General features: G+C 63.4%; 57 protein-coding genes (2 of these 57 running past the window's edge). 18 read left to right on the top strand and 39 right to left on the bottom strand.

Going from position 1 to position 56071, the window contains the following annotated elements:
- From FJ867_RS14280 to FJ867_RS14250, 7 genes are all read right to left on the bottom strand, one after another.
- Window positions 1–1279 carry the 5' portion of a CpaF family protein gene (locus FJ867_RS14280; protein ID WP_140496710.1) on the bottom strand. Its footprint begins 230 nt before the window's first position, so 1279 of the gene's 1509 nt are visible here — the first part of the coding sequence; its start codon is at window positions 1277–1279; the stop codon falls past the left edge of the window.
- 29 nt (window positions 1280–1308) lie between these two features.
- Window positions 1309–2598, bottom strand: a complete 1290-nt coding sequence (locus FJ867_RS14275) for a CpaE family protein (RefSeq protein WP_140513212.1) — start codon at window positions 2596–2598, stop codon at window positions 1309–1311.
- A 34-nt stretch (window positions 2599–2632) separates the two neighbouring features.
- Window positions 2633–3370, bottom strand: coding sequence for a CpaD family pilus assembly protein (locus FJ867_RS14270; protein WP_140513210.1), 738 nt, complete (start codon window positions 3368–3370; stop codon window positions 2633–2635).
- A gap of 14 nt (window positions 3371–3384) precedes the next feature.
- Window positions 3385–4905, bottom strand: a complete 1521-nt coding sequence (locus tag FJ867_RS14265) for a type II and III secretion system protein family protein (RefSeq protein WP_140513208.1) — start codon at window positions 4903–4905, stop codon at window positions 3385–3387.
- Window positions 4902–5714: a Flp pilus assembly protein CpaB gene (cpaB, locus tag FJ867_RS14260; RefSeq protein WP_140523901.1), complete on the bottom strand. Its 813-nt coding sequence runs from the start codon at window positions 5712–5714 to the stop codon at window positions 4902–4904. The genes FJ867_RS14265 and cpaB overlap by 4 nt, the downstream gene beginning before the upstream one ends.
- Window positions 5715–5915: 201 nt before the next feature.
- Window positions 5916–6434, bottom strand: coding sequence for a prepilin peptidase (locus FJ867_RS14255; RefSeq protein WP_140513204.1), 519 nt, complete (start codon window positions 6432–6434; stop codon window positions 5916–5918).
- 161 nt (window positions 6435–6595) lie between these two features.
- Window positions 6596–6775 (bottom strand): Flp family type IVb pilin, encoded by a 180-nt coding sequence (locus tag FJ867_RS14250; protein ID WP_140496730.1) that lies wholly within the window; start codon window positions 6773–6775, stop codon window positions 6596–6598.
- 320 nt (window positions 6776–7095) lie between these two features.
- On the opposite strand from FJ867_RS14250, the gene FJ867_RS14245 reads away from it, so the two are divergent.
- The 3 genes from FJ867_RS14245 to FJ867_RS14235 all read left to right on the top strand — a co-directional run bounded on the left by FJ867_RS14245 (window position 7096) and on the right by FJ867_RS14235 (window position 8886).
- Window positions 7096–7518: a pilus assembly protein N-terminal domain-containing protein gene (locus FJ867_RS14245; protein WP_140496732.1), complete on the top strand. Its 423-nt coding sequence runs from the start codon at window positions 7096–7098 to the stop codon at window positions 7516–7518.
- Between the two features lie 127 nt (window positions 7519–7645).
- Complete coding sequence (locus FJ867_RS14240) at window positions 7646–8227, top strand: TadE/TadG family type IV pilus assembly protein (protein ID WP_140513202.1); 582 nt, start codon at window positions 7646–7648, stop codon at window positions 8225–8227.
- 38 nt (window positions 8228–8265) lie between these two features.
- Window positions 8266–8886: a TadE/TadG family type IV pilus assembly protein gene (locus tag FJ867_RS14235; protein WP_140523898.1), complete on the top strand. Its 621-nt coding sequence runs from the start codon at window positions 8266–8268 to the stop codon at window positions 8884–8886.
- Window positions 8887–8891: 5 nt separating this feature from the next.
- Here the strand turns inward: FJ867_RS14235 and FJ867_RS14230 are convergent, their stop codons facing one another.
- Window positions 8892–9809, bottom strand: a complete 918-nt coding sequence (locus FJ867_RS14230) for a PhnD/SsuA/transferrin family substrate-binding protein (RefSeq protein WP_140817687.1) — start codon at window positions 9807–9809, stop codon at window positions 8892–8894.
- Between the two features lie 135 nt (window positions 9810–9944).
- Between FJ867_RS14230 and FJ867_RS14225 the strand changes: the two genes are divergently transcribed.
- The 9 genes from FJ867_RS14225 (at window position 9945) to FJ867_RS14185 (ending at window position 19513) form a co-directional block, all read left to right on the top strand.
- Entirely contained in the window at window positions 9945–11186 is a 1242-nt protein-coding gene (locus tag FJ867_RS14225; RefSeq protein WP_140817685.1) for a phosphopentomutase, read from the top strand.
- Complete coding sequence (gene mutM / locus FJ867_RS14220) at window positions 11179–12069, top strand: bifunctional DNA-formamidopyrimidine glycosylase/DNA-(apurinic or apyrimidinic site) lyase (protein WP_140496743.1); 891 nt, start codon at window positions 11179–11181, stop codon at window positions 12067–12069. Before FJ867_RS14225 ends, mutM begins: the two co-directional genes overlap by 8 nt.
- Window positions 12070–12110: 41 nt before the next feature.
- A complete protein-coding gene (locus FJ867_RS14215; RefSeq protein WP_140817683.1) occupies window positions 12111–12884 on the top strand; it encodes an enoyl-CoA hydratase in 774 nt (257 codons plus the stop codon).
- A gap of 207 nt (window positions 12885–13091) precedes the next feature.
- On the top strand, window positions 13092–13358 hold the full coding sequence (gene rpsT, locus FJ867_RS14210) for a 30S ribosomal protein S20 (protein WP_140496747.1): 267 nt from the start codon (window positions 13092–13094) through the stop codon (window positions 13356–13358).
- Between the two features lie 848 nt (window positions 13359–14206).
- Window positions 14207–15751 carry a chromosomal replication initiator protein DnaA gene (gene dnaA / locus FJ867_RS14205; protein WP_140496749.1) on the top strand — a complete coding sequence of 515 codons (1545 nt, stop codon included), beginning with the start codon at window positions 14207–14209 and terminating at the stop codon, window positions 15749–15751.
- A 200-nt stretch (window positions 15752–15951) separates the two neighbouring features.
- Window positions 15952–17070 carry a DNA polymerase III subunit beta gene (gene dnaN / locus FJ867_RS14200; protein ID WP_140496751.1) on the top strand — a complete coding sequence of 373 codons (1119 nt, stop codon included), beginning with the start codon at window positions 15952–15954 and terminating at the stop codon, window positions 17068–17070.
- Between the two features lie 11 nt (window positions 17071–17081).
- Window positions 17082–18224, top strand: a complete 1143-nt coding sequence (recF, locus tag FJ867_RS14195; protein WP_140817681.1) for a DNA replication/repair protein RecF — start codon at window positions 17082–17084, stop codon at window positions 18222–18224.
- A gap of 39 nt (window positions 18225–18263) precedes the next feature.
- On the top strand, window positions 18264–19022 hold the full coding sequence (locus FJ867_RS14190) for a molybdopterin-synthase adenylyltransferase MoeB (RefSeq protein WP_140560889.1): 759 nt from the start codon (window positions 18264–18266) through the stop codon (window positions 19020–19022).
- Window positions 19023–19024: 2 nt separating this feature from the next.
- Complete coding sequence (locus tag FJ867_RS14185; RefSeq protein ID WP_140817679.1) at window positions 19025–19513, top strand: GNAT family N-acetyltransferase; 489 nt, start codon at window positions 19025–19027, stop codon at window positions 19511–19513.
- Window positions 19514–19543: 30 nt separating this feature from the next.
- On the opposite strand, the gene FJ867_RS14180 is transcribed toward FJ867_RS14185, so the two are convergent.
- Window positions 19544–20545: a D-glycerate dehydrogenase gene (locus FJ867_RS14180; RefSeq protein ID WP_140496760.1), complete on the bottom strand. Its 1002-nt coding sequence runs from the start codon at window positions 20543–20545 to the stop codon at window positions 19544–19546.
- Between the two features lie 148 nt (window positions 20546–20693).
- Here FJ867_RS14180 and FJ867_RS14175 point away from each other — a divergent pair, with 148 nt between their 5' ends.
- Entirely contained in the window at window positions 20694–21254 is a 561-nt protein-coding gene (locus tag FJ867_RS14175) for an SH3 domain-containing protein (RefSeq protein WP_140496762.1), read from the top strand.
- A gap of 43 nt (window positions 21255–21297) precedes the next feature.
- On the opposite strand, the gene FJ867_RS14170 is transcribed toward FJ867_RS14175, so the two are convergent.
- Both FJ867_RS14170 and irrA read right to left on the bottom strand, forming a co-directional pair.
- Window positions 21298–21657: a DUF4260 domain-containing protein gene (locus FJ867_RS14170; RefSeq protein WP_140557599.1), complete on the bottom strand. Its 360-nt coding sequence runs from the start codon at window positions 21655–21657 to the stop codon at window positions 21298–21300.
- A gap of 49 nt (window positions 21658–21706) precedes the next feature.
- A complete protein-coding gene (gene irrA, locus FJ867_RS14165) occupies window positions 21707–22138 on the bottom strand; it encodes an iron response transcriptional regulator IrrA (RefSeq protein WP_181165297.1) in 432 nt (143 codons plus the stop codon).
- A gap of 242 nt (window positions 22139–22380) precedes the next feature.
- Between irrA and fabA the strand changes: the two genes are divergently transcribed.
- The 4 genes from fabA (at window position 22381) to FJ867_RS14145 (ending at window position 26683) form a co-directional block, all read left to right on the top strand.
- Window positions 22381–22899, top strand: a complete 519-nt coding sequence (fabA, locus tag FJ867_RS14160; protein ID WP_140496768.1) for a 3-hydroxyacyl-[acyl-carrier-protein] dehydratase FabA — start codon at window positions 22381–22383, stop codon at window positions 22897–22899.
- Between the two features lie 49 nt (window positions 22900–22948).
- A complete protein-coding gene (gene fabB / locus FJ867_RS14155; RefSeq protein ID WP_140496770.1) occupies window positions 22949–24169 on the top strand; it encodes a beta-ketoacyl-ACP synthase I in 1221 nt (406 codons plus the stop codon).
- A gap of 31 nt (window positions 24170–24200) precedes the next feature.
- A complete protein-coding gene (gene fabI / locus FJ867_RS14150) occupies window positions 24201–25013 on the top strand; it encodes an enoyl-ACP reductase FabI (protein WP_140513182.1) in 813 nt (270 codons plus the stop codon).
- A gap of 125 nt (window positions 25014–25138) precedes the next feature.
- Window positions 25139–26683, top strand: coding sequence for a bifunctional diguanylate cyclase/phosphodiesterase (locus FJ867_RS14145; RefSeq protein WP_140513180.1), 1545 nt, complete (start codon window positions 25139–25141; stop codon window positions 26681–26683).
- Window positions 26684–26701: 18 nt separating this feature from the next.
- On the opposite strand, the gene FJ867_RS14140 is transcribed toward FJ867_RS14145, so the two are convergent.
- The 10 genes from FJ867_RS14140 to rimP form a co-directional block, all read right to left on the bottom strand.
- Window positions 26702–27721 (bottom strand): class I SAM-dependent methyltransferase, encoded by a 1020-nt coding sequence (locus FJ867_RS14140; RefSeq protein ID WP_140513178.1) that lies wholly within the window; start codon window positions 27719–27721, stop codon window positions 26702–26704.
- Between the two features lie 69 nt (window positions 27722–27790).
- A complete protein-coding gene (gene pnp, locus FJ867_RS14135; RefSeq protein WP_140513176.1) occupies window positions 27791–29938 on the bottom strand; it encodes a polyribonucleotide nucleotidyltransferase in 2148 nt (715 codons plus the stop codon).
- A 413-nt stretch (window positions 29939–30351) separates the two neighbouring features.
- Window positions 30352–30663, bottom strand: a complete 312-nt coding sequence (rpsO, locus tag FJ867_RS14130) for a 30S ribosomal protein S15 (RefSeq protein ID WP_281405124.1) — start codon at window positions 30661–30663, stop codon at window positions 30352–30354.
- Window positions 30664–30802: 139 nt separating this feature from the next.
- The gene (gene corA, locus FJ867_RS14125) at window positions 30803–31897 is read right to left on the bottom strand and encodes a magnesium/cobalt transporter CorA (protein WP_140513174.1); all 1095 of its coding nucleotides are present in this window, start codon (window positions 31895–31897) and stop codon (window positions 30803–30805) included.
- Between the two features lie 44 nt (window positions 31898–31941).
- Window positions 31942–32913: a tRNA pseudouridine(55) synthase TruB gene (truB, locus tag FJ867_RS14120; RefSeq protein ID WP_140523878.1), complete on the bottom strand. Its 972-nt coding sequence runs from the start codon at window positions 32911–32913 to the stop codon at window positions 31942–31944.
- Window positions 32913–33326 (bottom strand): 30S ribosome-binding factor RbfA, encoded by a 414-nt coding sequence (gene rbfA / locus FJ867_RS14115; protein WP_140496786.1) that lies wholly within the window; start codon window positions 33324–33326, stop codon window positions 32913–32915. The genes truB and rbfA overlap by 1 nt, the downstream gene beginning before the upstream one ends.
- Before the next feature lie 114 nt (window positions 33327–33440).
- Window positions 33441–36014 (bottom strand): translation initiation factor IF-2, encoded by a 2574-nt coding sequence (gene infB, locus FJ867_RS14110; protein WP_140513170.1) that lies wholly within the window; start codon window positions 36012–36014, stop codon window positions 33441–33443.
- Complete coding sequence (locus FJ867_RS14105) at window positions 36011–36661, bottom strand: RNA-binding protein (protein WP_140497289.1); 651 nt, start codon at window positions 36659–36661, stop codon at window positions 36011–36013. The genes infB and FJ867_RS14105 overlap by 4 nt, the downstream gene beginning before the upstream one ends.
- Before the next feature lie 38 nt (window positions 36662–36699).
- On the bottom strand, window positions 36700–38295 hold the full coding sequence (gene nusA, locus FJ867_RS14100) for a transcription termination factor NusA (RefSeq protein WP_140496790.1): 1596 nt from the start codon (window positions 38293–38295) through the stop codon (window positions 36700–36702).
- A gap of 49 nt (window positions 38296–38344) precedes the next feature.
- Window positions 38345–38992 carry a ribosome maturation factor RimP gene (rimP, locus tag FJ867_RS14095; RefSeq protein WP_140496792.1) on the bottom strand — a complete coding sequence of 216 codons (648 nt, stop codon included), beginning with the start codon at window positions 38990–38992 and terminating at the stop codon, window positions 38345–38347.
- 293 nt (window positions 38993–39285) lie between these two features.
- Here rimP and FJ867_RS28760 point away from each other — a divergent pair, with 293 nt between their 5' ends.
- The gene (locus FJ867_RS28760; RefSeq protein WP_181165285.1) at window positions 39286–39450 is read left to right on the top strand and encodes a hypothetical protein; all 165 of its coding nucleotides are present in this window, start codon (window positions 39286–39288) and stop codon (window positions 39448–39450) included.
- A gap of 115 nt (window positions 39451–39565) precedes the next feature.
- Here FJ867_RS28760 and FJ867_RS14090 read toward each other — a convergent pair whose 3' ends face one another.
- From FJ867_RS14090 to FJ867_RS14005, 18 genes are all read right to left on the bottom strand, one after another.
- The gene (locus FJ867_RS14090; protein WP_140624826.1) at window positions 39566–40267 is read right to left on the bottom strand and encodes a tRNA (guanosine(46)-N(7))-methyltransferase TrmB; all 702 of its coding nucleotides are present in this window, start codon (window positions 40265–40267) and stop codon (window positions 39566–39568) included.
- A 27-nt stretch (window positions 40268–40294) separates the two neighbouring features.
- The gene (metK, locus tag FJ867_RS14085; protein ID WP_140496798.1) at window positions 40295–41560 is read right to left on the bottom strand and encodes a methionine adenosyltransferase; all 1266 of its coding nucleotides are present in this window, start codon (window positions 41558–41560) and stop codon (window positions 40295–40297) included.
- A gap of 169 nt (window positions 41561–41729) precedes the next feature.
- Window positions 41730–42149 (bottom strand): helix-turn-helix transcriptional regulator, encoded by a 420-nt coding sequence (locus FJ867_RS14080; protein ID WP_140496800.1) that lies wholly within the window; start codon window positions 42147–42149, stop codon window positions 41730–41732.
- Window positions 42150–42288: 139 nt separating this feature from the next.
- On the bottom strand, window positions 42289–43881 hold the full coding sequence (gene lnt / locus FJ867_RS14075) for an apolipoprotein N-acyltransferase (RefSeq protein WP_140496802.1): 1593 nt from the start codon (window positions 43879–43881) through the stop codon (window positions 42289–42291).
- 200 nt (window positions 43882–44081) lie between these two features.
- A complete protein-coding gene (locus tag FJ867_RS14070; RefSeq protein WP_140817677.1) occupies window positions 44082–44549 on the bottom strand; it encodes a VOC family protein in 468 nt (155 codons plus the stop codon).
- A 10-nt stretch (window positions 44550–44559) separates the two neighbouring features.
- A complete protein-coding gene (locus FJ867_RS14065) occupies window positions 44560–45654 on the bottom strand; it encodes a hemolysin family protein (RefSeq protein ID WP_140496806.1) in 1095 nt (364 codons plus the stop codon).
- A gap of 27 nt (window positions 45655–45681) precedes the next feature.
- Window positions 45682–46188, bottom strand: coding sequence for an rRNA maturation RNase YbeY (gene ybeY / locus FJ867_RS14060; protein WP_140817675.1), 507 nt, complete (start codon window positions 46186–46188; stop codon window positions 45682–45684).
- Between the two features lie 17 nt (window positions 46189–46205).
- Window positions 46206–47198: a PhoH family protein gene (locus tag FJ867_RS14055; protein WP_246675044.1), complete on the bottom strand. Its 993-nt coding sequence runs from the start codon at window positions 47196–47198 to the stop codon at window positions 46206–46208.
- Window positions 47199–47281: 83 nt separating this feature from the next.
- Window positions 47282–48691, bottom strand: a complete 1410-nt coding sequence (miaB, locus tag FJ867_RS14050) for a tRNA (N6-isopentenyl adenosine(37)-C2)-methylthiotransferase MiaB (RefSeq protein ID WP_140817672.1) — start codon at window positions 48689–48691, stop codon at window positions 47282–47284.
- Between the two features lie 62 nt (window positions 48692–48753).
- Window positions 48754–49554 carry a lysophospholipid acyltransferase family protein gene (locus tag FJ867_RS14045; RefSeq protein WP_140513156.1) on the bottom strand — a complete coding sequence of 267 codons (801 nt, stop codon included), beginning with the start codon at window positions 49552–49554 and terminating at the stop codon, window positions 48754–48756.
- Between the two features lie 21 nt (window positions 49555–49575).
- The gene (gene rimI / locus FJ867_RS14040) at window positions 49576–50070 is read right to left on the bottom strand and encodes a ribosomal protein S18-alanine N-acetyltransferase (RefSeq protein ID WP_140629792.1); all 495 of its coding nucleotides are present in this window, start codon (window positions 50068–50070) and stop codon (window positions 49576–49578) included.
- A complete protein-coding gene (gene tsaB / locus FJ867_RS14035; protein ID WP_140580435.1) occupies window positions 50070–50747 on the bottom strand; it encodes a tRNA (adenosine(37)-N6)-threonylcarbamoyltransferase complex dimerization subunit type 1 TsaB in 678 nt (225 codons plus the stop codon). The genes rimI and tsaB overlap by 1 nt, the downstream gene beginning before the upstream one ends.
- A 110-nt stretch (window positions 50748–50857) precedes the next feature.
- A complete protein-coding gene (locus FJ867_RS14030; protein WP_140817670.1) occupies window positions 50858–51964 on the bottom strand; it encodes a DUF1513 domain-containing protein in 1107 nt (368 codons plus the stop codon).
- Window positions 51965–51966: 2 nt separating this feature from the next.
- Entirely contained in the window at window positions 51967–53046 is a 1080-nt protein-coding gene (locus FJ867_RS14025; RefSeq protein WP_140685042.1) for an imelysin family protein, read from the bottom strand.
- Complete coding sequence (locus tag FJ867_RS14020) at window positions 53046–54641, bottom strand: di-heme oxidoredictase family protein (protein WP_140817668.1); 1596 nt, start codon at window positions 54639–54641, stop codon at window positions 53046–53048. The genes FJ867_RS14025 and FJ867_RS14020 overlap by 1 nt, the downstream gene beginning before the upstream one ends.
- Window positions 54642–54653: 12 nt before the next feature.
- Window positions 54654–55139 carry a bacterioferritin gene (bfr, locus tag FJ867_RS14015; RefSeq protein WP_140817666.1) on the bottom strand — a complete coding sequence of 162 codons (486 nt, stop codon included), beginning with the start codon at window positions 55137–55139 and terminating at the stop codon, window positions 54654–54656.
- On the bottom strand, window positions 55105–55416 hold the full coding sequence (locus FJ867_RS14010) for a (2Fe-2S)-binding protein (protein WP_140523850.1): 312 nt from the start codon (window positions 55414–55416) through the stop codon (window positions 55105–55107). The genes bfr and FJ867_RS14010 overlap by 35 nt, the downstream gene beginning before the upstream one ends.
- 108 nt (window positions 55417–55524) lie before the next feature.
- Window positions 55525–56071, bottom strand: the 3' end of a protein-coding gene (locus tag FJ867_RS14005; RefSeq protein ID WP_140817664.1) for an imelysin family protein. 743 nt of this gene lie beyond the right edge of the window; only the last 547 of its 1290 coding nucleotides appear in the window; its start codon lies beyond the right edge, outside the window; the stop codon is at window positions 55525–55527.

Here is a 56071-nt window from a genome sequence, read left to right as displayed (position 1 = left end):
ACCCGTCGCGCAGGCGTGCCGCCTGGATAATCACGTCGATGGAGCCGACGACGATTTCGCGCACGGTCTTCTGCGGCAGCGAAAAACCGCCCATTGCGATCATGGATTCGATACGATTCAGGCATTCGCGCGGGCTGTTCGAGTGGATCGTTCCCATCGAGCCGTCATGGCCGGTGTTCATCGCCTGCAGAAGGTCGAACACTTCGGGTCCGCGCACTTCGCCGACGATGATGCGCTCGGGCCGCATGCGCAGGCAGTTCTTGACCAGATCCCGCATCGTCACCTCGCCTTCCCCTTCGAGGTTGGGCGGGCGGGTTTCCAGACGGACAACATGCGGCTGCTGTAGTTGCAGTTCGGCCGAGTCCTCGCAGGTGATGACGCGTTCCTCGCGATCGATGTAGTTGGTCAGGCAGTTGAGCAGCGTCGTCTTGCCCGAGCCGGTGCCGCCGGAGATGACGATGTTGCAGCGAACACGGCCGATGATCTTGAGAACCTCGGCTCCTTGCGGCGAGATGGCGCCGAACTTCACCAGCTGATCGAGCGTCAGCTTGTCCTTCTTGAATTTGCGGATGGTGAGCGCGGTGCCGTCGATGGCGAGCGGCGGCGCGATGACGTTGACGCGGGAGCCGTCGGGAAGACGCGCATCGCAGATCGGGCTGGATTCATCGACGCGGCGGCCGACCTGGCTGACGATGCGCTGGCAGATGTTGAGAAGCTGCTGGTTGTCACGAAAACGAATGCCGGTCTGTTCGACCTTGCCGTTGACTTCGATGTAGACGTTCTTGGAGCCGTTGACCATGATGTCGGCGATGTCGTCGCGGGCGAGCAATGGCTCGAGCGGCCCATAGCCAAGCACGTCGTTGCAGATATCCTCGAGCAGTTCTTCCTGTTCGGCGATCGACATCGCGAAATTCTTGATCGCGATGATGTCGTTGACGATGTCGCGGATTTCCTCGCGCGCGCTTTCGGGATCGAGCTTGGCGAGTTGCGACAGGTCGATCGTGTCGATCAGGGCGGCGAAGACCTGGCTCTTGGTGTCGTAATAGGTTTCGCTCTTTTCGCGCGCCGCCCGCTTCGGCTCCGGAGCTATCGGCGGCGCCTCGACCGCGCGGCGGGCCGGCGGTGCAACAGGAGCGCTCGACGCAGGTGCGGCCGCCGGCCTCGCAAGAACCGCCGTATCGGCCGAATCCGCGACGGCTGGCGCGGTCGGCGCCGGTGCCGGCTGGCGGAATTCCGGCTTGAACCGGTTGCCGTCGTCGCTGCCTCTCTTACCAAACATGATCGACTACCGATTCCACTGAAGAAGCATCATTTCTTGTTGCGCGAAAGCTTGCCGAGCAGATTTCCGAGACCCGCTTTTTTCTTCACCCGGATTTCGCTGCGACCGGTCAGCACATGGGCAATTTCGTTGATCGTGGCGACAACCGGGTTCTTGGCGTCCATTTCACCAAGCATACGTCCGTTGTTGGCGGCATTGCCGAACAGCAGCGGGTCAAAGCCGATGATCGCCATCGCGGCCAGGCCGAGCGGCTCGGCGAAATCGGACGGGGAAATCTCCGGACGTTTGGGCACGCCGGCCTGATTGATGATGAGTTTGGGCGGCGAGTCGTTGGGACGAAGCCGTTTGAGCATGTCGACCAAATTCTTGGTATTGCGCAAATTGGCCAGTTCCGGCGTCGCCGTGATGACGATTTCATCGGCCTTGATCAGGGTGTTCTTGGTCCAACCCGTCCAGACATGGGGAACGTCGAGCACCAGGAGCGGCACGGTGCGCTGCGCGGTGTCGACAAGCTGCGTAAAGGCGTCGGGATCGAAATCATAGACGCGTTCGAGCGTCGAGGGCGCGGCGAGCAGCGAAAGGTGTTCGGCGCACTGGGTCAGCAGCCGGTCGAGATAGACTTCATCGATGCGCTCGGGCGAAAACACCGCTTCGGCGATGCCTTGCGCGGGATCCTGGTCGAAATTGATGTTGGCCGTGCCGAAAGCGAGGTCGAGGTCTGCGACGACCACCTCGGATTTGAACAGGGAGGACATCGCCCAAGCCACGTTATGGGCGATGGTGGAAGAGCCGACGCCACCCTTGGCGCCGACGAAGGCGATCGAGCGGCCGAGCGGCTCGGCTTCCGGATCCACAAAGATCGACGATATGACGCTGACGATGTCGGCCATCGACACCGGCGCGATGACATATTCGGAAATGCCGGAGCGGATGAGCTCGCGATAGAGGCCGACATCGTTGTAGTGGCCGATTACCACCACTTTGGAAGACGGGTCGCAATATTCCGAGAGCTGCGCGAGCTGTTCCAGCAGCTGTTTGGGTTCGCTGCGCGACTCCAGCAGGATCAGGTTCGGCGTCGGCGCCGACTGGTAGAATTCGATGGCCGTGGGGACGCCGCCCATATGGACCTTGAGATGGGCCTTGGTCATGCGGCGGTCCTCGCCGGCGCGCTCGACCGGATTGGCGACACCCTCGGTCTCGCAGAATGCCTGGATCGAGATGCGGGGAACCGGCCGCAGCGCCTGCATCGCGGCGATGTCCTGCGGCGAGGTCTCACCGCCGTCCACGGGGGTGTCATAGGCAAGATTGCTCATGGTCATCTTTCCGTGACTTCTCTTTTCCTTAGGGCGCGGCTCAGTATGTCACTTCAGAATTGCCGAGGAACTCGTCCGAAATACCCCTGCTGCGGTAGACGTCGATCACCGCGCCACGATTTTCCGCGTCGATGGTGGTCTGCTTGCGCGGCCCGATCAGGTCGGCCGGATTGGCCATCTGGGCGGCGAGATTGTTTTGATAGGAGCAGCCGAAATCGGCATAGTGTTTGTTCTCAGACGTCTCCAGCAGGTCATCTGGCCATCGTCCGCATTTGTCGGTCTGGGCCTTCACGGCGATATAGGCGACCCGGATCGGGGCGGATGTCTCACTCGAGGCAGCCTGATAGGAGACGACCACGATCCGGTTGCGCTTGACGCCCGCGGCAATCGCGAGCCGGGCGAAATCGCGCGCTGCTGCGGCGGCGGCGACCTCGTTGGCCGAGCCGCTCGGAACCTGGATCGTCAGCGTCGGGGCAGCACTCTTGTCATAGCCGTCGAGGAAACCCAGGAGCGTATCGCGCTGCGAGCCGGTCATGCCGCGGTCACCTGCACCGACAGGTAGATCTATCTTTTGGTTCTTCTCGGCGATCACGATCGGATGGTTGGTGCGGTAGTCGTCTGGAATGGCGCCGACGGTGACACTGTCGCGCTGGGCGCAGCCGGCCAGCAATGCCGCCATCGCCACCGCCAGGGCAGGAATGGCGCGCCGGAGAATTCCCGAACGGCCGGAGCGCGTGGTCATGGCGATGGTCCTTGCCTGCAATGCTGACTGAGACATGTCCGCTTCCCCGTTCACTTGTAGATGAAGCCGACGACGCCGTGATAACGGCCGCTGGGCTTGTCCGTCTGCATTGTGCCGTAGACACGATTGACTCGGCCCAGGAACATACCGGCGCCATCGCTGGCGGCGTTGAAATTGTCGTCAGGTTTGGCGAGGTCGTTTCGTGCCACCGGTTTCACCAGATAGGGCGTGATGATGATCACCAGTTCGGTCTCGTTGCGCACGAAGTCTCTGCTTCGGAACAGTGTGCCGAGCACCGGGATCTTTGTCAGCCCGGGCAGGCCGGCGACAGCCTGCCTGACGTCATCGCGGACGAGGCCGGCGATCATCATCGAACCACCTGACGGCAATTCGACGGTCGTGTCGGCAAGTCTCTTGCGGATGGACAACAACGTGGTTCCGGGCAACCTGCCTGCAGCTTCCAGCGTGGTGGCGCCTTCGGCAGTAGGCTCCGACACGGACGTCCGGACCTTGAGGCTGATCCGACCGGCCGACAGCACAACCGGTTGGAACTCCAGGCCGATGCCGTATTCGAGTTTGTCGTTGGTGTATGTGACCTGCCCTGTCTTGTTCTCGTCTGAAACATTGTTCGTACGGCTGGTGATGAGATTGAACTCGCCACCGACCCTGAATGTCGCCTTCTCACCCGACACGGCGGTGAGGGTCGGCTCCGCCAGCGTCTTCATGACGCCACCTTGCTCCATTGCGTTTAGATACGCCTGAAGCGCCGAGGTGCCGATCGAAGCTCCCGAGAATTGCGACAGCGGTTTCCCAAGCCCGTATGCCGGGGTGCTCATCGCGTCATAGCTGATGCCGTTGCTACCGCCGCTGCCCACCATGTTGACGCCAAGCTGCTTCATCACGGAGCGGCTGACTTCGGCGACCGTCACCTTGAGCGTGACCTGGTCGTCGCCGATGATCTGCAAAAGATTGACGATTTTCGAGACGCGGCGTTCCTGGTCCGGATTGTTGATGTCGACACCACTCTGGGCCGAGCCGCCGGCCGCGGTCTGCGAATATTGTCCCGTCGTCGCTTCACCGCCCGAGACGAAGATCGTTGCCAGGTCGACGGCGCGTTTGGCGTCCAGCGGCGTGTCGACGGTTCCCGTCAGGACGACGTTGTCGTTCAGCAGTTCGACCTTGATGGACGATGTCGGGATGAAGCGCTTGATATAATCCTCCAGGCCTGCGACGTCGCGTTCGACGGCCAGATCGAGGCTGACGATCTGTTCGCCATTCGGCCCGAACACAAAGATGTTGGTCTCGCCAACCGCCTTGCCGAACAGGTAGATGCGCCTCGCGGTGCGGGTCACCGCATCGGCGACGGTCGGATTGGCGACAAGAATGTCGTAGGCATCACTCGGCAGGTCGATGACAACCGACTTGTTGAGGCCGAGCTTGACGCGCTGGGTGGCCGCCGAAGCCGAAACCTGTGCACTCTTGGCCTCGACAACGCTCTGCACGTTTGTCCCAATGAGCAGCAGGCCGAAAGCCGCTGCCATGATCGCCGGCAGTTTACCGCTTAGCCTCATTTCCTTGCCCCCACTTCGGAAACTTCGCCCGACTTGATCAGCCTGACCGTTCCCTTGCGGCCATTGCCGGAAACGAGATAGTCGGCCTCATCCAAATTCTTTTCCTGGGTGTCCGTGATCGCGCGCAGCGCGAGCGTCAGGCGATCCGCCATCTGCTGGGCGACGGTGATGATCTCCGCCTGCTTGGGCGTCAGTTCCAGCGTGGCGGTCTGGCCCACCCTGGTCTTCTTGCCTTCCTCGTCCTCCTGGATGGTCTGGTCGATCGCCAGGACGCGGATGTTCTTGAGGATGGTTTCGGTGTTGAAGCCGGAGCCGCCGCTGTTGGCATCGGCCCGGCGGGTCATGATGACGTCGACGAAATCATTCGGAAGGATGAAGCCGCCGGCAGAGGTGTCGGCCGATATCGTCGTGGCGACCGCCCGCATGCCGGAAGGCAGGATCGACGACATGAAGCTTTGCCCCTCGCCGATCAGCTTGGAACGCCGCACCGGCTCGCCCGCGTACATCGGCACACGGGCTATGGACCCCTTCAGTTTCTCCAGGGCGTCGGGAGCAGTGGCCTTGGTGATGAAATTGGCGTTGATGCCGTCGACCGGCCAGGATTGCCAGGCAATGTTGTTCTCGAGCTGGCTGCCCATGGTGACATCACCCGACAGGACAAGCACGTCCTGCAATGCCACGGCGGGAGCCGCTGGACCGGACTCGACGATCTGCGGTGGCGGCGCGGCGACCATGTTCTTCGCGACATAGCCAGCACCACCCGCCGCGGCGACCGCCACGCTCAGAATAATCAATCGGGATGCTGGCATCTGTCCGAACCCTCGCCTTGGCAAACCACCTAGCCAGGCCGGACTTTGCAGCGGCAATCGTCAAAACAAGGTTAATGTAATGCTTACGATCGTGATTAATTTAAGGTTTACATAAATTAGCTGTATTGCGCAGCCACGGACAAACAGCCAGCCCCGCTCCGCGGAGCCAGCCGCAACACAGCCAAGGAATGATCGGTAAGGTCAGGCCGCCAGCCTGGCCAGCGCCCAGACCATCAGGGGCGAATCCGGGTAGGTCAGCAATCCGCCCAAACCGAGCGCGATGCCGTAGGGAACCCCGGTCGTCTCGTCCGCGAAGTGACGCAGGAACGGATTGCGGCCGGTAAAAACCGCAAGCGGCGACTTCCGGTAGACGAGAATGGCAAGCGTCAGCAAGCCGCCTATGAAGGTCGAGACCACGAGATACTCGACGAGCTGGATGTTGAGTCCCATCCACACGGCGGTCGCGGCCAGCAGCTTGGCATCACCGCCGCCCATGCCGCCCATTGCAAAGAGGCCGAACGTTGCGGCAAGAACCAGCGCGCCGGCGGCGAAATGCCAGCCATAGGCCGCCCATTCCATGCCGGTCAGCGGCGCAACCAGCGCGAAGACGACGACGAGCAGCACCGGCACGCGATTGGCGATCGTCATCGACAGCATGTCGGAGATCGCGGCGAACAGCATGCAGAACGGGAAGACGACGAAGATCAGGGCTTCAAGCATCGGCGCTATGCCTATTATCGGATTAAGCCGCACTCAATCTAAGCATGTTCGATTAACGATTGATGAGGCCCAGGGCAAAAAGACATTGAATAGAACAAGGGCCGCCAGGTGGCGGCCCTTGTCCAGAACGCAATCCGAGCGCTCAATATACTTGACGTCGTTCAGGGCGTCGGGACGTTGTTCAGGGACGTTCCGATAGCTTCGAACTTGGCGTTGATGGCGTTGCCAAGCGCGCCGGCGCCGACGATGATGGCGAGCGCGATGAGGGCGGCGATCAGACCATATTCGATAGCGGTCGCGCCGGATTCGTCCTTTACGAAACGTGCAATGAGATTAGACATTCGAGAGCTCCTACTCCACGTGTTACAGCACTTCCGTCAACTTCTGTGATGGTTGATCGGATGCTGCCAATCTAGGGAGAAGCTCTTTCGATCGACTTAATAAACAGCCTTACCGATTCCTTTCCCGGTTGGAACATATTGCGTGGTTAACTATGGGCTAAGCGCCGGCCGAGGCGCAATTCCCAGGCAAGCAGCCGCAAAAGAAACAGCTCCGCGGCGCGTATGACGATCGCGGCATATGGCGCCCGGGCCTGCTTAACCGTTGGTTCACCAATCTCGTTCATGTTCCGTTGAACAGTCCGCCCGCCTGGAGCGCGTCAATGGCCGAGCCGAAATCGTCGATCCTGATTGCCGTGCTTCTTGCCGCCGTGAGCTTTGTCATGCCCGCCAGGGCCGACACCGGCATCGAGGTCACCATGAACCAGGCCAAGATCGTCAAACTGTCGCGCCCCGCCGACACGATCGTGGTCGGCAACCCGGCAATCGCCGACGCGTCCGTGCAGGACGCCTCGACGATCGTGCTGACTGGCAAGGGCTTCGGCGTCACCAACCTCGTCGTCCTCGACCAGGATGGCAGCCCGATCATCGATGAACAGATCACCGTCGTGCGGCAGGCGGCCTCGTCGGTGCGCATCTACCGGCGCGCTGAAGTTCAGACCATGTCCTGCACGCCCTATTGCGAAAGCTCCTACAAGAGCGAAGCCGAAAAATCCTCAGAAGCCGAGATGAGCGTCAGCCGATAGGCACGCGGTCCAGGTTAGCGGGTGGTTAAGGCGCCCGCGGCGACTTTAACGATCATTCAAACCGGACTTCAACTGGTTTGCACTAGTACACCTGCCGAGACCGTCTGGGGATGGGCAGGATCAGAGCATGAGCATCGAATTCGTCTCGACAAGCGACCGCAAGGCAAGACGGGCACGGCTTTTCGCACGCTTCGCCGGCGACCGCCGCGGCAGTACGGCACTGGAATTCGCGCTGCTCGCATTGCCGTTCGCGGTTCTTGTCTTCGCCATCCTGGAAAGCTGCATCTCATTTGCCGGCCAGGAAGTTATGGCCAACATCACCGACGACATCGCGCGCAAATTGCGCACCGGGCAGTTGAGACCGGCCGACGTCGCCGGGGACAAGTTGAAGACCATGATCTGCGACAAACTGAAGATCATCGTCTCGCAGGATTGCCCAAATCAGCTGGACGTGGACCTTCGCGCATATACCACGTTCGCCGACGCGGCCACGGCCAGCTTCAAGATCGAGAATGGCGAGATCATCTTGATGCAAGGCGCCAACTCGCAGCCCTTCGCGACCACGCCGGGCCTGGCAGAATCGAAGAACATGCTGCGGGTCTTCTACAAATGGCCCGTCATGACCGATCTTCTGGCTCAGTCGATGGGCGGTAACAAGACACTGCATTTTGCATCGGTGACCTGGCAGAACGAGCCATTCGACAACTGAGTTCGCGGCGAAAGCAAAGCCAAGAAAAAGGGACGGGCATGATGCGTGCGGGGGCACATCCAGAAATTGCAGGACGCTGGGGGAAGTGGGTCGGTTTCATACGCGATCGCCGTGGCATCGCGGCGGTCGAGTTCGCTCTCATCGTGCCAATCCTGCTGATCATGTATTTCATCACCATGGAGGCTTCGCAGGCCATCGAGACCAGCAAGAAGGTCAGCCGCATCGGCAGCATGGTCGCGGATCTGGTCACGCAGCAGCCGACCATCGTCAAGGCGGATCTGGATGCCATCATGAAGATCGGCACCTCCACCTTGCAGCCGTACAATCGCTCGAAGCCGGATATCACCATCACGGCAATACAGGTCACAACCGACACGCCGCCCAGGGTGAACGTGGTGTGGTCGCGCAAGGTGGTCAATGGTGCTTACAGTATCGGCACCGCCCTGCCCGCAACCACTACGGTTCCGGCAACGCTCAGGGTCGCAGGCACCTTTCTCATTCGTGTCGAAAGCAAACTTGGTTACAAACCGATCATCACCTGGTCCGCAGACAGCTCACAGACGGCCGGATTGACGACGGTCTTCAACAACATATCGATGGGCGAGACCTATTATCTGCGTCCGCGCAGAAGCCTGACGATCCCCTGCGGCGACTGCTGACGACCCTATCGCCGCACGCCACCGTCCGACACCAGACGCACGATGGCGTGCGCCATCTCGTAATCCTTGGGAACCACGGTGGCGAAACCGCCGGAATGCCTCGATTCCAGCAGGTCGTAGATGTCGGGCGTCGTCGATTTGAGATTGGTCAGGAAAACCGCCAACCGGCGCTTGGCTTCCGGGTCGAGATCGCTACGCACCGCGTGAGGACCGTATCTCAGCAAACCCGACGTCCATACGACTTGAAGGGCGGTCGCCGAAAGCCCGGCGGCTTCGAGCCTTGCCTGCGTGCCCGATAGTCTTGGCTCGCCGTCGGCCGCCGCCGTCGCCCAGCCGAACAAGGCATCGGTCTGACCATCGACCAGCATTCCTTCCGCGGCCGAGGCGGAATCGGCGCGAACCAGAAACGATGCATCCTCTGCGATCTTGACGTGCTCGGCGGCCAGTCCGGCCAATGGCAAAAGAGAACCAATGCTGTCCGCCGGCGGCATGGCGATCCGGTGGGTTTCCATCGCCGCCAGGCTGGGCACCTTGCCTTCCTTCGTCAGCAGCACGGCGCGGATGCCGACCGCGCCATCGGAATCGACCGGAGCCACGAGCGGTTCGACGCACTCGCAGCGTCTTGACGCCGTTGCGTAGGCGGTCGCCGAGTAGACGGCATATTCGATGCGGGCATTGGCCTGCGCATCGATCAGCGCGGCATAGTCACGGGCAACGACGAACTCCACCTTCATGCCCAGCGCGTTGGTAAAGGCCTCGGTCAACCGCGCCAGGCCTGGAACGGTGTTGGCGGCGCCGGGTTCGGCGACGATGCCGATGCGAAACGTGCCGATATCGTCACGCCAGTCGGCGTGCGCCGAGCCGGACCAGACCGCGCCTTGCGCGATCATGAGAGCGGCGCATGTCTTCAGGGCAGCTTTCATGGGAGACCCAGTCCTGCGATCCGTCAGTGAATTGGTTCCGGACTATCGCGCCGAGCGGTTGCCGTTTGGTTTCCGAATTGCCAATGCCGCCGTGGAACCCTATGTCTGGGTGCTCAAACCGGCAACAATGACCTCATGGCGCGTGCTTTCCTCTTCGTCCTGGATTCCTTCGGCATAGGCGGCGCCGCCGACGCCGAACGCTACGGAGATGCCGGTGCCAACACCTTCGCCCATATCACCGAGGCCTGTGCGGAAGGCCGCGCCGATCGCGAAGGACTTCGCCAAGGCCCGTTGTTTGTTCCCAACATGGCGTCGCTCGGACTTGGCAAGGCTGCCGAGACCGCGACGGGGCTGGGCTTTGCCGCTTTCGGGACGGATCTCGTCGACAATGCCTTCCACGGTGCCGCCCAGGAGGTTTCGAGCGGCAAGGACACGCCATCCGGTCATTGGGAGATAGCCGGCCTGCCGGTGCGTTTCGACTGGGGTTATTTTCCCGACACGATCCCGGCCTTTCCCGCCGAACTGACCGAGGCGATCATCCGCGAGGGCAAGGTGCCGGGCATTCTCGGCAACTGCCATGCGCCTGGTACCGAGGTCATCGAACGGTTCGGCGAGGAGCACATCCGCACGGGCAAGCCGATCTGCTACACCTCGGTGGACTCAGTCCTGCAAGTCGCCGCGCACGAGGTCCATTTCGGACTGGAGCGGCTCTACGAATTCTGCAAGGTGGTGCGTCGCCTGGTTGATCCGTTGAGGATCGGAAGGGTGATCGCGCGACCGTTCGTCGGCGAGACGGCAGCCACTTTCGAGCGGACCTACAACCGACACGACTACGCCGTGCCGCCACCCGAGCCGACATTGCTCGACCGGCTGACGGCGCGTGGCAGCCGCGTCATCGCCGTGGGCAAGATCGGCGACATCTTTGCCCATCGGGGGATTTCGGAAGTGCGCAAGGGCGCGGGCAACATGGCCATGTTCGACCAGGCGCTTGATGCAATGGATGCGGCCCGCGACGGCGATCTCGTCTTCGCCAATTTCGTCGATTTCGACACCGAGTTCGGCCATCGCCGCGATGTTGCAGGTTATGCCGCCGCGCTCGAGGCCTTCGACCGGCGACTGCCGGAAGCATTCGCGAGATTGCGACAGGGCGATCTGCTGATCCTGACGGCCGACCACGGCAACGACCCGACCTGGCGCGGCACCGACCACACACGCGAACGCATTCCGGTGATCGGCATCGGACCAGGTCTGACGGGCGGCGACATCGGGCTGAGAACGACATTCTGCGACATTGGTGAAACCGTGGCCGAACATCTCGGGTTGGCGCACGGCCGCTACGGCACTTCCTTTTACCCGGATATGGGCGGCCATGCCTGAATTGCCCGAGGTCGAGACGGTCCGGCGCGGGCTGGAGCCGGTTCTGGAGGGTGCCCGCATCATCCGCGCCGAGGCACGCCGGCCGGACCTGCGTTTTCCATTCCCCGAAAAATTCGCCGAGCGGCTGACCGGCAAGACGATCACGGCGCTCGGACGCCGAGCCAAATATCTGACGATGGATCTCGAAGGCGGTCCCGCCCTGATCTGCCATCTCGGCATGTCGGGCTCGTTTCGCATCGAGACGGCCGACGCTGCCGAAATGCCCGGCGTGTTCCATCACGAGCGGTCGAAGAGTTCGACGCACGACCATGTCATCTTCGACGTCGCCTCTCGGGACGGCACCCGCTCGCGCGTGGTTTTCAACGATCCGCGTCGCTTCGGCTTCATGCTGTTTTGCGAAGGGCCGCCGGACACCCATCCGATGCTGGCGGGGCTCGGCGTCGAACCCACCGGCAATGCGCTTGACGGAGTGCTGCTGGCCTCACTGCTGAAGGGCCGGAAATCGCCGCTGAAGGCCGCTCTTCTCGACCAGAGATTGATAGCCGGGCTCGGCAACATCTATGTCTCGGAGGCGCTATGGCGCGCCGGGCTGTCGCCGCTGCGCGAGGCGGGCACGATAGCCAAAGCCGGCAAGAAAGCGGGTGAGCAAAGCCGGGGGCTTGCCGTGGCGGTCCGCTCGGTCATCGCAGATGCCATTGCGGCCGGCGGATCGTCGCTGCGCGACTACATGCAGACCGACGGTTCGCTGGGCTATTTCCAGCACTCCTTCGCGGTGTATGACCGGGAGGGCGAACCCTGCTCCAAGCCTGGCTGCGGCGGCCATATCGAGCGCATCACGCAGAGCGGCCGCTCGACCTTCTATTGCCGGACCTGTCAGCGGTGAGCTAGATCGATCTTCAATTGCCTGGAAGAGGAGCCGAAGCCATGGCCTATGAAACGATCGTCGTTGAAACCAGGGGCAAGGTCGGGCTGATCACCTTGAACCGGCCGAAGGCGCTCAATGCGCTGAATTCCCAGGTCATGGCGGAATTGGTGGCCGCGGTAAACGTGTTCGGGGCAGATGACGGCATCGGCGCGATGGTCATCACTGGTTCCGAGAAGGCCTTCGCCGCAGGCGCCGACATCAAGGAAATGCAGTCGATTTCCTACGTCGATGCCTACATCAAGGACTTTTTCGTCGGCTGGGAAGAGTTGACCCGGGCGCGCAAGCCGATCATCGCGGCGGTGGCCGGCTATGCGCTGGGCGGCGGCTGCGAACTGGCGATGATGTGCGACTTCATCATCGCCGCCGACACGGCAAAATTCGGCCAGCCCGAAATCACGCTCGGCGTCATTCCCGGCATGGGCGGCTCACAACGCCTGACCCGGTTCGTCGGCAAGTCGAAGGCGATGGACATGTGCCTGACCGGGCGGATGATGGATGCCGCGGAGGCTGAGCGTTCCGGCCTGGTCTCGCGCGTCGTGCCTGCCGGCGAGCTTGTCGAGGAGGCCGTCAAGGCGGCGGCCAAGATCGCCGATTTTTCGCTGCCGTCGGTGATGATGGCAAAGGAAGCCGTCAACCGAGCCTATGAAACGACGCTCGCCGAGGGGCTGCGGTTCGAACGTCGACTGTTCCATTCGCTGTTTGCGCTCGACGACCAGAAGGAAGGCATGGCGGCCTTCGCCGAGAAGCGCAAGCCGAATTTCACCAATCGCTGACAGCGCACCTCCGGGGCGCGAAATGCTTCGGCGTGGCTGAAAAAATGCTCCGGCGCGACGACAGCCAAAAAGAACGCCAGCCAGCGTTGACGCGCCGGGAAAGCTGAACTATAAGCCGCACCAACCGAGGCGGCCCTGTGGCTGCCCGTTTGTTTTTTGTGCCCTGCGGCATGCCGCATGCGCCGACCAGATCAGAAGAGAGGCATCATGGCCAATACATCCTCGGCCAAAAAGGCAACGCGCAAGATCGTCCGCCGCGCGGCGATCAATAAAAACCGCCGCTCGCGCGTCCGCACTTATGTGCGCCAGGTCGAGGAGGCGCTCGCCTCCGGCGACAAGGCCGCCGCGCAGGCGGCGTTCAAGGCCGCCGAGCCGGAATTGATGCGTGCCGCGACAAAGGGCGTGATCCACAAGAACACCGCGGCCCGCAAGGTTTCACGGCTGGCCCAGCGCCTCAAGGTGCTGTCGGCCTGACGTCCCTTTCCGGACTGATCTTCTGAGAACCCGGCCGATAGTGCCGGGTTTTTTCGTTTGCCGGCAAGCACTTAAAAAGAATACTCGGAAACGGCGTCGAAAGCGGAGTTTGCGGTCCGAAATGCTTTGCCGGCATATGCGTGCCGGCTGATGGTCCAGATACTTGAAAAGTGTCGGCTAAAAAATTCTCCCTCCGCAGAAATAATCAATATTTCCCAGCTAGTTACAGATAGTCATCCACACGTTGTCCACAGCGCGGCGAAGCGCCAGGAGAACAACTGGCTGTCAAGCGATTTATTTCACAAAATTTCGCGCCAGCCCGGCTTTTTCATATTCGCCGGAAAAGGGTTTGAATCACAATGGCTTTGTCAAACTATAGTGCTGCCGCATGGCGCTTCGGCGCGCCGGACCTAACCAGATTCCTTAAAAATCCGTTAGACGTGGCCTTGCCCTATCCACAGCGATTTCGGTAATGTCGGTCCATCGAAAGGGATGGGCCGGGTGGCCCTGACCCAGCCTGAATGGGCCAGCTTAAATTGGCGGGGTTTGTGGCGCGGATCAAGTCCGCGGACAGGTTTGGTTTGCTCTTTTTCGATACGGTAGGGGACTGGCGTAACTATACATGGCAGGTCGACAGCGCCGGCGATTTTCGCCGGACGGTGTTGCATTGCCCTGACATACCCAACACGGACTGGCTTCCATGGGCCGGCACCGGTTCCCTGGACAATGGGCGACGTTCATCTGCCGGCGGCGGCAGCGGGCGTCGTAGCAAAGCGCAGTCGCTGGAACACGGATGCAGGAGGCGCATCCCCGGCGGAAAAACAGGTACAGAGACAAGGAACTCGATCATGCAGAGCGGCGTCGAAAGGGAGCTTACCAATGACATCCCATTTTCAGGAAATCTGATCGGAGCTGATGAGATGGCGGCTTCCAGCGACGCGGAACAGAAGTTCGACCGGGTCAAGGCCCAGTTGAAGGCGCGGTTGGGAACCGAAGTCTATTCGAGCTGGTTCGGGCGCATGAAGGTCGCGGAGGCTTCAAAGGGCATCGTTCGCATTTCGGTGCCCACTGCCTTCCTGCGCTCGTGGATCAACGGCCATTATCTCGACCTTATCTGCGAGCTTTGGAAGCACGAGGATCCCGAGATCCTCAAGATCGAGATCATCGTGCGCACAGCCACCCGCCAGGGGCGCAGCCATGCCGAACCGGAATTGGCGCCGGCGCGCAAGATGACGCGACAAACGCAGACGGCGCTGGCCGCCGGCACCGTAAGCCCCGGCAGGCTGGAGCGGGCTCCGGCGCCGCGCCCGGGCATGCCGGCCGAGAGCGAGTTCCGCCACAATGTGCTGGGATCGCCGCTCGATCCGCGTTACACGTTCGCCTCTTTCATCGAAGGGCCGTCGAACCGGGTGGCCTTCGCCGCGGCCAAGGCCGTGGCGGAATCGCAGTCGAGCGCGGTGCGCTTCAACCCGCTCTTCCTTCATGCGACGGTCGGCCTCGGCAAGACCCATTTGTTGCAGGCTATCGCCGCGGAATCGCTGAAGCAGAACCCGAAATCGCGCGTCGTCTACCTGACGGCGGAATATTTCATGTGGCGCTTCGCCACCGCGATCCGCGACAACAATGCCTTGACGCTCAAGGAACAGCTTCGCGATATCGACCTGCTCATCATCGACGACATGCAATTCCTGCAGGGCAAGTCGATCCAGCACGAATTCTGCCATCTGATCAACATGCTGCTCGACAGCGCCAAGCAGGTCGTCGTCGCCGCCGACCGGCCCCCGTCGGAACTGGAATCCCTCGAACCGCGGGTCCGCTCGCGCCTCAATGGCGGCGTCGCGCTCGAAATGTCGGCCCCCGATTTCGCCATGCGCCTGGGCATGCTCAAGCTGCGCCTCGCCACCGCCAGGCACGACGACGCTTCCCTCGACATCTCCGACGAGATCCTCAATCACGTCGCCCGCACGGTGACCGGCAGCGGCCGCGAACTGGAAGGCGCCTTCAATCAACTCCTGTTCCGCCAGTCTTTCGAGCCGCAGATCACCATCGATCGCATCGACGAGATCCTCGGCCATATCTACCGCACCGGCGAGCCGAAGCGGGTCCGTATCGAGGATATTCAGCGCATCGTCGCGCGGCACTACAATGTGTCGAAGACCGAGTTGCTGTCCAACAGGCGCACGCGCACCATCGTCAAGCCGAGGCAGGTCGCCATGTATCTGTCCAAGGTGATGACGCCGCGCTCGCTGCCCGAGATCGGGCGGCGCTTCGGCGGCCGCGATCACACAACGGTGCTGCACGCAGTGCGCAAGATCGAGGATCTTTCCGGCGGCGACAACACGCTGGCGCAGGAACTGGAACTGTTGAGACGGTTGATCAACGACCAGGCCTGAGCCGTTCGAAAACGCCTGGCGGCGTGCTTCGCCGCCTTTATCCCCAGAAAGCCCGCGTAGCCGGCCCGAACCGGTCGCGCGGGCTTGCGTTTGCTGGTTTTTTCCTGTCAGTTTACGCAGATTCTGAAGCCTGTTCAGACCTTTCGCGGGACGCCGCCAGCCGGAGACCCGCTCATTCATTCAAGCGAGCCTGGTTCGTCATGCGTGTTATCCTGGAACGGTCAAATCTCCTGAAGTCGCTCAACCACGTCCACCGCGTGGTCGAACGGCGCAACACCATACCGATCCTGTCCAACGTGCTGCTCAGCGCCGAAGGCGCCAGCCTGGAAATGAAGGCCACCGACCTCGACCTGGAGGTGACGGAAGCGACGCCGGCCAAGGTCGAGCGGGGTGGCGCGACAACGGTTCCGGCGCATCTGCTCTACGACATCGTGCGCAAGCTTTCCGACGGTGCCGAGGTGATGCTGAAGACGGACGAGGACGGCAACGCCATGACGGTGACCTCCGGCCGCTCGAGCTTCCGACTGCAATGCCTGCCGCAATCGGACTTCCCCGAGCTTTCGGCCGGATCCTTCTCGCATATCTTCCGGCTCGACTCGGTCGCGCTCAAGGGGCTGATCGAGAAGACCCAGTTCGCCATCTCCACCGAGGAGACGCGCTATTATCTCAACGGCATCTATCTTCACACACATGAGGTCGGCGGCAAGCTGAAGCTGCGCTCGGTGGCGACCGACGGCCATCGCCTGGCGCGCGCCGAGATCGACGCGCCGGCGGGTTCCGAAGGCATGCCGGGCATCATCATACCGCGCAAGACGGTCAGCGAATTGCAGAAGCTGGTCGATGATCCCGACGTGGCGGTCACCACCGAACTGTCGGACACCAAGATCCGCTTCACCATCGGCAGCGTCATCCTGACTTCCAAGCTGATCGACGGCACCTTCCCCGATTATCAGCGGGTCATTCCCACCGGCAACGACAAGAAGCTGATCATCGACCGCCAGAGCTTCGCGGCCGCCGTCGACCGCGTCTCGACCATCTCCTCCGAACGCGGGCGCGCGGTGAAGCTTTCGATCAGTGAGGGCCAGGTGACGCTTGCGGTCAACAATCCGGATTCGGGCAGCGCCACCGAGGAGTTGGCCGCCGACTATTCAGCCGACCCGATCGAGATCGGCTTCAACGCCAAGTACCTGCTCGACGTTGCCGCACAATTGACCGGTTCAGAGGCCCGGTTCATGTTGGCCGACGCCGGTTCGCCAACGCTGATCCACGACATGGCCGATGAAACCGCGCTTTATGTGCTGATGCCGATGCGGGTGTAGAGCAGTAGCGGTTGCCGGCACAAACCCATATAAGTAAGCTTACACTTACCAATTTCCGCAACTATGCGGCGCTGTCGGTCGAGCTTGAGCCGGGCGCGGTGGTGTTTTCCGGTGACAATGGCGCCGGCAAAACCAATCTGCTGGAAGCGATTTCCCTGTTGACGCCGGGCCGCGGCCTGCGCCGTGCGCCTTACGCGGACGTCGCGCGTGAGGGCGGTGATGGCGGCTTTGCGCTGCACGCACGGCTCGACGGACCTGACGGCCAAGTCGAGATAGGGACGGGCATTTCGAGTGGCGACAGTCTTGGCGAGGGCGGCAGGCGGGTGCGCATCAACGGCGCCACGGCGCGATCGGCCGAGGACATGCTGGAATGGCTGCGCGTCGTGTGGCTGACGCCGTCCATGGACGCTCTGTTCACCGGACCGGCCGCGGACCGCCGGCGCTTTCTCGACCGGCTGGTACTGGCGATCGATCCTGGCCACGGACAGCGCGCCCTCGACTATGAAAAGGCGATGCGCGGCCGGAACCGGTTGCTGACGGAAGGTTCGCGGGATTTGAGCTGGTTCGAGGCGATCGAGACGCAGATGGCCGAGACAGGCGTGGCGATCGCCGCGGCGCGCGCCGAAATGGTGCGCCTTCTGGCCGCCATGATCGACAGGCTGCCCGACAGCGGCCCGTTTCCGCAGGCCGATATCGGCCTGTCGGGCGATCTGGAAGCCGAGATCGCCACCACGCCAGCTGTCGACGTCGAGGAGCGGTTCCGCCGCACGCTCGCCGGGGGCCGCGACCGCGACCGCGCCGCCGGGCGCACGCTCGAGGGCCCGCACCGCTCCGATCTCGTGGTCCGGCACCGACCCAAGGCGATGCCGGCGGCGCTGTGTTCGACCGGCGAACAGAAAGCGTTGCTTGTCGGCATTGTCCTGTCGCATGCCAGATTGACCGGCGAGATGTCCGGCTTGACGCCAATCCTGCTGCTCGACGAGATCGCGGCACATCTCGATGGTGGCCGGCGTGCGGCGCTGTTCTCGATCCTGGAGGAATTGAACTGCCAGGCTTTCATGACGGGAACCGATGCTGCGCTGTTTTCCAGCCTGGCGGGCCGGGCGCAGTTCCTGATCGTGGATCACGGCACGGTCGCGCCGATGGCTGTGTGAGCACCTGACAAGGTTTTTCTCCCGCTATATGGTCGAGCCATGATCGCCACCGCCCTCACCGACGAAGAACTCGAACGCTATGCCCGCCACATCGTGCTGCCCGAAATTGGCGGCGCCGGCCAGCAGCGCCTGAAGCGCGCGCGGGTGCTGGTCATCGGCGCCGGCGGATTGGGCGCACCAGTGCTTGAATATCTTGCCGCAGCCGGCGTCGGCACGCTCGGCGTGATCGACGACGACACGGTTTCGCTCTCCAACCTGCAGCGGCAGGTGATTCACGGCACGGACACTGTCGGCATGCTGAAAACCCACAGCGCCAAGGCGGCAATCGCCCGCATCAATCCCAACACCGCTGTCGAAATCCACACATTGCGCCTGACCGCGGACAATGCCCAAGCCCTCGTCGCCCGTTACGACGTGGTCGTCGACGGGTCCGACAATTTCGAGACGCGCTATGTCGTGGCCGATGCCTGCGCGGCGGAGGGAAAGCCGCTGGTGCACGCCGCCGTGGGCCGTTTCGATGGCTCCGTGACCGTGCTGATGCCGTTCCAAGCCGATAGGGACGGCACCTCCAACCCCGGCTACCGCGACCTCTTCCCGGAGGCCCCACCGCCGGGTCTGGTGCCGTCCTGTGCCGAGGCCGGGGTGCTTGGCGTGCTGACTGGGGTGATTGGCACGTTGCAAGCGATGGAAGCCATCAAGCTGATCACCGGCATTGGCGAGCCGCTGATCGGACGACTGCTGCTCTACGACGCGCTGGCCGCGCGTTTCGAGACCATCCGCTACAAGAGACGAAACTGACGTTGACGCGCACTGCCGATATCGTCATCACCCGGGTTCCGTCCGATTTCGACCGCTGGAACGAAGTGCTCGCCCTGATCCTGCGCGCTTTCGCCTTCATGGACGACATCATCGACCCGCCGTCCTCGGCGCACCTGCTCACCGCGGAAACCTTGCGCGACAAAGCCCGCCGCGAGACCGGCATGCTGGCGCTCAGCGGCAACAGGATCGTCGGCTGCATCTTCGCCCTGGAACGAACCGACCACCTCTATGTCGGCAAGCTCGCCGTCACGCCGGACTGTCAGGGCCAGGGCATCGGCAGGTTGTTGATGCAAGCCGTCCAGGATTTTGCCCGCAGCCGCGGCAAGGCCGCAATCGAGCTGCAGACGCGAATCGAGCTGGCTGGGAACCAGGCAGCCTTTGCCCGGCTCGGTTTTCGCGAGACCGTGAGAACGGCGCATGAAGGTTATGCGCGACCGACTTCGGTCACCATGCGCAAGACTGTTTCGTAAGTTTCCACTTACATTATGTTGCGAAGCCGCTCAGGTCCTGAGCGGCAGCACGCGATCCGGCGGGCGGTGCCCGTCGACGAAGGCGCGGATGTTGATGATCACCTTCTCGCCCATGTCGATGCGGCCCTCGAGCGTCGCCGACCCCATATGCGGCAAAAGCACGACCTTGCCCTTGGTCGCGAGCTTGAGCAGTTTTCCGTTCAATGCGGGCTCGTGCTCGTAGACGTCGAGTCCGGCGCCGGCGATCCTGCCATCCTGAATCAGCTTGACCAGCGCCTCCTCGTCGATGATGTCACCGCGCGCGGTGTTGACGATATAGGCGGTGGGCTGGAGCAGCGCCAGCCGCCGCGCCGAAAGCAGATGGAAGGTCGCCGGCGTCGAGGGGCAGTTGACCGAGATGATGTCCATGCGGGCCAGCATCTGATCGAGGCTTTCCCAATAGGTCGCCTCCAGCCCGTCCTCGACCGCCTGCAGCACGCGATGGCGGTTGTGATAGTGGATGGAGAGGCCGAAAGCCTTGGCACGCCTGGCAACGGCGGTGCCGATACGCCCCATGCCGACAATGCCGAGCCGTTTGCCCCAGATGCGCCGGCCAAGCATCCATGTCGGCGACCAGCCGGCCCATTTCTTGTCGCCGGTGAGTACATTGGCGCCCTCCGCCAGCCGGCGCGGCACCGCCAGCATCAGCGCCATCGTCATGTCGGCCGTATCCTCGGTCAGCACGTTGGGCGTGTTGGTTACGGTGATGCCTTTCTTGGCCGCGGCCGCCACGTCGATCTTGTCGACGCCATTGCCGAAATTGGCGATCAGCTTGAGGTTTTCGCCGGCCTGGGCGATCAATGCCGCGTCGATGCGGTCGGTCACCGTCGGCACCAGCACGTCGGCCTCCTTGACCGCCGCGACCAGTTCCGGCTGCGTCATCGGCCTGTCCTCGACATTCAGCCTTGCGTCGAACAGCTCGCGCATGCGGGTCTCGACAGGGTCGGGCAGTTTTCGCGTGATGACCACGAGAGGCTTCTTTTTGCCTGCCATTGCTTCCCTCGTTGAGACCTCTTTAACCAAGACCGGCGAAACTGGAAGCCGGTCGCGGTAGCCGATTTACCCATGTACCAAGCGGTGCCGCCGAAGACAAAGAAAAAGGGGCGCCGGGGCCGGCAGGCCAGCGCCGAAAGGAACGAAAGTGTCTGGTTTCGCGTCGCTTCGCCTGACCCTCAGCGCAGCATTTCTCGGCGCTCTGCTCTATTCACCCCAACTGTGCGCGCAAGGTGCAGCGGCTCCCGCCCAGAGCGTCGTCACGCTCGGGCCGAGCGGCCTGCCGCTGCCACGATTCGTCAGCCTGAAATCCGGCCGCGTCAATTCGCGTGTCGGGCCGGGCGCCAACTACTCGGTCGACTGGATGTATCTGAAGGCCGGCCTGCCGATGGAGATCATCCAGGAGTTCGACACATGGCGCCGCGTGCGCGACGCCGACGGTTCGGAAGGTTGGATCAACCAGTCGCTGCTTTCGGGCCGGCGCACGGCGATCGTGGCGCCGTGGCAGCGCGGCAAGGGCGCCCAGATCAATCTCCTCAGGAGCCCCGAAAAGGACGCCAGCGTGGTGGCGATCGTCGAGCCGGGCGTCATGGGCACGATCAAATCCTGCGACGGCCAGTGGTGCGAAATGACGCTCGATGGCCATACCGGCTGGCTCGCCCAATCCGTCGTCTGGGGCGCCTATCCCGGCGAGCGGGTCAAGGACTGATTTTTGGCCTTGCCCGATTCGTTTGAACCGCAGGCCGGACCGTTTAGCGGCCGATGCGGCCGAGATGGGTATCCTGAAAGCTGCTCGACAGCTTCAAGCCGTAACCCAGCGCGCGATCGATAGCGATGTGGGCGATCCAGATCAATGCAACCGCTATAGCGGCTGCATTGCCGAACAGGCTGCCGGCAAGCACCAAAAACACCGGTGGGACCAAGATGTGGAAGGCATTGTAGCAGGCGGTGCCGACGCGCGGCCCGGCGAGATAGCCGAACATGGACAGATCAGGCGCCAGGATCAACAAGGCGAACAACCACCAGGACGCACCGGCGAGTGCATAAAAGACGATAGCGGACACCGCGACAGCGGCCCATTCCAGCCGGACAGCCAGATCGAGGGGTTTCATTCCTGGCCGTTCATACGTGCCCGGCTGTGCATACGTGCTTGGCCTTCGGTCATTCGGCGCGTTTGGGGCGCAGCCTCACCACGATGTCGACATTGGCGATCTCCATCCCCTCGGGTGGTTCCGGTAGGTTGGTGACGGTGACCGGACCATTGGCGATGTCGAAAATCCGGTTTTCGCCTTCGATATAGAAATGGTGATGATCGGAGGTGTTGGTGTCGAAATAGGTTTTGGCGCCCTCGACAGCCAGAATGCGCAGGAGTCCCGCCTGGGTGAATTGGTGAAGGGCGTTGTAGACGGTGGCCAGCGACACCGGCACGCCGGCGGCGACGGCCTCCTCGTGCAGTTCCTCGGCCGACAGATGGCGGTCGCCCTTGGCGAAAAGCAGGTCGGCAAGCGCAATGCGCTGCCGTGTCGGCCTCAGGCCGGCTTCACGAACCCGCTTGTCCACAGCGACATTTTCCTTCCGGCAGCCCCGGTCCATCTGGTCGTCCAAGCTCACAGTTCCGCCTCAAGACACGTCCAGAATGGCAAAAAAATGGATGTCTGCCGAAACCGGACCCCTTTCGACATATATTCTGTCGTCCGGATGCGATCAATAGCGCGCATTGACCCGGCAAGACTGGCGGGTTAAGCGCAAACGCCGGTTTCCGGCCTGAAACAGATTGTGTTAGGACACCAACGACAAGGGCGCGCCAGCGCCCGGGACATATGGGAACGAGATTGATGGCGGGTTCGAAATCCAGCTACGACTACGAAGAATTGCTGGCCTGCGCCCGCGGCGAGCTGTTCGGACCGGGCAATGCCCAGTTGCCTTACCCGCCGATGCTGATGTTTGACCGCATCACCGAGATCAGCGAAACAGGCGGGGCTTTCGACAAGGGCTTCATCCGCGCCGAATTCGACATCAAGCCGGACCTGTGGTTCTTTGCCTGCCATTTCATCGGCAATCCCATCATGCCTGGATGCCTGGGCCTCGATGCCCTGTGGCAGCTGACGGGTTTCTATCTCGGCTGGCTGGGCGAACCCGGCAAAGGCATGGCGCTGTCGACCGGCGAGGTCAAGTTCAAGGGAATGGTCACGCCCTCGGTTAAAAAGGTCGAGTATGGCGTGGAATTCAAACGTGTGATGCGTGGCCGGCTGGTGCTGGGCATCGCCGATGGTTGGCTAAAGGCGGACGGCGAACCCATATACGCGGCAACGGACCTGAAAGTCGGTCTGTCCAAGCAGTCGGCGGTCGCTTGACCGTCGCCCTGGCCGACTTCGTGGCCAGCATTCCTGGAAGGAGTTGCGAATGAGACGTGTCGTAGTCACAGGCCTCGGCATCGTGTCGTCGATCGGCAACAATGCCAACGAGGTGCAAGCCTCGCTGCATGACGCCAAATCCGGCATCAGCTTCTCCGACTCCTTCGCCGAGCACGGCTTCCGCTGTCAGGTCTGGGGCGCGCCGACGCTCGATCCCAGCGCCATGATCGATCGCCGCGCAATGCGCTTCCTGAGCCAGGGAGCGGCCTGGAACCATGTCGCCATGGACCAGGCGATCGCCGATGCCGGCCTTGGCGAGAGCGACATCACCAATGAGCGCACCGGCATCGTCATGGGCTCGGGCGGGCCTTCCACCCGCACCATCGTCGAGGCGGCCGAAACCACGCTCAAGAATGGCAGCCCCAAGCGCATCGGCCCATTCGCGGTGCCGAAGGCGATGTCGTCGACCGCGTCGGCGACGCTGGCCACCTGGTTCAAGATCCACGGCGTCAACTATTCGATCTCGTCGGCCTGTTCGACCTCGGCGCATTGCATCGGCAATGGCTACGAACTGATCCAGTGGGGCAAGCAGGACATGGTGTTCGCCGGCGGCCACGAAGATCTCGACTGGACGATGTCGGACCTGTTCGATGCCATGGGCGCCATGTCGTCGAAGTACAATGACAGGGCATCTGCCGCTTCCCGCGCCTATGACGTCGATCGCGACGGCTTCGTCATCGCCGGCGGCGCCGGCGTGCTGGTGCTCGAGGAACTGGAGCATGCCAAGGCGCGCGGCGCCAAGATCTATGCAGAGATCGTCGGCTACGGCGCCACCTCGGACGGCTTCGACATGGTTGCGCCCTCGGGCGAAGGCGCGGTCCGCTGCATGCGGCAGGCGCTGGCGACCGTCACCACCCCGGTCGACTACATCAACACCCATGGGACCTCGACGCCGGTGGGGGATTCCCGCGAAATGGGCGCGATCCGCGAGGTGTTCGGCGAGAAGATGCCCTTCATCACCTCGACCAAATCGCTGACGGGCCATTCGCTGGGCGCGGCCGGCGTGCAGGAATCCATCTATTCGATCCTGATGATGCAAGGCGGTTTCATCGGCGAAAGCGCCCATATCGAGACTCTCGACCCCGAATTCGAGGGCATGCCGGTGGTGCGAAAGCGCATCGACAACGCCAGGATCGACACCGTTTTGTCCAATTCCTTCGGCTTTGGTGGCACCAACGCAACGCTGGTTTTCCAGCGCTATTCCGCATAAGGCCACGTTTTTTCCACGAGGATTGGCGATCATGGACGGATTGATGAAGGGCAAGCGCGGGCTTGTCATGGGCGTCGCCAACGATCATTCGATCGCCTGGGGCATAGCCCGGAAACTGTCCGAACATGGGGCCGAACTTGCCTTCACCTACCAGGGTGACGCCTTCGGCCGCCGGGTCAAGCCGCTTGCCGACAAGCTCGGCGCGGCGCTGGTGGTTCCCTGCGATGTCGAGGACAGCGCCTCGGTCCACGCCACCTTCGAGACCTTGGGCAAGGCCTGGGGCGGGCTCGACTTCGTGGTCCATGCCATCGGCTTTTCAGACAAGAATGAGCTCAAGGGCCTCTACGCCGACACCAGCCGCGACAATTTCATCCGCACCATGGTCATCTCCTGCTATTCCTTCACCGAGGTCGCGCGCCACGCCGCGGCCCTGATGCAGGATGGCGGATCGATGATCACCCTGACCTATGCCGGTTCGGTGCGCGTCATGCCGAACTATAACGTCATGGGCGTCGCCAAGGCCGGCCTCGAGGCCAGCGTGCGCTATCTCGCCAACGATTACGGCCCGCGCGGCATCAGGGTGAACGGCATATCGGCCGGACCGGTGCGAACGCTTGCCGGCGCCGGGATTTCCGATGCGCGCCACATGTTCTCTTACCAGCAGCGCAATTCTCCGCTGCGCCGCACCGTGACCATCGACGAGGTCGGCGGCTCGGCACTCTATCTCCTGTCCGACCTCGCTTCCGGCGTCACCGGCGAAATCCACTATGTCGATTCCGGCTATCATATCGTTTCCATGCCGACGCTTGAGGAGCTGAAGCAGACGGATCGCGCGAGCGAATAGGCCATTTCGCGAAATAGTCTTTCTCCTGCGAAGAAATAATTCCCTTCCAATAAAATTGGATGCATTCGCGGAAACTCATTTTAAGGGCCTGTCGGCTATAGAGTCCCGCAATTTGGGGACTTTCAATGCCTGCCGTCAGCAACCCGAACCGCACACCGGTGTTCCGGCTGATCACCATAGCCAGTTCGGGCATTGGCAGTTTCATTCTCGGCATCTGGGGGCTGAAGCACGCGCTTGGCGACGGCTTTGCCGGCATGCCGGCGGACGTGATGGTGGCGATCATGGCTGCCCTTTGCGCATTGGCGGCGGCGGGAGCCGCGATGTCTTTCTTCGCCGGCGTCGATGAATCGGCTGATTTCGTCTTCAACGAAACCCAGTTCGACAAGCTGACCGGATTGCTGGCGCGTCCGGCGATGGTCGGCAAGATCGCCGAGGCAGCCTGCGCGACGAGCCGCACCGGGGCCCCGATGTTCCTCATCGACATCGACATCGACCGGTTCAAGCAGATCAACGACGCGATCGGCTACAGCCAGGGCGACGAATTGATCCGCGCCTTTACCAAGCGGCTGCAGGCCTGCGTGCCCGAGCGCGTGCAGATCGGGCGCATCGGCGCCGGCGAGTTCGCGGTGCTGCTTCCCGATCATCAGATTCAGGGAACGATGGAAGCTATGGTGGAGAGGCTCATCGACGAGATGATGGAGCCCTATGAGCTCAGCAGCCACCAGCAATCGGTGAGCCTGTCGGTGGGCATCGTGGCGATGCCCAAGGACGGCGTCGACCCGGTCCTCATCCTGCGCCGCTCCAACCTGGCGCTGCAAAATGCGCGCGCCAGGGGAGTCGGCAACTGGTCGGTCTTCGATACCGAGATGGGGCGGGTCGCCGATCATCGCCAATGGGTCGAATCCGAGCTGCACATCGCATTCGAGCGCGGTGATTTCGACCTTCACTATCAGCCGCAGCTGGACCTGCCGAGCGGCCGCATCGTCGGCTATGAAGCGCTGATCCGCTGGAACCATCCAGAACGCGGCATGATCCCACCTCTGGAGTTCATCCAGATCGCCGAGGAAACCGGCATGATCAATCCGATCGGCGAATGGGTTCTGCGCAAGGCATGCAGCGACGCCCGCCATTTACCCGACGACTGCTTCGTCGCCGTCAACATCTCGCCGGTCCAGTTCATGACCAAGGACTTCATCGGCCTCGTGCGCGACACGATGCGGACCACCGGCATCAAGCCCTCGCGGCTGGAGCTGGAAGTCACCGAGACGGCCATGATGCAGGACCGCGACCGCGCCGCCGCCATCCTGAAAGAGCTTGCCGATATGGGCATCTCGGTTGCCGTCGACGATTTCGGCACCGGCTATTCCAATCTCAGCTACCTGATCGATTTTTCATTCGGCAAGCTGAAGATCGACCGCTCCTTCGTCAGCCGCATCGATACGGATTCGAGCTCCGGCGCCGTCGTATCGACCATTGTCGGCCTCTCGCGAGCACTCGGCGTCAGTATCATTGCCGAGGGTGTCGAGACAGAGGACCAGGCGACACTGCTCAGGGCAGCCGGTTGCGAGGTGGTGCAAGGCTATCTGTTCGGCCGGCCGGCGCCGCTTGCGGTCATGGCCGGCGAGGGACATGTCATCGAGGATTCGAGGCGCGTCGCCAATCTGCACTGAGTGCCACGCTGTTGCGTGTCAGCGACGCGCGGAAAGAACCTTGAACATGCCGTCACGGGCGAGCTCGGCATGGCTGGAGAAGGCGGCGGCCAGTACCGGCTCGTAGGGCAGCTGGCGGTTCGCCACCATGTACAGCCGCGCTCCCGGCTTCAGCGCCTTTGCCGCTGCCCGGATCAGGCCGGCGCCGATCTCCGGTTCGGCCGCGCGGCTGCGATGAAAAGGCGGGTTCATGATGACCGCGTCGTAGCGACGCTCGACCGGCTCCCCCTGCAGGTCCGTCCAGAAGAAACCTTTCGCAACCGACTGGCTGGCCGTGGCAAGATTGGCTTTGGCGGCTTCGAGCGAAGCGAAATCCGCCTCATAGAGATCAAGTGCCGAGATGCCGGGCGAACGCGCTTCCATCTCCGCCGCCAGATAGCCCCAGCCGGCGCAGAAATCGGCGACATGGCCGCGCAGGTCGGCCGGAAGATGGTCCGCCAGCAACTTCGAACCGGCATCGACACGATCGAAGGAAAACATGCCGGGCGCCGTGCTGAAGCGGCCGTCGACCAGCCCGGCGGGATTGGCGGCACGCAGCGCTGCTGCCGTCTCCGTCCCGGCCGGCCGGCGAAGCCAGAAGGCGATGCCGTGATATTTGGGCAGATGGCCTTCGAGCGGCACAAGCTCGTCCATGCGCTTGCGCAGGCTGGCGATGCCATCATCCTTGCCGCCGGCAATGACGATCAATCCGCCCTCGGTGACGCGCTCCAGCGCATCCGCGATGCGCAGCTCGTTCTGGCCGCGATGGCGGCCCGCGAGCACCAGCGCGGCGTCAAAGCCATCGCCCTGCGTTTGCGGGGTGACAGTGAAGCCCGCGGCTTGCAGCGCGCGAAAATGCGGCCGGAAGCCTTGCACCACGTGCAGCTCGGCGTCGAAGTCCCGCGGTGTCCGCAAGCCGGATTCGGCCCCGAGAAAAAGCATGCGCTCGCCCTTTCGCGGCAAGGCGACCGCCTCGGCCTCGAATGGATGGAACAGCGTCTTCAGCACTTCAGCGGACATGCCTTTGCTCCATAAACGAAAACGGGCGCGACATGAGCCGCGCCCGCTTCGATTTTTCCGTTAGCCAGTTCAGGCGGCGTTTTCTTCGCTCTCGGCCTTCTTGTCGCGAACGATTTCCTTGCCGGTGGCCTGGTCGACGACCTTCATCGACAGGCGGACCTTGCCGCGCTCGTCGAAGCCCATCAGCTTGACCCACACCTTGTCGCCTTCCTTGACGACGTCCGAAGTCTTGGCGACCCGGTCGTTGGCAAGCTGCGAGATGTGGACGAGGCCGTCACGCGGGCCGAAGAAGTTGACGAAAGCGCCGAAGTCGGCGGTCTTGACGACCGTGCCTTCGTAGATTTCGCCGACTTCCGGCTCGGCGACGATGGTGTGGATCCACTTCTTCGCCGCCTCGATCTCCTTGGCGTTCGCCGAAGCGATCTTGACCGTGCCGTCATCCTCGATGTTGATCTTGGCGCCGGTCTTCTCGACGATCTCGCGGATGACCTTGCCACCGGAACCGATCACGTCGCGGATCTTGTCGGTCGGGATGTGCATGACCTCGATGCGCGGCGCGAACTCGCCGAGCTCGGCGCGCGCGCCGGACAGCGCGTGGCCCATTTCGCCGAGAATATGCTGACGACCGTCCTTGGCCTGGTCGAGAGCGATCTTCATGATCTCCTCGGTGATGCCCTCGATCTTGATGTCCATCTGCAAGGAGGTGATGCCGTTGGCGGTGCCGGCGACCTTGAAATCCATGTCGCCGAGGTGATCCTCGTCGCCCAGGATGTCGGAGAGCACGGCGAAGCGCTCACCTTCCTTGATCAGGCCCATGGCGATACCGGCGACCGGCTTGGCCAGCGGCACGCCGGCGTCCATCAGCGCCAGCGAGGTGCCGCAGACGGTTGCCATCGACGACGAGCCGTTGGACTCGGTGATCTCCGAGACCACGCGCAGCGTGTAGGGGAACTGGTCTGATGTCGGCAGCATCGGGCGGATGGCGCGCCAGGCGAGCTTGCCGTGGCCGATCTCGCGGCGGCCGGGCGAGCCCATGCGGCCGGTCTCGCCGACGGAATAGGGAGGGAAGTTGTAGTGGAGGAGGAACTTCTCCTTGTACATGCCGGTCAGCGAATCGACATACTGCTCGTCCTCGCCGGTGCCCAGCGTGGCGACGACCAGCGCCTGGGTCTCGCCGCGGGTGAACAGCGCCGAACCGTGGGTGCGCGGCAGGACGCCGACCTCGGATACGATCTTGCGCACGGTCTTCAGGTCACGGCCGTCAATGCGCGAACCAGTGTCGAGAATGTTCCAGCGCACGACCTTGGCTTGGAGCTCCTTGAACACGCTGCCGATCTGCTCGGAGGAATATTTCGGCTCTTCGCCTTCGGCCGGAGCGAAGGCCGCCTTGACCTTGGCCTTGACGGCGTCCACGGCGGCATAGCGCTTCTGCTTGTCGGTGATCTTGTAGGCGTCGCGAAGCTCGTCGCCGACGATCTTCAGCATCTCGGCTTCGAGAGCGGAATAGTCCGGCGCGGTGAAGTCGCGCGGGTCCTTGGCGGCGACTTCGGCCAGCTTGATGATCGCGTCGATCACCGGCTGGAAACCGCGATGGCCGAACATGACCGCGCCGAGCATCAGGTCTTCGCCGAGCTCCTTGGCTTCGGACTCGACCATCAGCACGGCGTCGGCGGTGCCGGCGACGATCAGGTCGAGCTTGGATTCCTGCATCTCGTCGACATGCGGGTTGAGCACGTATTCGCCGTTGATGTAGCCGACGCGGGCGCCGCCGATCGGGCCCATGAAGGGCACGCCCGACAGGGTCAGGGCCGCCGAGGTGGCGACGATCGACAGGATGTCCGGATCGTTCTCGAGATCATGCTGGACGACGGTGACGACGATCTGCGTGTCGTTCTTGTAGCCGTCGGCAAAGAGTGGGCGGATCGGGCGGTCGATGAGGCGCGAAACCAGCGTTTCCTTTTCGCTCGGACGACCTTCACGCTTGAAATAGCCGCCCGGGATCTTGCCGGCGGCGTAGGTCTTTTCCTGGTAGTTGACGGTCAGCGGAAAGAAGTCGAGGCCCGGCTTGGGCTCCTTCATCGAAACGACCGTGGCGAGAACCTTGGTCTCGCCGTAGGTGGCGAGCACGGCGCCGTCGGCCTGGCGCGCGATCTTGCCGGTTTCGAGGATGAGCGGGCGACCGCCCCATTCGATTTCCACTTTGTGGTGATTGAACATGTCTTGTCCTTCATATGAGGAAAGGGCCGCGCCGTTTCAGCGTGCGCGGGTGCCCTTTCCCCTGGCTTCCTTTCTCGGGCAGCCACGGGCAAGACAACGGGAAGCTCGATCCATGTCGGCCGGATGGCCGCGCGAGCGTCCTGCAATCCTGCCCCATGACCGTCCATGGGGTGGCTTCGAGGGGGCCCTCTGCACGCTCGAAACCGGATTTGGCCAATCGATCCGACTGGCCCTGCGCATGACCCCACAAGCAGCGGCTTGTGGAATGCGTCACGCGCAAACTCAACTTGTTGGAGCGTCCGTCCGGCATCCGGATGGGTGCGCGGCGCTCCAGTACCTGCATTCGAGATCGGATTGGTCCGGTGCTCAAATGCGCGACCGGCGGGCCCTTGTGAGGCCCGCCGGTCAATTCGTCAACGGCGCAGGCCGAGCTTCTCGATCAGCGTCTGGTAGCGCGTGTCGTCCTTGCGCTTGAGATAATCAAGCAGGCTTCGGCGCTGGGAGACGAGAGCGAGCAGACCACGGCGGGAATGGTTATCCTTCTTGTGGTCCTTGAAATGGTCGGTCAGGTTCTTGATGCGCTCGGAAAGGATGGCTACCTGAACTTCCGGAGACCCGGTGTCGCCCTTGGCGGTTGCGAATTCAGTCATCAATTCCTGTTTGCGCTCGGCAGTAATCGACATCGTGTTTTTCCTTATCTGTTCGAGGAAACGGGTCGCCCTCAGCCGGGATGTCGTCCAGCAGGGGCCGGTGCAAGCAGAGCGTCATAGCGCTAAGCTGCGGCGCATATAGTGCAATTCCCAAGAAAACACCAGCCCAATTCACGAAGCCGGCTTTTCACGCCAAAACGGCAAGTTATCCCTGTCAAAGCCATTTTTTCCATTTGAAGAAGGCAATCAGCCCAACCGCGACCACGGCCATGAACAGCAGCGACAAGGGATAGCCGTAATAGGCCTTCAGCTCAGGCATGTTCCAAGGCGACGTCTCCGGATCGAAATTCATGCCCCAGACGCCGACCAGAAACGTGAGCGGCATGAAGATGACCGAGACGATCGTCAGATAGGAAATGACGTCGTTGGTGCGTGCCTGGCTCAGCGACAGATGCATCTCGATCAGGCCGGTCAGCATGTCGCGCTGGTTCTCGACCAGCTCGATCAGCCGCAGCGCGTGGTCGAGCGTATCGTTCAGGAAGACCTTGGTTTCGGCCTTCACATAGGACACGTCGTTGCGGATCAGCGTCGCTAGCGCATCGCGCACCGGCCACAGCACCCCCTTCAGCACATTGGCGTCGTGCCGCAATCCATGAAGCTGCTGCATCTGATGCTTGTGCGGTGCGTGCAGCATCTGGTCCTCGATGCTGTCGACGAGTTCGCCGGCCGCCTCGATCGGCGGAAAGTAGCTATCGACGATGGCGTCGATCAGCGCATAGGCGAGATAGTCGGCGCCACGGGCGCGCAGCCGGTTCGGCGCCGAGCTTTCGATGCGCTTGCGCACCGGATCGAACGGATCGCCTTCGCGCTCCTGGAAGGTGACGACGAAATTCTTGCCAAGGAAAACGGCGATCTGCTCGTAGCGGTGGGAGGCGACGTCGTCGATCATCCGCACGACCACGAAAGCATGGTCTTCGTAGAAATCCACCTTCGGCCGCTGGCCCGTGTTGACGACGTCCTCCAGCGCCAGCGGATGCAGGCTGAAGATGCGGCCGATCTCCTTGATCAGCTCGATATTGGCCAGGCCGGTGCAGTCCAGCCAGATGACCGGCCACTTTTCGCAATTGGCATTGACGTCGTCGATGCTGGCATTGTCGATCGTTTTGGACTTTTGCGGCGAGATCAGGGTGAGCCGCAGTTCCGAGCGTCGCGCCGCGGGATCGGCGATCAGCGTTCCGGGCGATGCACCGACCGGCGGCCGCCTGGCCCTGAGCGGCGCCCGCGTCTTGATCGCCTCAACCTTTGCCATGCGGCCCCTCGGATAGATATCGCATAGAGATTAGACGAGGGCCCTCACCCGGCAAAGACCCGTTTGGGCTTGAACATGCCCTGCTCGATGGCGCCGATGGCCACCAGCTTGCCGCGCGCGGTCGCGCAGGCTTCCTCGGCCTCCACCGGCGCGTCGCGGCCGCGGATGATGACGGGATTGCCGAGGCGGATCTTCGTCGCCGCATCGTCGCTGATGGCTATCTGCGGCAGGCAGTCGAGTGCCGCCGAGGTGTCGACAAGCAGCGCGTCGATCGCGGCAAAATCGATCGGCGCTTCTATCGAATCGGGGGACGGTTGCTGCGTGCCATGACCCTGCTCGCCGAAGCGCGCCGCCTCCAGTTCGGCGACGGTGACGAAATCCTCGGCGGTGAACGGCTCGACCTCGATCCGGCGCAGTTCAGAAATATGGCCGAAGCAGCCGAGATCGCGGCCCATGTCGCGGGCCAGCGAGCGCACATAGGTACCCTTGCCGCATTCGACCTCGAAAACCGTGTGATCGGCCCCGTGCTCGACGATGTCGAGGCGGCCGATTTCGATCTCGCGCGCGGGAATGTCGACCGTCTCGCCGTCGCGGGCGAGATCATAGGCGCGTTCGCCCGCGATCTTGATGGCCGAGAATTGCGGCGGCGTCTGCATGATGACGCCGGTGTATTTCGGCAGCAGCGCCTGCACTTCGGCCTCCACGGGGCGCCGGTCGGAGTCCCTCGTCACCGGACCTTCGAGGTCGTCGGTCGAGCGCTCCTGCCCCCAGGCCACGGTGAAGCGGTAGATCTTGGCGCCGTCCTGGACGTAGGGCACGGTCTTGGTGGCTTCGCCGAGCGCGATCGGCAGCATACCGGAAGCGAGCGGATCGAGCGTGCCGGCGTGGCCGGCCTTCTCCGCCTGGAACAGCCACTTGATCTTGGAGACGGCCTCGGTCGAGCCCATGCCGACCGGCTTGTCCAGCACCACCCAGCCCGAGACCGGCCGGCCCTTCTTCTTGCCGCGGCGCGCCATTATTCGCTGTCCTTATCGTCGTCGTCCGCATCCAGATCGCGCGCCACTTCCGGCGATTTCAGGAGATCGTTGATCCTGGCGAAATTGTCGAAGGAGGTGTCGAGCCGGAAGCGAAACTCGGGCATGTACTTCATCTGCCGCAGCGCGCCGGAGACACGGCCGCGGATGAACTTGGCATGCTTGTTGAGCGCCTCGACCACCGCGCCGGCGTCCGTGGCGCCGAGCGGCGAGATGAAGGCGGTTGCGATCTTGAGGTCGGGCGACATGCGCACTTCCGACACCGAAACCACGGCATTCTCGACCAGCGGATCGATGATCTCGCCGCGCTGCAAGGTTTCGGACAGCGCATGGCGCACCTGCTCGCCGACGCGCAGCATGCGCTGGGATGGGCCTGATGTGGTCGAACGGGGCATTTTTTCTCGATCCTGAAAGCGTGGGGCGCGGGATAGGACCGTGCCTCATGTCTCAAATGTTTGCCAGGCGGCGGCCTCTCGGCCACCGCCTGGCATGACGGACGTCACACGAACTCAGAGCGTGCGGGTTACCATCTCGACGCGGAAGCACTCGATGATGTCGCCGACGCGCATGTCCTCGTAGTTCTGGAAGGCCATGCCGCATTCCTGGCCGCCCGGGACTTCCGAAACCTCGTCCTTGAAGCGCTTCAGCGTCTTCAGCGTGCCTTCGTGGATGACGACGTTGTCGCGGATCAGGCGCACGCCCGCGCCACGCTCGACCTTGCCTTCGGTGACACGGCAGCCGGCGATCTTGCCGACCTTGGTGATGTCGAATATCTCGAGGATCTGCGCATTGCCGATGAAGGTCTCGCGACGCTCCGGCGAGAGCATACCCGACAGAGCCGCCTTCACGTCATCCACGAGGTTGTAGATGATCGAGTAGTAGCGGATCTCGATGCCAGCGGCCGCGGCAGCGGCGCGTGCCTGCACATTGGCGCGGACGTTGAAGCCGATGATCGCCGCGCCCGACGTCTCCGCCAGTGACACGTCGCTTTCGGTGATGGCGCCGGCGCCGGCATGGACGATGCGCGCACGCACCTCGTCGGTGCCGAGCTTGTCGAGCGCTGCGTTGATCGCCTCGATCGAACCCTGCACGTCACCCTTGATGACCAGCGGGAACTCCTTCAGTCCGCTCGTCTGCAGCTGCGACATCATCTGTTCGAGCGAACCGCGCTGGCCGGCATGACGGGCAACCGCCTTCTCGCGGGCCAGACGCTGGCGGTACTCGGTGATCTCGCGGGCGCGGGCCTCGTTGTTGACCACGGCGAAGCGGTCGCCGGCCTGCGGCGTGCCCTGGAGGCCGAGCACCTCGACCGGCATCGCCGGCGGCGCTTCCTTGACGTGTTCGCCACGATCGTCGACCAGCGCGCGCACCCGGCCCCATTCATTGCCGGCGACAAGGATGTCGCCCGGCATCAGCGTGCCGGTCTGCACCAGCACGGTGGCGACGGGGCCACGGCCCTTGTCGAGCTGCGCCTCGATGACGACGCCCTCGGCGGTGCGGTCCGGATTGGCCTTGAGGTCGAGGATTTCGGCCTGCAGCAGGATCGCTTCGAGCAGCTTGTCGAGATTGGTGCCCTTGGTCGCCGACACTTCGACGTCCAGCACCTCGCCGCCCATCGATTCCACGAACACTTCGTGGCGCAACAGCTCGGAGCGCACTTTCTGCGGATCGGCGTCATGCTTGTCGATCTTGTTGATCGCCACGATGATCGGAACGCCGGCCGCCTTGGCATGGCTGATCGATTCGATCGTCTGCGGCATCACGCTGTCGTCGGCCGCCACCACCAGGATGGCAATGTCGGTGGCCTGGGCGCCGCGGGCGCGCATGGCCGTGAAGGCGGCGTGGCCGGGCGTGTCGATGAAGGTGATCTTCTGACCGTTCTTCTCGACCTGATAGGCGCCGATATGCTGGGTGATGCCGCCGGCCTCGCCGGAGACGACATTGGCGTTGCGGATCGCGTCGAGCAGCGAGGTCTTGCCGTGGTCGACATGCCCCATGATGGTCACGACAGGCGGCCGCGACACCAGGTCTTCCGGACGGTCGGCGATGTTGAACAGGCCTTCCTCGATGTCGGACTCGGCGACGCGGCGGACCGTGTGGCCGAATTCGGTGGCGACCAGTTCCGCCGTGTCGGCGTCGATGACGTCGCCCGGCTTCAGGATCTGGCCCTGCTTCATGAAGAACTTGACCACATCGACGGCGCGCTCGGACATGCGCTGCGCCAGTTCCTGGATAGTGATGGTTTCGGGCAGGATCACTTCGCGCATAACCTTCTCGCGCGGCTCATTGTGCATCGCGCGCTTGAACTTTTCCTGGCGGCGGCGCATCGACGACAGCGAACGGGCCCGCGCATCCTCGTCGGAAAGCGCGGAGTTCAAAGTCAGCTTGCCGCGACGGCGGTCTTCCTCGCCCTTGGTCGGCTTGGCCGGACGCGCCACTTCGGGCGTCACCAGACGGCGCACCGGCGCACCGGCGCCAGTCCGCTTCGGCTTGACCTCTTCTTCCTCGTCGGCGGTCGCCAGTTCGGCGGCCTGCGGCGCGCGGCGACGCGCCTCTTCCTCGGCGCGGCGGCGGGATTCGGCCTCGGCCTGCAACCGCGCTTCTTCCTCGGCCTGGCGGCGTGCGGATTCCTCGCGCTCGCGCTTGCGGCGCTCCTCATCCTCGGCGCGGCGCTTGGCTTCCTCGACGGCGCGCTGGCGGTCCTCGACCTCGCGCGCTTTGGAGCCTTCGAGCGCCCTGCGGCGCGCTTCCATTTCGCTGCGCGACAGTTCGTTCAACACCATGCCGCTGCGCTCGACCGGTGCCGGCGGAGGTGGAGGCGGCGCCTTGGGTGCCTCCTGCACGACGGGAGCCGCCGCGACCGCCGGCTTCGGGGTGAACACGGGTGCCGCCACCGCCGGCTCCGGCTTGTCGCCGGGCAGCGAGAATTTGCGCTTCTTGGTCTCGACCACGACCGACTTGGTGCGGCCGTGCGAGAAGTTCTGGCGCACGGTGCCCTGTTCCATGCCGGGGCGCTTCAGCGTCAAGGTCTTCTTCGGCGTAACACTCAACGTCTTGTCGTCGCCCGATTTCGTATCGCTCATTCCATATCCTCTGCGGCCTCATCTTCGTCAGCAACGGCCGCAAGCATTGCCAGATCGTCCGGGGTACCGCCCCGATATCGGTCGAGCGCAACCATGCGCTTCTGGACCGCCTTACCCGCGTCTCCCGCGAGGACGGCAGCATGTATCACATTTGTACCCCCCAATGCCAAGCTCAACTCGGCCTCGGAGAAAAGTTTGTAGGCAAGGATGGAGGGGCCGCCAATATGGACGGTCGCCCGCCGCGCCTGGCTGATCTTGCGCACGCCATCGTCTGAGGCTTCGGTCGCGTGGAGCACGAAAAGCGCCAATCCACCGCGCACCGCGCTCTCCACCTTGGTGGCGCCCAGCGCGATCGCCCCTGCCTTGCGAGCGAGACCCAGCATGCCAAGGGCGGATCTGGAAAGCAGCCCATCGACCATGCCGCCGAGATCGGGCGGCACGACCACCTGTGCCTTAAAGGCGCGGCTAAAAAGGTTCTTGGCCGCCGCCTTGTCGATATGTAGGCGGTCGGCGCTCACCCAGCAACCACGGCCGGGCAGATTTCTCTTGAGATCCGGAACGACGGCCGAATCCGGGCCGACGACGAACCGGATCAGTTCATCCGGTTCGGCCTGCTTGCGGGTGACGATGCAGGTGCGATCGTTCATCTCGTCCAAGGGCGGTTTCTGTGCGATGCGGTTTCACCTCACGCACCAACGGCTTCGTCAGCCGGCGCTTCTTCGGCTGCAAGCTCGTCTTCGGAAATCCAGCCGGCCTTGAGACGGGCCGCGAGCACCATCTGCTCGGCATCGGCGCGCGAAACGCCATGATCGGCCAGCACGCCCGGATACACCTTGGTCTCGCCGTCCTTGCGTTCCTTCCAGCCGGTGAGGTCGTCGGCGGCATAGCCGGCGAAATCCTCGATCGTCTTCACGCCGTCCTCGCCGAGCGTCACCATCATGGCGGTGGTGATGCCGGGGATTTCGCGCAGCTCGTCCTTGACGCCCAGCGCCTTGCGCTTTTCGTCGTGCTCGGCTTCGATCTTCTCCAGATATTCGCGGGCCCGGGTCTGGATCTCCGAGGCGGTATCCTCATCGAAGCCGTCGATCGAGGCGATTTCGCCGGCATCGACATAGGCGACTTCCTCGACGCTGGTGAAGCCTTCGGAGGCGAGCACCTGGCCGACCATCTCGTCGACGTCGAGAGCTTCCATGAACAGCGCCGAGCGCTCGACGAATTCCTTCTGGCGGCGCTCGGATTCCTCGGCCTCGGTCAGGATGTCGATATCCCAGCCGGTGAGCTGCGAAGCGAGGCGCACATTCTGGCCGCGGCGGCCGATGGCCAGCGACAGCTGGTCGTCCGGCACCACCACTTCGATGCGCTCGGCGTCTTCGTCGAGCACGACCTTGGCGACTTCCGCCGGCTGCAACGCATTGACGATGAAGGATGCGGCCGAGGGCGACCACGGAATGATGTCGATCTTCTCGCCCTGCAATTCGGCGACGACCGCCTGGACGCGGCTGCCGCGCATGCCGACGCAGGCGCCGACCGGATCGATCGAGCTGTCGCGCGAGATGACGGCGATCTTGGCGCGCGAACCGGGATCGCGGGCGACCGACTTGATCTCGATAATGCCGTCATAGATCTCCGGCACTTCCATGGTGAAGAGCTTGGCCATGAACTGCGGATGGGTGCGCGACAGGAAGATCTGCGGGCCGCGCTGCTCACGGCGCACGTCGTAGACATAGGCGCGGACGCGATCGCCATATTTGTAGTTTTCGCGCGGGATCAGCTCGTCGCGGCGGATGATCGCTTCGCCACGGCCGAGATCGACGATGACATTGCCGTATTCGACGCGCTTGACGGTTCCGTTGACGATCTCGCCGATGCGGTCCTTGTATTCGTCATACTGGCGGTCGCGCTCGGCCTCGCGCACCTTCTGCACGATGACCTGCTTGGCCGACTGGGCGGCGATGCGGCCGAAATCCATCGGCGGCAGCTGTTCGGCGATGAAGTCGCCGAGCTGGGCGTCGGGATTGCGCTCGCGCGCCGAGGAAATGGCGATCTGCGTGGCATAGTCGTCGACCTTCTCGACCACTTCCATCAGCCGCTGCAGCTTCATCTCACCGGTGTTGGGGTTGATGTCGGCGCGGATGTTGGTCTCCTGGCCATAACGCGAGCGTGCCGCCTTCTGGATCGCATCAGCCATGGCGGCGATGACGATCGACTTGTCGATCGACTTTTCACGCGCGACCGCATCGGCAATCTGCAGCAGTTCAAGTCTGTTGGCGCTTACAACCATGTTTTTTCTCCCGAGCCTGTTTGCCGGCCCCTGGGGCCTGGCAGCTCAATCAACTTTCCTGTTCGTGTTCTTCCGTAGCGCCCGGTTCCGTACCCTCCGGTACGTCGTCGTCCGGTTCGCCGCGGCGTTTCTTGGCTTCCTTGCGCGCCCTGTTGTCCTTCGACAACGCATCACGGATGAGGTCGTCGGTCAGGATCAGCCGGGCTTCGGCAATGGCGTCGTAGGGCACGCGCACTGTCGGCTCCTCACCGTAGGCCGCCTTGTCGCGCTCGATCAGCACATCGTTCTCACCGGCTTCGGCGATCTTGCCCTTGAAGCGCTTGCGATCCGCGACAACGACCGATGTTTCCATCTTCACCAGATGACCGGTCCAGGTCACGAAATCCGATTTGCGCACCAACGGCCGGTCGATGCCGGGCGATGAGACTTCGAGATGATACGCCTTCTCGATGGGATCGTCGACGTCGAGCGCCGGCGACACCGCACGGCTCACCTCTTCGCAATCCTCGACGGTCATGGTGCCGTCCTCGCGCTCAGCCATGATCTGCAGCGTCAGCCCGTTCTGGCCGGACAGATGCACGCGTACAAGGCGAAAGCCGATGCCGCGCAGCACCGGCTGGACGATCAGCGCGATGCGCGCATCGATGCCGCTTTCGCGGATGATGCGATCGTCGCTCTCGCTTGCCGTTGACGTCATTCGATTCCTGTCGATCATTCTCTAGCCGTCGGCAGGTAATAAAAAAGAGCGGGACCGGGTGGACCCACTCTTCGTCATACCGACCAAGAATTTGAGGCTGATATAAACGATCCGCCCCGGTGTTTCAAGCCCGCCGTCCCAACTGAGCGCATGTCCGGTGCATTGGGCTTGCGCCAGGTGCATGCCATCCATGCGGCAACGGCCCTTGTTGGTCCTCAAGCCGCGCTCCTATCTATGTTGCATTGCACAAAACGATAGCGATAGCGCGTCACCGCACGCGAAAGGACATGACAATGAACAGCCGCAAGGTTTTTTCCGCCATAGGCGATCTCTTCACCACATTCGGCAGCGCCGTAGCCGCGTCGCGGGCGGTGGAAGCCAGCCGCAAGCCGCACGCCCAGGATCTGCGCAGGCTCGGCATGGATCCGACGGCTTTCGACAAGATCGGCCGTTTCTGAACTCCGGCCAACGGGCGACATTCGATTTCTGTGTCCCCGCAACAATTGAAGATCGCCCCCCTCACGAAGGGCGCCTGGATCCTGATGCCCAATCCCGATGCCTGGGACCTGATGCCTAGGTCCTGATGAAGGTAAGATAGGCCGGCCGCCTGCCCTCGCGGACGGCTTTCGCCTCGTAGCGGGTGCCTGGCCAGCCATCGTAGGGGCGATGCCAGTCGACGGCCTCTGCAGCCTGCCAGGCGAAACCGCCATGCGCGCGGCAATGCAGCAGGGTCCAGTTCACATAGGTGTCGATGTCGGAAGCGAAACGGAATTCGCCGCCACGCTTCACAACGCGTGCGAAACGCTCGAGATTGACCGGGCTGACGAAACGGCGCTTCCAGTGCTTCTTCTTCGGCCACGGATCGGGATAGAGCAGGTCGATGCCATCGAGCGAGGCCTGCGGCAGCCAGTCGAGCAGCCGCGTGGCGTCGTCGTCGTAGACCCTGAGGTTGGCCAGCGGCTTTTCCCGCACCGCCATCATCATCTTGGCCATGCCGTTGACGAAGGGCTCGACACCGATAAAGCCGGTCATCGGCGCTTCGGTCGCGCGATGCAGGAGATGCTCGCCGCCGCCAAAGCCGATTTCGAGGCGAACGGCGGAAACATCGGCTTCGAACAGAGCCCGCAGATCCGACGGCGCCTCGGTCGTCAGATCGAGCCGATAGGCGTCGAGGCCGCTTTCCAGCGCCGCCGCCTGCTGCGGGCGAACCGGCTTGCCGCGCCGACGGCCGAAGAAGGCTTCTGTCGCGCGGCTTGGCCTGTCCCCGGAACTCATCGGCTGATCAAGGTCCTGTCGCCGCCCTCAGGCAGCGACAGCATCCTTGAGCGCCTTGGCGAGATCGGTCTTTTCCCAGGAAAAAGATCCGTCGCGGCCGGCCTTGCGGCCGAAATGACCGTAGGACGAGGTCTTGGCGTAGATCGGCTTGTTGAGGTCGAGGTGGCGGCGGATGCCGGACGGCGACAGGTCCATCACAGTGCGCAGCGCCTCCTCGAGCCTTGCCTCGTCGACCTTGCCGGTGCCGTGCAGGTCGACATAGACCGACAAGGGCTGGGCGACGCCGATGGCGTAGGAAAGCTGGATGGTGCAGCGGTCGGCAAGTTTCGCCGCCACAACGTTCTTGGCCAGGTAGCGCGCCGCATAAGCGGCCGAACGGTCGACCTTGGTGGTGTCCTTGCCCGAGAAAGCGCCGCCGCCATGGGGTGCGGCGCCGCCATAGGTGTCGACGATGATCTTGCGGCCGGTCAGCCCGGCGTCGCCATCAGGCCCGCCGATAACGAACTTGCCGGTCGGATTGATGTACCACATGCAATCGTCGGCGATCTTGAGGTCACCCAATGCCTCGCGGATATAGGGCTCGACGACCTTGCGCACCTTCTTGGAATCCCAGCTCGCATCGAGGTGCTGGGTCGACAGCACGATCTGCGTCGCTTCGGCGGCCTTGCCGTCGATATAGCGGACGGTGACCTGGCTCTTGGCGTCCGGCCCGAGCTTGCCTGCATCGCCGTTGTTCTGGTGGCGGGCGGCGGCCAGAAGTTCGAGGATCTTGTGGCTGTAGTAGATCGGCGCCGGCATCAGGTCCGGCGTCTCGCGGCAGGCATAGCCAAACATGATGCCCTGGTCGCCGGCACCCTCCTCGCCCTGGCGGTCGGAGGCATTGTCGACGCCTTGGCCGATGTCGGGCGACTGGCCATGCAACAGAACGTCGATCTTGGCCTTTTTCCAGTGGAAGCCGGCCTGCTCATAGCCGATCTCGCGGATCGCCTTGCGGGCGACCGACTTGAACTTCGCCGGGTTGACGACCGGATGGCCGGCGGCATCCCTCAGGATGTTGCCTTCCTTGTCCTTCTTCAGCAGCGTCTCGGGAACGCGCACCTCGCCGGCGATGACGACGCGGTTGGTGGTCGCCAGCGTCTCGCAGGCGACGCGGACTTTCCACGGATCCATGCCCGTCTTCTTGGCCTCACGGTAGACCAGGTCGACGATCTCGTCGGATATCCGGTCACAGACTTTGTCGGGATGGCCCTCGGCAACGGATTCCGAGGTAAAGAAGTAGTTCTGCCGCGTCACGGGTGTCCCCTCTTGAAAAAACGATCGGCAGGCTGCCGATTTGGCGCGCCACGTGTTAGCGGGGCGAAGCGCCGCTCGTCAAGCGGTGCCGCCCTTCTGGCATGAATGTCGATGTCGATATTTTGTACCACCAGCGGCCGAAATGCCGCCGGTCGAGTCCTGTTGCGGATCAGTCGGAATCTTCGGACGCCAGCGACTTCACCAGGTCTATGATCCTGCGACGCACCTTGACGTCGGCGATCTTAACGAAGGCCCGGTTGAGTTGAAGGCCCTCCGGGCTGCCGCAGAATTCCACGGCGAAAGCCATCGAAGCATCCTCCGCGAAACCGCGGCCGGCCGGGCTCTCCTGGCCCGGCGCATCCTCGAAAAAGAAGGCGACAGGCACGCCGAGTATGGATGCTATCGCCTGCAGGCGGCTTGCGCCGACCCGGTTGGTGCCCTTTTCATATTTCTGTATCTGCTGAAATGTGATGCCGAGGTTCTCGCCTAGTTTTTCCTGGCTCATTCCCAACATATTGCGGCGAAGCCGGATGCGACTTCCAACATGGATGTCGATCGGATTCGGTTTCTTCTTGTTATCTTCTGTCATTTTTTCCTCGCCGAATTTTTTCGGCTTTGTGATTTTTTTCCTACCCAAACAAAGCCGGAGGCGACTGCCCCAACAGAACGATCCACCGGCTTCGAGAAATTTTCAGGCGTTACAGTATGAGTTTCTAATGTGTCGACTGTCAATTCACCCGTAGCCTTTGCCTTACATTGAACAGGACGGCAGCCAGGGCAAACAGCAACATGATCAGCATTCCGTTAATGCGCAGCTGGCCGGCGGACACGACCGCTTGCCGCGAGATTGGCACACGGACGTCGATGGCCCCGCGCGCGTCGATCGCCAGCGCATCGACGATGCGCCCCCGTGGGTCGACAACCGCCGAGATGCCGTTGTTGGCCGCACGCAACAAGGGCAACCCGTTCTCCACCGCGCGAATCTGAGCCTGCCTGAAATGCTGATAGGGACCCGGCGTATCGCCGAACCACGCATCGTTGGTAACGTTGACAATAAGCTGCGCTGACGTTGCGTCAACCGCCACCAGTTCGGGAAAGATCACTTCGTAACAGATGAAGGGCAAGGCGCGGACGCCATCCGGCAGCGTGATCGCATGCCGCTCATTGCCTGCCGTGAAGGTCACCGGGCCAGCGACCAGTTGTTCGATGCCGAAACGATCGAGCAGGTCGGCGAAAGGCAGGTATTCGCCGAACGGCACCAGATGGACCTTGTCGACGGCGTCAGCGATTTCGCCCTTGTCGTTGATCGCCACCACGGAGTTGTAGTAGCGGCTGCCGGCACCGGCCGCCGCACCGCCTTCCTCGCGCACGACGCCGGCGATCAGCATCTGGCCGGCGTCCAGCATGTCGCCCAGTGCGGTCAAAGCGTCCGGCCGCTCGGTGAGGAGGAACGGGACCGAGGTTTCGGGCCACAGGATCAGTTGCGGCTTTTCATGGCCGGGGTCCGGCGCCTTGGCCGACAGGCCTATCAAGGTGGCGAAGATACGGTCGCGCACCGAGGCGTCCCACTTTTCCGAAAGGTCGACGGCCGGCTGGACGATGCGCACATCGATCGTGCGGGCCTCAGGCGCGGCCGGAGCGTTGAGCCTGAGATAGCCGAAGCCGGCATGAGCGGCGACGAGCACGACAAGCAGCGCGACGCCAAGACGAAGATGCGTGCGCGCCGCCAGCAGCGCCGGCAGCGAGAAGACGAACACGGCGAGCACGTTCATGCCGACCATCCCGGTGACCGAGACGCTCTGCATCAGCAGGGGCACCGGCATCGCCGCGTAGCCGATCGCATTCCAGGGAAAGCCGGTGAACAGGAAGCCGCGCAGCCACTCGGCCAGCCCGAATGCGGCGGCCAGGGCCGCGATGCGGCCGATGTCGTTGCTCCACAGGAGCCGGGCGACCATGGCCGCAAAGCCGTAGAAGAAGGCCAATGCAAAGGGGATGCCGACCACCGCGAAAGGCAGCGCCCAGGCGAAACTGTCGGCCTCTACAAGCAGGGCCGAGCCGATCCACCACAGGCCGGCGAGGAAATAGCCGAAGCCGAACCACCAGCCGACGGCAAAGGCCGGCCGCAGCCGCGCAAACAGGCTGCCCGAGGCCTCACCGGTCGCCCCGTCGAGCAGCCAGACCAGCAGCGGAAACGAAATGAAACAAGCGGCAAAGAAATCGTACGGCGCCTGGCCGAGCACCGCCAGGGCGCCCGCGAGGAACGCCACGAGCGCACGCCGCCAACCCCAAAACAGAATTATCCGGCCGGCCAGGCGGTTCATGCATTGTTCCGAGTCGTGCGAATCACGGCAGCAGATTTATCAGGCCGCGGCCTGCGCTCCAAACTTCGGGTGGTCTGCCGTGAAACCCACTCACCACTGCTGGAGCGCATCGCGTTTGAACTGATCAGACGACGCGCCTTAGGTCTTTGTTTTTGTGCATGTCCTCCTCCCAAAACCGAAGTTACTTAGGGCGACATGGATCAGCGGTGCCACCCTTCTATGCGCACGTCGCCGAGCCGTTCGGCCTCTTCCAGCGGAACGGAGCGGATGGTCTGGGTGAAGGTCCAGACATGGCCCTCGGGATCGCGCGCCCGATACTGGCGCTCGCCGTAGAACTGGTCCGCCGGCTCATGGATTATACCGGCACCCGCCGTCCGCGCCTGCTCGCAATGTGCATCAATGCCGTCTTTCAGCCTGACATAGACCGACTGCGTGTTCTTGCCCGAGACCGAGGCCGGGCTGGCGACGTAGTCGCTCCATTCGGAATCGACAATGATGTAGCAGTCGCCGAACCGCATCTCGGAATGGACGAGCTTGCCGTCGGCATCGCTGACCACCATGCTGCGCTCGAAGCCGAAAGCTGCCTCCAGCCAATCCAGCGCGGCCCGCGGATCCCTGTAGAACACGCCGGATCCCAAGGCGGCGTGCTTGAAGGGGTCTTCGGTCATCCGCAGGCGCTTAAGCCTGCTCGGTGCGCGCCGCGGCGCGGCGGCGACGTTCGCCCTTCTGGTTCTGCACGATGCGCACGCGCTTGACGCGGCGCGGATCGGCGTCGAGCACATGGAACTCGAAGCCAGGGATGGCCTGCACCACCTCGCCGCGCGCCGGCACCCGGCCAAGCGTGTTGAAGATCATGCCGCCGATGGTGTCGACATACTCGCCATGTTCGCCGGCGGCGAAATCCCCGCCGATCATCTTGGCAACCTCGTCGATCTCGGCCTTGCCGTCGACGACGAACACGCCTTCACCGGTCTGGGTGATCATCGGCTCGTCGTCGTCGTGCTCGTCCTCGATGTCGCCGACCACCATCTCGACGATATCCTCGAGCGAGACGAGCCCGTCGGTGCCGCCATACTCGTCGATGACCAGCGCCATCTGCGTGCGGGTCGTCTGCATGCGGCCCATCAGATCGGAGGCCAGCATGGACGGCGGCACGAACAGCACCGGCCGGATCAGGTTCAGTTCGCCTATGGTGCGCGAGAGGTCGACCTGGGTGAGGTCGAGAACCGTGGCGGCGGGTGTCTTCCTGGTCGCCCGGCCTTTCCTGACGCGCGCAATCTTGGTGATATGGGCCAGCACGTCGCGGATATGGACCATGCCGCGCGGGTCGTCGAGCGTCTCGGCATAGACCGGCATGCGGGAATGGCCGGACTGCTCGAACATGCCAAGCAGATCGCCAAGCGTGGTCGTGATCTCGACCGCCTCGATGTCGGCGCGCGGCACCATGACGTCCTCGACGCGCACCTCGCGCAGCCGCAGGATGTTGTTGAGCATGGCGCGTTCGCCCGGCGAAAAGGATTCGACATCGCTCGTCGTCTCGGCGAGCGCGCCGGCGATCTCCTCGCGCAGGCTGGTTCCGTTGCGTTGCCTGAACAGGCCCAGAACGCGGTTGAACAGGGAAGGCCCGGCAGGCGACGGCTCACTGGCAGCGCTGCCGGTGTTGGCAACGCCAGGGGTAATGGTACTCGGACTTGATCCCTCTTCCGACGTATCGGAAGCCTTGGTCGCACTGCCGGCGTCGGGGCGGACGGCAGTTTCAGGTTTGTCGTTCATCTTCGTCCGTCAATTGGTTAGAAGTAGTTACGCGTAGGGATCGGGAATGGCAAGTCTGGCGAGCGCGGCGCGCTCGACGGCCTCCATCTCCTCGGCCTCGGCATCGGTCTCGTGATCATGGCCCATGAGATGCAGCAGGCCGTGGATGACGAGATGGGAAATATGGTTCTCCAGCGGCTTGTCTTCCAGTGCCGCCTCGCGCGCCACCGTCTCCGCGGCCAGCACGATATCGCCGAGCATCGGCGGCAGGGGACCGCCCTTGGGGAAAGGAAATGCCGGAAAAGACAAGACGTTGGTCGGCTTGTCCTTGCCGCGCCAGCCGGCATTGAGCGCCTGGACATGGGCATCGTCGGAAAAAACGACGCTGAGTTCGGAATGGCCAGCCGCACCCGTCTCGGCGAATGCCGCGGCGGCGGCGGCGCCGACCAGCCGAACAAGCTCGGCTTCGTCCGGCCAATGCCCGGCCTCGACCGTCAGATCGACGTCGACGGGCAGCGGCGGAGCCGGCCCGTTCGGCGTTTCGGGCTCAACCATGAGGTCGCTCGATCAAATCAGCCTTCGGTCCCCAGGCCGCGGGCGAGCTTGCCGTCGCGGTCGTAGGCCTTGACGATCTCGGCGACCAGAGGATGCCTGACGACGTCGCCTTCATTGAAGCGGACCGTCACCATGCCGGTCACACCGTCGAGAATCCGGAGCGCCTCGACAAGGCCGGACTTGGTGTTCTGCGGTAGGTCGATCTGCGTCGGGTCGCCGGTGACGATCATGCGCGAGTTTTCACCCAGACGAGTGAGGAACATCTTCATCTGCATCGGCGTGGTGTTCTGCGCCTCGTCGAGGATGACGGCGGCATGCGCCAGCGTGCGGCCGCGCATGAAGGCAAGCGGCGCGATCTCGATCACCTCGGCGGTGATGGCGCGTTCGACCTTGTCGGCCGGCATCATGTCGTAGAGCGCGTCGTAGAGCGGCCGCAGATAGGGATCGACCTTCTCCTTCATGTCGCCGGGCAGGAAGCCCAGCCGCTCGCCGGCCTCGACGGCAGGCCGCGACAGCACGATGCGCTCGACCATGCCTCGTTCGAGCAGCATCGCCGCATGCGCCACCGCCAGGTAGGTCTTGCCGGTACCGGCCGGGCCGATGCCGAACACCAGTTCCGAGCGCTCCAGCGCCCGCATATAGGCGTCCTGCGTGAGCGAACGGGCGTAGATCGTCTTCTTGCGCGTCGATATCTGGGCGGCCGAAACCTTGCCCTTGCGCTCCAGCGTCGGCAGCGTGAGCTGGTCATCGGCGGCGACCGCCATGCGCACGGCGCCGTCGACATCGGACTGGCCGATATCCACCCCCTTCTGGAGGATGCCGTAGAGGTTGTCCAACGCGCGGCGGGCCTGCTCGGCGGCGGAAGCCGACCCCTTGATGGTCAGCTGGTTGCCGCGCGAGCGGATGTCGACGCCCAGTTTCTGCTCGAGCCGGGCGAGGTTCTCGTCGAACTGGCCGTAGAGGGCGCTGGCAAGCTTGTTGTTGTCGAAAGTCAGTACGATGTGCGCCATGTCAGAAGCCCCAGATGCCGGTACCGGGGGCAGGTTCTTCAGCTCCGCTGCGCTCAACCGTCTCTCCTCATCTGCCGAGGTCATCAGACCAATTCGGCGAACAGGCTATTGTAACCCGTCTTCGTGATTCGCACCTGGATAATGTCACCGATTTCGCCGGCCTTTTCATCAACAATAACGGGCTGAAGCCAAGGTGAGCGTCCGACCTTCTGGCCGGCCTGGCGACCTGGCTTCTCGATCAGCGTATCTATGGTGCGGCCGACGAGACTCAAGCCGAAATCCTGCTGCTGCTTCAAAAGCAGCGCCTGGAGCCGCTGCAAACGCTCGTCCTTGACCGCTTCCGGCACATGGCCGGCCATCTCGGCGCCCGGCGTGCCGGGGCGCGGCGAATATTTGAACGAAAAGGCCGAGGCGTAGTTCACCTGGCGCACCAACTCCATCGTCGCCTCGAAATCCGTCTCGGTCTCGCCGGGGAAACCGACGATGAAATCGCCCGACAGCGCGATATCGGGCCGCACGGAACGGATGCGGTCGAGCAGCGCCAGATAATCATCCGCCGTGTGCCTGCGGTTCATCGCCTTCAGGATGCGGTCGGACCCGGATTGCACCGGCAGATGCAGATACGGCATCAATGCCGGCAGGTCGCGATGGGCCGCTATCAACTCGTCGTCCATGTCGCGTGGATGGCTCGTGGTGTAGCGCAGGCGCGCCAGCCCGGGAATTTCGGCCAGCCTGAACAGAAGGCGGCCAAGGCCCCATTCCTCGCCGTTTTCGCCCTGCCCATGCCAGGCATTGACGTTCTGGCCAAGCAGCGTCACCTCGCGCACCCCGGCTTCCGCCAGGCGCTCGGCTTCGGCGACGATCTGTGCCACCGGCCGCGACACTTCGGACCCCCTGGTGTAGGGCACGACGCAGAAGGTACAGAACTTGTCGCAGCCCTCCTGGACGGTGAGAAAGGCGGTGACGCCGCGCTTGATCACCTCGGCGCGCTTCGGCTGCGGCAAGTGCTCGAACTTGTCCTCGATGGCGTAGTCGGTTTCGACGATCTTCTCGCCGCCGCGCACCCTGGCCAGTACGTCCGGCAGCCGGTGATAGGTCTGCGGGCCGATGACCAGGTCGACGGCGGGCGAGCGGCGGATGATCTCGGCCCCTTCGGCCTGCGCCACGCAACCGGCGACGCCGATCAGCAATTCGCGGCCGGCGGCGGCGCGTTCGGCCTTCATTTCGCGAATGCGGCCGAGCTCGGAATAGACCTTTTCAGCCGCTTTTTCCCTGATGTGGCAGGTGTTTAGCAGCACCAGGTCGGCTTCGCCGATGGTCTGCGTCGCCGTGTAGCCGTCGGCGGCCAGCGCATCTGTCATGCGCTGCGAATCATAGACGTTCATCTGGCAGCCATAAGTCTTGACGAAGACCTTTTTCGCTGCCGCGGAAATCACTGCCTGCTGTCCAGCCGCAGTGCCGATGTCGTCGCTTTCAACCGTGTTCAAGTCCATCCGGCGGCTTCTAACGCCTTTCCGCGACAAAAAACAGACGATTCTGCCTGGGGGCCTTCGGTTCAGCGGCTCGGGCGCGGCGCGGCCAGTGCCGCCTGCATCATTTCGCGCACGCGGCTTTCCATCAGCTTCGCCGTTTCCTTCCGGTTCGACCCCTTGGCGAAGGCAATCGGTTCGCCGAAATGCACCTCGACATCGAGCGCCCCTTCCGCCATCAGCACTTTGAGGTGCGGCATCAGATCCTCGTCGCCGATCCACGCCGCGATCGGCCGGTGCCGGCGCCCGAGCGGCACGCCATGCAGCCGGGTATAGGCGATCGCTACCGGCTGGATGAAGACCTGCTCCGCCGCACCCTCCGAAATCGCCATCGAGGCGGCACCGAACAGCGTGCTCTTGAAAGGCAGGACGATGTTGCCGTCGCCCGTCGAGCCTTCGGCAAACAGCACCATGGCATCGCCCTTGGCCATGCGGTTGGCGATCTCGCTCGCCTGGTCGCCGGACGAGCGCTTGCGCTCACGCTCGATGAAGACGGTGCGCTGCAGCTTCGACAGCATGCCGATCAGCGGCCAGCCTTCCATGTCGGCCCTGGCGATGAACTTCACATCGGCAAACGAGCCCAGCACCATGATGTCGGTCCAGGAGATGTGATTTGAGGCAATCAACAAGGGGCGGCGGTCGGACATCGTGCCGTTTACATGGATGCGCATGCCGAGCGCCCTGACGATCAGCCTGTGCCAGATCTTGAGGATGAAGGTTTCCGGCCACCAGCCGGTCTTCATCGACAGGACCTGCAAAGGCACCAGGATCAGCGAACCGGCGACGACCAGCCCTATCGCCAGGAAAATCCTGATTTTTCCGATCATCGCTCCACCCCGAAACCCTGGCTAGCGAAGATCGCGGCGCATGACAAGCGCGCCGGTCGGTCCATGCTCGGGCGACCTGTAATAGTTGGGGCGCTTGCCGACCTCGCGGAATCCGAGACGCCTGTAGAGGGCGATCGCGGCGACATTGGTCTCGTCGACCTCGAGGAAGAGCGCTTCGGCGCGTTGCGCGTGCAGTTCGCGCAGCACCGCGTCCATCAACTGCCAGCCGAGCCCCTGGCGGCGATGCGACCGCGCCACTGCAACGGTCAGGATCTCGCCTTCGCCGGCCGCCAGCCGGGCCAGCACGAAGCCGACCGGCGGCTTGGCGCCCTGCCCGGTTTCGCGCGCGGCATAGCCGAACACGGTGTCCTGTTCGAGCAAGGCCGCGAACTCGCCATCGGTCCAGGGGCGGACGAAGTCCTCGCGGTGCAGCAGCGAGACCGCCGGACTGTCGGTGGTCCTGAGCGGTTCGAGCGCGTAATCGCGGCGGCGCGACTGGAGAAAAGGTATGCGCATTATTTCCCTTGCCTGGAAAGTATGAACCCGGCCTGCGGCTTGGCGTCGGCGCCGCGCAGATAAAGAGGTTTCGGCCTCTCGCCGTCGCCCTTGGCGACCGCCAGGCGGGCGTAAGTGAGAATGTCCGCGGTCGCCGTCTCGGGTCCGATGTCGAAGGAGCGTCCGGCGGATGCCGCGATCCGCGTCGCGGCGGTTCCGGCGAGCACCGAAGACCGCTCGCTCGCCATGGCCACGGCATCCGCCAGTGTGACCACGGCCGGACCGTAAGTCAAAACCGACATCTCATCATAGAGAGCGGCATGGATCTCCTCGCGGCCGGCATCGAGCGCGGCCAGCACGGCGCGCCCGGGAAATGCCCGTGCCGCCTCGGCTGCCAGCGCCTCGAGCGTCGTCACGCCGATTGCAGGCACCTTGAGCGCCAGCGCCAGGCCGCGCGCCGTGGAAACCCCGACGCGCAGGCCGGTGAAGGAACCGGGGCCGACGGAGACGGCGATGGCGCCAAGACCGGCATAGGCGGTTGCACCGGCCTTCAGCGCCTCGGCGATGACGCCCATCAGATGCTCGGCATGGCCCTTGCCGAGATCGAGCACCGCGCGGCCGAGTTCCTGCCTCGCCCCGGCATCATAGACGCAGGCGGCGCAGAGGTTGGCGGCACAGTCGATGGCGAGCACTTTCATGAAACGACCGGTTCGAAAAACAATTCCCTGTGCCTGCCACAGCGCGCCACCGCAAGGGGATAGCGCATAATTTGTTAAGCGGCTTCGTTCCGGCACAGCGGGAACGGTGTCTATGCGGCAGGCGCTATGCGCAGCATGTGGTTGTCCCAGACATAGTCCGGTTCGGACCGTGTCGCGCCATTGCATTCGACGATTTCGCCGGCTCCGGTGGTAGCCATGAAACCCGTCCCGTCTGGCGCCACGCCGCAGACCTCGACCAGTGCGCTTGACGAGACGAGCCGCCCGCTCGCCGCATCGATCACCACAAGCGAATTGCCTTCCGGCGAAGAGACGGCAATGGTGCCGGCAACCGGATTGGCGGCGACGGAACCGATATAGTTGCGGAAGCCGGACAGGACATCCTGCGGCATGTCGAGGAGCTGCAAATCCTTGCCGCGCGCGGCGCGGCCGACCAGCAGCGGACGGTCGGTGCCGGGCCCCCTGTACTGGCAGCCGAACCAGACGGTGCCGGTCTGGTCGGTGTCCATGTGGCGGATCGACAGCTGGTGCAGCGCCGCCGGCAATTCGTGCTTCTCGACCAGATCGCCGGTGACACGGTCGATGAGCACATAGGATGGCTTCATGGTGGCGATGTTGAGCTCGGCGCGGCCATAATCGGGATGAGTCTCGATGCCGCCATTGGCAACGGCGATCGTCCTGCCGTCGCCCAGGAGCAGAAGCTCGTGGGGTCCCATGCCATAGGTCGGGAATTCACCAAGGCGCTTGAATTTCGCCCGCGCGTCGTAGACGCCGACGACGCCGGTCGCGTTGTCGAAATCGTTCTCGGTGGCATAAAGCAAGGCGCCGTCCGGGGAGAACACGCCATGGCCGAAGAAATGCCGGCCGGTGATGCTGGCGATGGTCAGCGGTTCATCGCGCCCGGCGTGATCGAAGACCACGGCGAAGGTGCCGGGCTGGCGGGCGAACACCACTGAGCGCTTCGATATGGGATCGAAGGTGACGTCGTGGCCGCGGTCGGGCAAGTCGATCGCGTGCAGGAGCTTGCCGGCCTCGGACAGGATTGCGGCGCCATAGCTGCCGTCGCGCTTGACGAAGGCGGTGGCGAAGACGGCATCGGCGGCAAGCGTATTTGCCCAGGCCGGCGGCGCCATCGCGGCGGCAAAACCGATGCCCGCGGCTCTCAGGAAATCGCGACGGTCAATGAGGGAGGTTTTCACGCTCAGTCCCCATCCAGCGAGGAAAAACCGGCGGTCAGGCCGAATTCGGCGGTCAGCCTGGTGCCGAACAGGGTCGACAGGCTGGAGGTGATCAGCGCGAGATGCTCGAGCTTTGCGCGCAGCGCCGGGTCGGCGAGCGCCATGTCGATCGGCCCCTGGACCGACTTCGCGGTGGCGACGCCGTTGACCAGCTGGATACGGATCGATTCCGCCATCCAGCGCGCATCGGCCGGCAGCGCATCGCCGAGCTTCGAGGCCTCGAACAGCCCGTCGATGCCGGCAAGGTTTCCGGCCAGCGAATTGGTGGTGTTTTGCGAACGCCAGTAGATCGCCTGTTTCGGCTTGTCCGTCTCCGGCTTGCCGCCCAGGAAGCCTTTCAGGCGCACGTCGCGAACCATGTCCAGCTCGTTGATGAAGATGCCGACCAGTTCCGTCACCGCTTCCGTGCCGTCGCGATAGAGCGGATTCTGCGGCCCCGGATTGGCCCAGAGCGCCGCAAAGCCGTCCGGCCTGTTCCAGGCGTCGGCGACATCGCCGGCCATGGTTTCGATGTTGCCGGCAACCGCCGCGCCATAGGCGCAGCGATAGGGATCGTTCTTGCCGGCAAGCGCATCGGCGCCGTCACCGTAGAGCACGAACTCCAAGGCGCCGAGCCCCTGCATGGCGACGCTCTTGCCGGAAAGCTGTGCCGGATCGGTGGCGCTCGGGTCTTGGGCGGCCAACGCGGCCTGCACCTGTTTCAGGCCGATGCTTTTGCGATCCGGCCAAAACAGCATTCGCTCCAGCCGGTTGTTTTCCTTGATCGGGCCGAACCCGATGATCTCGGCCGACGACCAGGCACCCACCGTGCGCGAGAATTCGGCGCGTGCCGCATCGAGATCGCCCTTTGAGGGTTTTTCGCAAAGCGCGTGCATCGCCTTGTTCAAGCCCGCCGCGCGGTCGTGCAGACTGGCATAGGCCGGCCGGACAAAGCCGTCGATTGCCCGCTGGATGACGTCGGTGGCCTTCACCGCCGCCGATGCGGGGCTGACGCCCAGCAGGGCCAGAGGAAGAAGGATTACCAGCGCGGGACGCTTCAACATCACAGGGACTCCAGGAATTTGAGCAATGCCTCGCGGTCGGCGGCGCCGGCGGCGGCGAAGCGGTCGCGCGATTTCTGGCCCTCGCCGCCATGCCAAAGAATCGCCTCGACCAGGCTGCGGGCGCGGCCATCGTGCAGATAAAAATTGTTGCCGTTGACCGTTTCGGTGAGGCCTATGCCCCATAGCGGCGGCGTGCGCCATTCGTTGCCCGTCGCCTCGCCCACCGCCTGGCCGTCGGCAAGGCCGGGGCCCATGTCGTGCAGCAGGAAGTCGGAATAGGGCCAGATAAGCTGGAAGGCCTGCGCCTTGTTGGGCGCGTCGCGGCGGGTTACGAATTTCGGCGCGTGGCAGGAAACGCAGCCGATCTCGTAGAAGAGTTTCTTTCCGGCGAGCACATCCGGGGCGCCGAGGTCGCGGCGCGCCGGCACGGCCAGGTTCTGCGAATAGAAGGTGACGAGGTCCATGACCGGCGCCGGCGCCTCGGCCGGACCGAGCCGCTCCTGCACGCCATCCGGCATGGCAAGGCAATCCTTCTCGGCGGCGGTGCAGTCGCCCCAGTGTTTGGGCTCCTCCGGCGTCGAGATGCCGATGTCGCCGGCAAAGGCATCCGCGGCCTGCTGGCGGATCGACGCGGTCTGCGCCTTCCAGCCGAAACGGCCAAGAGCGAGCGCGCCGCTTATGCCGTCGCGCACGATGTTCGGCCTGCCGGAAATGCCGTCGCCGTCCCGGTCGTCCGGATCGGCATGGGCGAGTATATCAGCAGGCGCGATCTGCTCGATGAGGCCGAGCCCGATCATCGGCGGCGTCAGGCGCGGCGACAGCGTGGTGCGCGGATCGAGCAGGCCGTAGGCCAGATCATCGACCGCGTAAGTGGGCTTGCGCAGTGAAACCACGGTGCCGTCGCCGAGCCCGACTTTTTCCTCGCTGTAGTCGACGCGCATCCGGCCCTCGCCGCGCAGGCCGGGGACGGCAAAATCCTGCAGCTGCGAACCGTAGACCGGATCGGGGATGTTGAGCAGCCTGTGGTCGGCAAGCCCAGCCTTCTCCTCCTCGGTGCTCGCCTCTCGCGCCAGCCGCAGGAACATCGACGTGCTGCCGGTGCCTTGCGGCGGACGGCCGCGGCCGTCCTTCAGATGGCAGTTCTGGCAGGCGCGTTCGTTGAACAGCGGTCCGAGCCCGTCGGAAGCCTGCGTCGAGGACGGCGACGACACCCAATTCTTGCGGAACAGGGCGTTGCCCAGCTTGAAGGTGCCTTCTTCCTCGAAGGTGATGTTGGCCGACGATTGCGAGAAGGAATCGCGGTTGACGTCCTTCCTGGATGTGCCGGCGCCGCCTTGCATCAATTCGAACTGCTCGGGTTTCGAGAAGTCCTTGGTCGGCCTGGTAACGGCTGTGACGCGCGCCTGATCCTTCGGGCTGAGGTCGGTGCGCGTGGCGGCGAAATTGGCGGGCTGCTGCGAGCCGGACCCGCCCGTGGCGAAGGTCAAAAGAATGATGGCGGCCGAACCGGAAAGCACGACGCTTCCCGGTTTTCTGTTTGACGACAGGCCTTCGGCCCGCCGCCAGCGGCGCAGCAATGCTAGGGTGCGCCGCATTCCCGCATGCCCTTACTCCGCCTCGTCCGCCGATGTGGCATTGAGCTGGCCGTATTTTTCCTCGCCGATCGAGGCAAGCAGATCGAGCTGCGTCTCGAGGAAGTCGATGTGCCCCTCCTCGTCGGCCAAGAGTTCCTCGAACAGTTTCATGCTGACATAGTCGCCGGCTTCGTTGCAGACCTCGCGCGAGCGCTTGTAGGCGGTGCGAGCGTCATACTCGCCGGCAAGGTCGGATTCGAGCACTTCCTTCACGTTCTGTCCGATACGCAGCGGCGCCACGGACTGCAGATTGGGGTGCCCTTCCAGGAAGATGATCCGGGCCACGAGCTTGTCGGCATGGTGCATCTCCTCGATCGATTCGGCGCGTTCCTTCTTGGCGAGCTTGGCGTATCCCCAGTCCTCCAGCAGACGGAAATGGACCCAATACTGATTGACGGCACCAAGCTCCAGGAACAGAGCCTCGTTAAGCCGCTCGATGATCTGTGGTTCGCCTTTCATGGGTTCTGCTCCCGTATTGGACGCGCAGGCCTCTGACGCGATCCAGATGTGAAACGATGTCCACGCCGCTCGCCTGCGAGCGGGCGTGGTAGTTCTCGGTGACCCGAATGATCGTTTCGACCACATTTGGGAAGCAGCCGCAACAGCGACCGCGCTTGTGCATGGCGTGATAGACTTTTGCCGGCACGATGAGCTGCCAGGGATCCTGGTCCAGCAGCCCGACGATCGTCTGCTCAATCTCCTTCTCGGTGATGATGTTGCAATGGCAGATCAGCATATACTTGCTCGGATGGCTGACGGCGCCTTCCGCGCCGTGTGGCTTGACTCGATCTTCCCCGCGCCGAAGCCCTTTGTGACTTCGGCCCGGGCTTCCAGGCTTCGACGCTTACTGGAACACCTTGTCCGGCGCATCGAGGCTGTCTGAACCCTCAAAGGCGATGGCGTTGAGCTTCAGCGCGCCGACGGCGCGTTCGACCGATTTGGTCTGGTCGATCAGTGCGTCGATTGCCGCCTGCACCGTGGCGTTGCCCTCGGTGTTGCCTTCGGCGATCTGCTGGTCGTAAGCCTCGCCGCCTTCGGCGCGGGCCTTGATCGCCTCCATCTTGGCGACGGTGACATCGAGCTTGTCAGACAGTTCCTTGTCGATGGCCGGATCAGCCGCCTTGACCATGTCCGCCACCGACGGCCCTGAAATAACGGTGCCGTCCAGCCTGGTGTAGCTGGCGTGATAGGCGGCGCGGATGCCGACGGCGTCATAGAGATGGGAATTGTAGGTATTGTCGGAGAAGCAGTCATGCTCCTCTTCCGGATCGTGCAGCAGCAGGCCGAGTTTCATGCGCTCGCCGGCGAGTTCGCCGTAGGAGAGCGAGCCCATGCCGGTGAAGATGGCCGAAATGGCGGCGTTCGGCTCGCCGTCGACCAGGTTCTTGCGC

This window comes from Mesorhizobium sp. B2-5-3 (assembly GCF_006441005.1).
Classification (GTDB): Bacteria; Pseudomonadota; Alphaproteobacteria; order Rhizobiales; family Rhizobiaceae; genus Mesorhizobium.
The sequence above is the reverse complement of the archived record's forward strand: the minus strand, read 5'-3'. Positions and strand labels throughout refer to the sequence as shown.

Excerpts from the sequence above, each read along its gene's own strand:
- corA (WP_140513174.1), bottom strand. The coding sequence starts at position 31,897 with ATGGCAAAGGTTGAGGCGATCAAGACGCGGGCGCCGCTCAGGGCCAGG.
- FJ867_RS14215 (WP_140817683.1), top strand. The coding sequence starts at position 12,111 with ATGGCCTATGAAACGATCGTCGTTGAAACCAGGGGCAAGGTCGGGCTG.
- FJ867_RS14055 (WP_246675044.1), bottom strand. The coding sequence starts at position 47,198 with ATGGCGCACATCGTACTGACTTTCGACAACAACAAGCTTGCCAGCGCC.
- truB (WP_140523878.1), bottom strand. The coding sequence starts at position 32,913 with ATGGCGCGCCGCGGCAAGAAGAAGGGCCGGCCGGTCTCGGGCTGGGTG.
- FJ867_RS14090 (WP_140624826.1), bottom strand. The coding sequence starts at position 40,267 with ATGAGTTCCGGGGACAGGCCAAGCCGCGCGACAGAAGCCTTCTTCGGC.
- FJ867_RS14240 (WP_140513202.1), top strand. The coding sequence starts at position 7,646 with ATGAGCATCGAATTCGTCTCGACAAGCGACCGCAAGGCAAGACGGGCA.
- FJ867_RS28760 (WP_181165285.1), top strand. The coding sequence starts at position 39,286 with ATGAACAGCCGCAAGGTTTTTTCCGCCATAGGCGATCTCTTCACCACA.
- rimI (WP_140629792.1), bottom strand. The coding sequence starts at position 50,070 with ATGCGCATACCTTTTCTCCAGTCGCGCCGCCGCGATTACGCGCTCGAA.
- lnt (WP_140496802.1), bottom strand. The coding sequence starts at position 43,881 with ATGAACCGCCTGGCCGGCCGGATAATTCTGTTTTGGGGTTGGCGGCGT.
- FJ867_RS14145 (WP_140513180.1), top strand. The coding sequence starts at position 25,139 with ATGCCTGCCGTCAGCAACCCGAACCGCACACCGGTGTTCCGGCTGATC.
- rimP (WP_140496792.1), bottom strand. The coding sequence starts at position 38,992 with ATGACGTCAACGGCAAGCGAGAGCGACGATCGCATCATCCGCGAAAGC.
- FJ867_RS14170 (WP_140557599.1), bottom strand. The coding sequence starts at position 21,657 with ATGAAACCCCTCGATCTGGCTGTCCGGCTGGAATGGGCCGCTGTCGCG.
- pnp (WP_140513176.1), bottom strand. The coding sequence starts at position 29,938 with ATGTTCAATCACCACAAAGTGGAAATCGAATGGGGCGGTCGCCCGCTC.
- nusA (WP_140496790.1), bottom strand. The coding sequence starts at position 38,295 with ATGGTTGTAAGCGCCAACAGACTTGAACTGCTGCAGATTGCCGATGCG.
- FJ867_RS14250 (WP_140496730.1), bottom strand. The coding sequence starts at position 6,775 with ATGTCTAATCTCATTGCACGTTTCGTAAAGGACGAATCCGGCGCGACC.
- irrA (WP_181165297.1), bottom strand. The coding sequence starts at position 22,138 with ATGGACCGGGGCTGCCGGAAGGAAAATGTCGCTGTGGACAAGCGGGTT.
- FJ867_RS14045 (WP_140513156.1), bottom strand. The coding sequence starts at position 49,554 with ATGATCGGAAAAATCAGGATTTTCCTGGCGATAGGGCTGGTCGTCGCC.
- FJ867_RS14255 (WP_140513204.1), bottom strand. The coding sequence starts at position 6,434 with ATGCTTGAAGCCCTGATCTTCGTCGTCTTCCCGTTCTGCATGCTGTTC.
- FJ867_RS14225 (WP_140817685.1), top strand. The coding sequence starts at position 9,945 with ATGGCGCGTGCTTTCCTCTTCGTCCTGGATTCCTTCGGCATAGGCGGC.
- FJ867_RS14275 (WP_140513212.1), bottom strand. The coding sequence starts at position 2,598 with ATGACCATGAGCAATCTTGCCTATGACACCCCCGTGGACGGCGGTGAG.
- infB (WP_140513170.1), bottom strand. The coding sequence starts at position 36,014 with ATGAGCGATACGAAATCGGGCGACGACAAGACGTTGAGTGTTACGCCG.
- FJ867_RS14230 (WP_140817687.1), bottom strand. The coding sequence starts at position 9,809 with ATGAAAGCTGCCCTGAAGACATGCGCCGCTCTCATGATCGCGCAAGGC.
- bfr (WP_140817666.1), bottom strand. The coding sequence starts at position 55,139 with ATGAAAGGCGAACCACAGATCATCGAGCGGCTTAACGAGGCTCTGTTC.
- fabI (WP_140513182.1), top strand. The coding sequence starts at position 24,201 with ATGGACGGATTGATGAAGGGCAAGCGCGGGCTTGTCATGGGCGTCGCC.
- tsaB (WP_140580435.1), bottom strand. The coding sequence starts at position 50,747 with ATGAAAGTGCTCGCCATCGACTGTGCCGCCAACCTCTGCGCCGCCTGC.
- FJ867_RS14080 (WP_140496800.1), bottom strand. The coding sequence starts at position 42,149 with ATGACAGAAGATAACAAGAAGAAACCGAATCCGATCGACATCCATGTT.
- FJ867_RS14140 (WP_140513178.1), bottom strand. The coding sequence starts at position 27,721 with ATGTCCGCTGAAGTGCTGAAGACGCTGTTCCATCCATTCGAGGCCGAG.
- cpaB (WP_140523901.1), bottom strand. The coding sequence starts at position 5,714 with ATGCCAGCATCCCGATTGATTATTCTGAGCGTGGCGGTCGCCGCGGCG.
- FJ867_RS14270 (WP_140513210.1), bottom strand. The coding sequence starts at position 3,370 with ATGTCTCAGTCAGCATTGCAGGCAAGGACCATCGCCATGACCACGCGC.
- miaB (WP_140817672.1), bottom strand. The coding sequence starts at position 48,691 with ATGGACTTGAACACGGTTGAAAGCGACGACATCGGCACTGCGGCTGGA.
- FJ867_RS14070 (WP_140817677.1), bottom strand. The coding sequence starts at position 44,549 with ATGACCGAAGACCCCTTCAAGCACGCCGCCTTGGGATCCGGCGTGTTC.
- fabB (WP_140496770.1), top strand. The coding sequence starts at position 22,949 with ATGAGACGTGTCGTAGTCACAGGCCTCGGCATCGTGTCGTCGATCGGC.
- dnaN (WP_140496751.1), top strand. The coding sequence starts at position 15,952 with ATGCGTGTTATCCTGGAACGGTCAAATCTCCTGAAGTCGCTCAACCAC.
- FJ867_RS14025 (WP_140685042.1), bottom strand. The coding sequence starts at position 53,046 with ATGTTGAAGCGTCCCGCGCTGGTAATCCTTCTTCCTCTGGCCCTGCTG.
- rpsT (WP_140496747.1), top strand. The coding sequence starts at position 13,092 with ATGGCCAATACATCCTCGGCCAAAAAGGCAACGCGCAAGATCGTCCGC.
- fabA (WP_140496768.1), top strand. The coding sequence starts at position 22,381 with ATGGCGGGTTCGAAATCCAGCTACGACTACGAAGAATTGCTGGCCTGC.
- FJ867_RS14190 (WP_140560889.1), top strand. The coding sequence starts at position 18,264 with ATGATCGCCACCGCCCTCACCGACGAAGAACTCGAACGCTATGCCCGC.
- FJ867_RS14265 (WP_140513208.1), bottom strand. The coding sequence starts at position 4,905 with ATGAGGCTAAGCGGTAAACTGCCGGCGATCATGGCAGCGGCTTTCGGC.
- FJ867_RS14180 (WP_140496760.1), bottom strand. The coding sequence starts at position 20,545 with ATGGCAGGCAAAAAGAAGCCTCTCGTGGTCATCACGCGAAAACTGCCC.
- FJ867_RS14010 (WP_140523850.1), bottom strand. The coding sequence starts at position 55,416 with ATGCTGATCTGCCATTGCAACATCATCACCGAGAAGGAGATTGAGCAG.
- FJ867_RS14020 (WP_140817668.1), bottom strand. The coding sequence starts at position 54,641 with ATGCGGCGCACCCTAGCATTGCTGCGCCGCTGGCGGCGGGCCGAAGGC.
- FJ867_RS14245 (WP_140496732.1), top strand. The coding sequence starts at position 7,096 with ATGGCCGAGCCGAAATCGTCGATCCTGATTGCCGTGCTTCTTGCCGCC.
- dnaA (WP_140496749.1), top strand. The coding sequence starts at position 14,207 with ATGCAGAGCGGCGTCGAAAGGGAGCTTACCAATGACATCCCATTTTCA.
- mutM (WP_140496743.1), top strand. The coding sequence starts at position 11,179 with ATGCCTGAATTGCCCGAGGTCGAGACGGTCCGGCGCGGGCTGGAGCCG.
- FJ867_RS14105 (WP_140497289.1), bottom strand. The coding sequence starts at position 36,661 with ATGAACGATCGCACCTGCATCGTCACCCGCAAGCAGGCCGAACCGGAT.
- FJ867_RS14065 (WP_140496806.1), bottom strand. The coding sequence starts at position 45,654 with ATGAACGACAAACCTGAAACTGCCGTCCGCCCCGACGCCGGCAGTGCG.
- ybeY (WP_140817675.1), bottom strand. The coding sequence starts at position 46,188 with ATGGTTGAGCCCGAAACGCCGAACGGGCCGGCTCCGCCGCTGCCCGTC.
- FJ867_RS14235 (WP_140523898.1), top strand. The coding sequence starts at position 8,266 with ATGATGCGTGCGGGGGCACATCCAGAAATTGCAGGACGCTGGGGGAAG.
- rbfA (WP_140496786.1), bottom strand. The coding sequence starts at position 33,326 with ATGCCCCGTTCGACCACATCAGGCCCATCCCAGCGCATGCTGCGCGTC.